Below are 57,671 nucleotides of genomic sequence, written 5' to 3'. Positions count from 1 at the left end.
ACGACATCGGCATGGCCGAGCGGCCTGGCGCCGGAAACCTGCAGCCGATCGTCGGGCCGGATGCGGCGGCCGAGCTCGATGGCCATGACATCGCGCAGCACCAGGGTGAATTTGCGCTTCTCCGCCGCCGACGCGCCATCCCAGGCCTTGCCGCCCACCTTCCTGGAAATCTCGGCGAGATCGAGATGGCTCTCGAGCAGCGCCGCCAGCCGCGCCACCGGCGCACCGGCGGAGGCGACGGTCGTCGCATGGATCCGTTCCACCGCGGCGATCGCGCCGTCGAGACCGGCGGCCGCGGTCTCCCGCGGGGCCAGAAAGGGGACAAGAACCAGCGCCAGCATCGCGGCCTTCGCGACGGCGCTCCGCCCGGCCGGAGCCGTGCGCCGCACTGCACATTTCAACCAAGAGGACATCAACACCCCGGAAAGCACGCCGCAGTTTTGAACGGTCATGGCCTTGCCAATGGGGTGCGACAGACACGCCCGATGGCCGCTCGACTGCGTGCTTGACATCATAGGCGGGCTGCCACTAATGCGCAAAGAAAAAGACCACTGGCGGCTGTTGTCCAATGGTCCAAGGCAGGCTGGGCATGCTCCCATCGGTACCACCGCCGCAAGGCTTCGTCCGGCATCCGTCATGACCATTGACTGGAACGAGCCGATCACCGGCGCCTATTGCGAACGGCTTGCTCCCGGCCTCCTCGGGGAGCCGCTCAACGCGCTGTCGAGCCTGCTTGTCCTGGCCATCAGCCTCCTTGCCTTCCTCCATGTCATGCGCCGCCACGCGGTCACTCCCGGGGTGATGGCCCTGATGGGCCTGGCGATCGCCATCAGCGTGGGCTCGCTCTTGCTGCACACCTTTGCCACCCGCTGGGCGGAACTGGCCGATGTGCTGCCGATCTGGGGCTTCGTCGCTGTCTACGGAGCCTTCGCGCTGCGGAACTCGCCACGGCGCCTGGCCGGCGTGCCCCTCGCCCTGGTGCTCGGCATCACCGTCTTCATCGCCGGCCTCGTGCTGTCGCTGCGCGGCACGCACATGGTGGGGGACACCGTCTCCGGGTCGACCCAGTATCTGCCGGCCCTGCTCGTGGCTGTCGCCGGGGGGCGCATGCTGTGGCGGGAACGGCACCCCTCGCTCCGGCTGATCGCGATCGCAGCGGGCCTGTTCGTGCTGTCCTTCTCCTTCCGCAGCCTCGACATCCCGCTCTGCGGGATGTTTCCCGCGGGCACCCATTTCCTCTGGCACATCACCAACTGCCTCGCCTTCGGGGTGCTGCTGGCGGCAATGATCCGCTACCCGGCAAGCGATGGAACGGCCGACCGGCCGCAGGTCTAGGGCCGGGGATCCGCTTGCGCCGGCCAGGGCGGCCTTGCCGCCTCGCCGCAGCTCCGCGAAGCCGCGACGAAAACGCGGCTTGACCGGCGGATGCATCGGACTCAAGCTGACACCGGCAGGCGCAAACGGGGATTGTCCATTGATGCACGCGATGACGAATGCTCGGGCCGGGGTGGGACCACGGTGACGCCGGATCCGACCGATCAGACGGAAACCGTTCGATTCCTCCGCGACCCGGCCACCCATGGCGTCGACACGCCGGTCGAAATGATCACCACCCACTCGGCCCACGTGTTCCTCGCCGGCAACTGGGCGTTCAAGATCAAGCGGGCGGTCAGGTATAACTACCTCGATTTCAGCACGCTTGACGACCGCCGCAAGGTCATCGCCCAGGAATTCGCCCTCAACGCCCCGTCGGCTCCCGCGATCTATGACCGCGTGGTGGCGATCACCCGCGACAGCTCCGGCCGGCTGGCCCTCGACGGCCAGGGGGAACCGGTGGAATATGCCCTGCGGATGCACCGGTTCCGTCGCGAGGACGAGCTCACCTCCATCGCCGACGCCGGCAAGCTCACGACCGATCTCGCCGACAGGCTGGGCCAGGTCATCGCCGGTCTCCACGAGGCCGCCGAGCGACGCCCCGACGATGGCGCGCTTCTGATACGGGACATCATCGCGGAGCTGCGCGAGGCCTTCGCCCCGATGCGATCGACTCTGGGAGAGGACAGGCTGGCGGAGTATTTCAGGCGCACGGACCGGGGCTTCGGCGCGGTCGCGCCGCTGCTGTCGCGCCGTGCGAGCGAGGGGCGCGTGCGCCGATGCCACGGCGACCTGCACCTGAAGAACATGGTCATGATCGACGGCCGGCCGGTGCCCTTTGACGCGCTCGAGTTCGACGAGCGGCTGGGGACCTGCGACACCTGGTACGACCTCGCCTTCCTGGTGATGGATCTGCTGCACCGGGGACTGGCCGGGCAAGCCAACATCCTGCAGAACAGCTATCTGCGGACATCGCGGGATTTCACCGGGCTCGCCGCGCAGCCGCTGTTCCTGAGCATCCGCGCCGCGATCCGCTCCATGGTCGCGGTGCAGACCCTGTCCGGCGCCGTCGACGACGCCATCGTCCGCGAGGCGAGGAGCTACCTGAAGCAGGCGATCGACTTCCTCACCCCCCTGCCGCCAAGGCTGGTGGCCGTCGGCGGGCTTTCCGGCTCGGGCAAGACCGCGGTGTCGATCCGCACCGCGCCGGCCTTGGGCTCGGCTCCCGGCGCCGTCCATCTGCGCAGCGACCTGGAGCGCAAGGCGATGTTCGGTGTCGAGCCGCTCGCCCGCCTGCCCGCCGAAGCCTATCGGGCCGAGGCCAACCGCGCGCTCTACGCCCGGCTCATGGACGCGGCGGAGCAGGTCCTTCTGGCCGGGCACAGCGTCATCGTCGACGCGACCTTCCTCGCCGCGGCCGATCGCCAGGCCGTCGCCGGGCTGGCCGGCCGTCTGCGGGTCCCCTTCGCCGGCATCTGGCTCTACTCCGACCCCGCCACGCTCGAACGCCGCGTCTCCGCCCGCACCGCCGACGCCTCCGACGCGGATGCCGCGGTGCTGCACGCCCAGCTCGAGCGCGGGACCGGGCCTGTGAACTGGACCCGGATCGACGCCGGCGGCGCGCTGGACGAAGTCGTGCGATCGGTCGCGGCGACGCTTGCCCAGGCCTGAGCGCAGACGGGATCGCGCGGCGCCTGTCTCTAACGCGCCCTGCCCCGCGAGGGTGAAAAGCCGCGGCGCCAACGGGCGGGCGCGGATTCGGGTGCCGCCGGGTCTTTACCAATCGGTCGGGCCGTTCCAGAGTGGGCGATGGCGGCAGCCGCGGAGTATCAACCGGCAACGGCAGAAGGCGAACAGCAATGAAACATCACAGCGGCGATCCAGACCAGGTCGCCATCGAGATCCCGGTCGACAAGGTCTGTTTCCTCATCATGAAGGCCAGGGAATTTGACGTGAAGGAGGAAGGGACGGACCCGGATTCGGGCTCCAACCCTTCCGACGACGCGGAGATCGCGGTGCTGGAAGACACGCCGGATGATCCGGTCGAGCAGGAGATCCGCTCCCTGATCGACGACCTGTCGGTTGACGAGCAGATAGACCTCGTGGCCCTCACCTGGCTTGGCCGCGACGATTACGACGCAAGCGAATGGACCGAGCTCCGCCTCGAGGCCGCCGGGGCCCACAACAGCCGCACCGCCGACTATCTTCTCGGCGATCCGCTGATGGGAGACCACCTGGCCGAGGGCCTGGCCGCGCTCGGCTATTCCTGCGAGGACGTCGAGCGCCAATACCTCTAGGGCCGGCCGGCCGCCGCCCTTTGCCGCGCGGGCATCACCGGCCTCGCCGCGCTTCAGCGGCGGCGGTGAGTCGCCGCCACGCGCGAGACTTCCTCGTAAATGCCCGAGAGCAGGTTGAGCGTCTGTGTCGCCGCACGCAACCGCTCGGCCAGGTCGGGAACATCGGCGACGGCGGCGATCAGCAGGCGCCGGCGCAAATCGCCATAGGCTTCCGTGACGGCGCGGCCCCGGTCGGTGACCTGATAGGTCACGCCCGAGCGGCCGGAGCCTTGGCGGTGAACCAGCCCGCCACCGATCAGCTTGCGCAGGCTATACTGTATGTTGGGGACATCATCGCGGTTGGTCAGCCGCGCCAGGTCCTTGATGGTTTTCGGCCGCTCATTCATGCGGATGATGTGCAGAAGCGCGTTCTCGGGGCCGGAGGCCGAAAAATCGACCACGCCCGCCAGACATTCCGATTGCCAGCGCCCGAAGCCTTCGAAAGTCCGCATCAGCGCGAACTCCAGCTCCGTCGTGCCGACCTCGATGTCGCTCCTGGCCAGATGCCAGCGATAGTCCAGTGCGCCAGGCGCCGGCTCGTCTTCGGGCGGCATGGGGCCGTTGGTCATGGGTTGCTCCTCGATCTCGATTAAATTTTACGCCTAAAGCTTATTGACGCAATCGGATTTTAAGATAGACTTTCTATCATAAATTAAACCAATAAAGGAACAGCGACGATGACAAGGAACATGATGCTGGCGGATTACCGCTTTCTGCTGGGGACATTCTCCTCGAACTGCTCATCGGGGATGAGCGTGACCAAGGTCGAGGAACGGTGGGACAATTCCTGGGCAAACAACCTGGCCCTCGGCCATCTGCTCGACGAGGCCGGCATTGACTTCATGCTGCCGATCGCCCGCTGGATCGGCTATGGCGGCGAGACCGATTTTCACGGCGGCGTGCTTGAAACCATGACCTGGGCGGCCGGACTGCTGGCCTCCACCAAGACCATCTCGGTTTTCGCCACCATCCACACGGCGGCCAATCACCCCGTGGTGGTGGCCAAGCAGATCGCCACGATCGACCATATCGGCAATGGCCGCGCCGGACTGAACATCGTCGCGGGCTGGAACAAGCCCGAATACGAGGCGCTTGGCCTGACCCTGCCGGACGATCACGAAACCCGCTACGGCTACGCGCAGGAATGGTTCGACGTGGTCCGCAAGCTCTGGGCGTCGAAAGATTATTTCGACTGGGACGGCGCCTATTTCAAGCTCAAGGGCGTGCACGGGGACCCGCTGCCGGTCCGCGGCTCGGTGCCGATCATCAATGCCGCCGGCTCGCCGCAGGGACGGGAATTCGCCACCGACAACGCCAATTTCCTGTTCACCCCGGCGATCGACCTGGCGCGCTCGACCGAGGAGATCCGGGAGCTCAAGGACCAGGCCAAGGCCAAGGGCCGCAAGGTCGATGTGCTGACCTTCTCCCATGTCATCTGCCGTCCCACCGAGGAGGAGGCGCTTGCCTATCTCGAGCACACCGCCAAGACCCATGCCGACTGGGAAGCCGTCGACAATCTCGTGCGGCTGCAGTTCGCCCATGCGCACAGCTTCCCGCATGATCTGCTGGCGCTGATCCGCGACCGCTTCGCCATGGGCCATGGCGGCTTCCCTCTCATCGGCACGCCGGACCAGGTGGCCGAAGGCATCCTGTCGCTGCACCGCGCCGGGTTCGCCGGCACCACCCTGTCCTTCGTCGATTACGTCAAGGAATTCCCCTATTTCCGCGACACCGTCCTGCCCAAGCTCGATGCCGCCGGCATCCGCTGAGCGCGAGGGAGGCGCGGACGCCGGCGAGCGTCCGCCCTCGGCAGGCGAATTCCGCGACGCCATGCGGAATTTCGTCGGCAATGTCAGCGTGCTGACCGCAGGGAGCGGCGACGACCGGTCGGGGCTGGTGGTGACATCCGCCATCTCGCTGTCGGCCGATCCGCCGCTGCTGCTGGCCTGCGTCAATCGCGCCTCGTCCACATGGCCGCTGATCGAGCGATATGGCTGCTTCGGCTGGTCGGCGCTGGGTGCGGGTCATCAGGCGGTGGCCGAGCGCTTCACCGGCTTCGGCGGCGCCAAGGGGCCAGAGCGCTATGCCGGGGCGTCCTGGATCAAGGCCACGACCGGCGCGCCGCTGCTGGAAGACGCGGCCGTGGGCATCGATTGCACGGTCGAGGAGATGATCGACCGCGCGACCCATTCGATCATCATCGGCCGGGTGCGGGAGATCCGTACCCGTCCCGGCCAGGGCGCGATGATCTACTGGAACGGCGCCTTCCGCGGCCTGGCGGAATGACACTGCGGGACCGGCGGCGGGCAAAATCCCGCCGGTTCCGCCTTCTACCGCCGGCTCTCAGTCTCCGGCCCGGAACACCACCCGTCCGCCGCAGATCGTGACCGTGACCGCAGCATGCCTGATCTCGTCGTGATCGGCGATGACCGCGAGATCCCGGTCGAGGATCACCAGATCCGCCACCTTGCCGACCTCCAGCGAGCCCTTGTAGCTGTCGCTCCGCTCGGCATAGGCGCCGCCGAGCGTATAGCCCCTGAGCGCGGCATCGAGCGAGAACCGCTGATCCGGCACGTCCGCCGTCCAGGCGGCCCGCGTCACGGCCGCGTGGATGCCCTTGAGAACCGAGATGTCCGACACCGGCCAGTCGGACGCCAGCGCGATCGCGGCACCAGTGGCGGCGATCTTCTGCCAGGCAAAGGCGTCGCCCCACCGGTCACGGCCGATATTGCCCAGGGTCGGCTCCAGCGGCAGGCCGCTGCATCCCGGCGCATGCGGCGGCTGGATAGAGGCGACCACGTCAAGCTCGGCGATGCGGGCGAAATCGGCGTCATCGACCAGTTCGAGATGCTCGATGCGATGACGCAGGCCGGAAGCGCCATTGGCCGCGCGCGCCGCCTGATAGCCGTCCAGCACCCGGGCCACCGCCGCGTCACCGATCGCATGCACCGCGATCTGCAGTCCCATCGCATCGATCCGCGTCGCGAGCGCGGCGAATGTCTCCGCCGAAAACCGCCCGTGCGAGCGGTATCCAGCCTGACCCGGGTAATCGTGCTTCATGAAGGCGGTGCGGCTGTCGATGACGCCGTCCATGAAGAATTTCACGAAGCCCGACGCCAGCCACTCATCCGACCAGCGGGCCCGCATGGTGAGCGCGGTCTCAAGGTCATCGGGCTTCATGTCGGGCACATAGTGGAACGGCACCCGCACGCGGGCGGTCAACTCCCCCGCCGCGCGGAGCTCTTCGAGCAGGTCCAGCGTGTAGACATTGCCGTCCATGTTGACGATGGAGGTGATGCCGTGTCGCGCCGCGTGCGCCAGCCCGCGTTTGAGATGGGCGAGGTCAATGGCGCGCTCGGCGGATGAGGGGGCGGAGTCCGGTTCGCGGCCGCTTGCCAGGCCCAGCATGGTCCGCTCCTGTCCGCCGAGCCGCATCACCGAACTGTAGGCCTCCGGTTCCAGCAAGGTGCCCGTGGCCAGGCCATCGGCGCCCATCACCACCTCGTGCCCGTCTGAGGTCTCGAGCCCGTGCAGCACGCCTGCCGCTTCCAGTGCTGCGGTGTTGGCCCAGACCGTATGGTGATCGTGGGCCATCAACGCCACCGGCCGGCCGGGCAGGATCCGGTCGAGAACCAGGCGCGGCGCCGTGTCGCCGAAAATCCCGTAATCCGGACCCTGTCCGACGAGAAGCGGCGCATCCGGCCTGGTGGCCGCGAAAGCGGTCAACTCGCTGGAAAGAATCTCGAGGTCTGCGCATCCATCGAGCTGCAGGTTCTGAAGCTCCGCGCCGCCGATGAACAGGTGCATGTGGCTTTCGATGAAGCCGGGCAGCACTGTCGCCCCGCCGGCATCAATGACCTGTGTGCCGGCTCCGGCGAGGCGGGCAACCTCCGAAGCCGAGCCGACAGCGACGATGCGGCCGTCCGTGACCGCCACCGCCTCCGCCCGTGGCAGATCCGGATCCATGGTCAGCACAGCCCCGTTGGTAATGATCAGATCTGCAAGTGCCACGGCTCAATTCCCTTGCCTGTTGTCGTTCTCACCTCAAGATCCCGCAGGTTTACGGCTCGCTCACCGCCGACCGGATCGCGTCGATGGCGCGGAACGTGTCACGGGTCAGCGACGGAATCACATAATCCGGCCAGGTCGACAGCTTTACCACCAGCAATTCGATCTTGGGATCGACGTAGATCAACTGGCCGAACACGCCGCGGGCGCAGATGTCGCCCCTGTCCGCGTCGCGGATCCACCAGAAGCGGCGGTAGGCTCCACCCGGCAGGACGGCTGTGTAGGGATCGCCAAAGACCTCCCGGTTGCCGCTGCGGATACCATCGATCCAGGCTGCCGGGACAACCTGCCGCCCGTTGGCCCACCCGCTGCCGAGCATCAGCATCCCCAGGCGCGCATAGTCGCGCAGTGTCGCGTTGAAGCCGCCATCGGCAAGCGCGGTGCCAGCTTCGTCGACGGTGAAATAGGCATCGCGATCCGCGCCGATGGGTTGCCACAGATGCTGGCTCACCAGTTCGGCAAGGGATTTGCCGGCGGCACGTTCCAGCACCCAGGCGACGACGTCCGTCTCGATCGAGCGGTATTCGAACGCCCCGCCATGCGGCCTGAGCTTCGGCAGGCTGAGGATCACCTCGCGGATCGTCGGGCGCGGTGCGTTGGCGACATGCGGGCGCCAGCCGGAGGCGATGTCGATCCGGGTCATGTCGCTGCCCGGCAGGTTGTAGTCCTCGGTGAAGCGGACGCCCGAGCGCATGTCGAGCACCTGGTCGAGCGTCGCGTCGGCATAGCCGCACTGCGCCAGCTCGGGCACGATGTCTGCCAGCGGCGCATGCAGGTCGACCATGCCATCGGATGCGAGAATTCCGGTCAGCAGACCGACGACGGATTTTGCCACGGACTGCGACAGATGCAGCGTTTGCGGCGCCATGCCGTTGAGATAGCGCTCGAAGACAATGCGGTTCCTGTACATCACCAGGAAGGCATCGCCATAGCTCTCGCCCAGGAAGCGGTCGAGGGACACGGTCGCGCCATTCTCGCGCTCGAACCGGATTTCGCCCAGTTCCTCCGGCGCTTCAGCCAAAGCACTCGCCGGTCCGAAGCCGCGGAACACGTCCACCGTCGGTATCAGGCTGCGGACATTCTGGAATGCCCAGCGGTTGAAAGGTGGAAGGTCCCAGTTGGCAAGCGTCGGGCGCTTCTCCGGCGGGGGAGGAAACCCCTGCATGATCCCCAGTTGCCGGGCGGTCCTGGGCATAACCGGTTCAACCTTTCCGGTGTCGGACATGGACATACTTTCTCTGGTGGGGGACGGCGCGCGGGCGGCCCGCGCGCCGGGTTCGGGCCTACTGCTTAAGCTGGGTCCAGATCTTGTTGTACAGATCGACGACTTCCTGCGGGCAAGGCGTCACGAAGTCCGGTTCGGGAGCACCGGCGGGCATGACGATCTCGGGCGCGGAGAGCATCTCCGGCTCCATGAACTTGTCGCTGCCCAGGATGCCGTTGGCATAGCGGGCGAAGTTCGACGTCAATCCGGCGTTCTCCGGCTCCATCATGAAGTTGATGAACAGCTTGGCGTTTTCGAGATTGGGCGCGCCCTTGAGCACGGCGACATTGTCCATCCAGCCGGTGAAGCCCTCTTTCGGATAGGCGTATTTCAGCGTCGGCCGCTGCGCCCGGGCCCGCATGGCGGCGCCGTTCCAGCTCTGGCTGATGTCGACGTCCTTGGAGGTGAGCTTCTCGATCACGGCATAGTCCATCGTCCGCCAGTGCGGCTTGGCCTTGGAGAGCAGGGCAAGCACTTCGCGCAGTTCGTCCTGGTTGCCGTTGCAGCGTCCGTAGCCGAGATAGCGCAGGCCGGCATTGATCACGTCGTTCATGTCGTTGAGCATGTTGATCCGGCCCTGGAGCACTTCCGGCGGATCGAACAGCAGGGCCAGCGTGTCGATGTCGCCGTCATAGACGGCCGTGTCGACGGTGAACGAGGTGGTGCCCCACTGGTAGGGGACCGAATAGTTGCGGCCCGGATCCCACCAGACATCGACCCATTTCGGATCGACATTCTTGAAGTTCTCCATCGTGTTCGGCTTGACTTCCTCGAGCAGGCCTTCGCCGATCATCACCTTGACCATGTAGTCGCCCGGCACGACGATATCGTAGCCGGTGTCGCCCGCCTTGACCTTGGCGAGCATCGCCTCGTTCGAATCATAGCCGTCCAGGTTGACCTTGACGTCGAACTTTTCCTCGAACTTCTTGATCATCTCGGGCGAGGTGTAATTGCCCCAGTTGTAGATGTTGAGTTCGCCCGCGGCCATGGCCGCAGACGACGCGAATGCCACGGCGGATGCGGTGGCGAGAAGCCTCAATACGGTTTTCATCCTTGTTCCTCTCTTTCCTTTTTTCCGTCCTATCGCTGCATGCGCCGCTGCACGACAAACAGCAGCATGACCAGCAGAACCGAGACCGCGACCAGGATGGTCGAGACGGCATTGATCTCGGGCGTGACCCCGCGCCGGATGGCGCCGAGAATGTAGATGGGAAGCGTGGTCTCCCCCGGTCCGGCAATCATCAGGGTGATGATCACGTCATCGAGCGAAACGACGAAGGCGAGCATCGCGCCGGCAACGATGCCGGGACCGAGCAGCGGCAGCGTCACAAGGGTGAAGACCTTCAGCGGCGGCGCGTAGAGATCCGCCGCGGCCTGTTCCAGCGTCAGCGTCATGGTCTCGAGCCGGGCGCGGATCGGCATGTAGGCAAACGGAATGCAGAAGGCCGCATGCGCCAGCATCAGGTAGCCGATGCCGGTAAGCCCGGTGATCTTCTTGACCAGCGCGAACAGCGACAGCGTTGCGATGGCCGTGACGATCTCGGGGATCATCAGCGGCTGGTTGATGATCCCGTAGACCAGCCCCTGGCCGGCGAACTTCTTTGTCCGGGTCGTCGCCAGCGCCGCCATGGTGGCGGCGATCGTCGAAATGACCGTGGCAAACAGCGCGATCTTGACCGACACCCAGGCCGCATGGCGGATCCCGTCATTCTCCAGCGCCTTGGCGTACCAGTCGAGCGAAAATCCCGTCCACAGCACCACCGACCGGTTCTCGTTGAAGGAAAAAACGATCAGCACCAGGATCGGCAGGTAGAGCGCAACGATGCACAGCCAGGCGGTTGCTGTGAACCCGGGCATCGCCTTGAGATCCCGGGCCGGCCTCCGGCGGCGGCGCGGTTCTGGTGATGCCGGCATTGCCGTGGTCGGGTCAGCCATTCCTCGAGGCTCCCTTTCTCGCGGCGAGGGCATTGGCCAGCAGCACCAGGATGACCAGCGCCATCAGGATCAGCGCGGCTGCCGAGCCGAAAGGCCAGTTGCGCGAGGCGCCGAACTGCATGGCGATCATGTTGCCGATCATCAGCTTCTTGCCGCCGCCCAGCAGTTCGGGCGTGATGTAGGCGCCGAGACCGGGGATGAAGACCAGGATGCAGCCGGCGACAATTCCGGGCTTGGCCAGCGGAACGATGACATGAAACAGCACTTTCAGCCGGTTTGCATAGAGATCGTAGCCGGCCTCGACCAGGCTGAAGTCCAGCTTCTCGAGGCTCGCGTAGATCGGCAGCACCATGAACGGCAGAAACGAGTAGATCAGGCCGATGAACACCGCGGTGTCGGTGTAAAGGATGGTCAGCGGCGACGAGATGATCCCGGCCTTCATCAGCATGATGTTGATGAGGCCTTCGTCGCGGATGATCAGCAGCATGGCGTAGGTGCGGATCAGCAGGTTGGTCCAGAACGGCAGCGTGATCAGGAACAGCCAGATGTTGCGCTGCTCGCGCGGCTTCGTCGCAATGAAATAGGCGGTCGGAAAGCCAAGGATGAGCGCGCCCAGCGTGGCGCCCAGTGCGAGCCCGATCGACCTGAGGAAGATCGACACATAGGCGGAGTTGAAGACCAGCGAATCATCGAAGATGTCGCGCTGGAACAGGAACTGCACGTAGCTGTCGGTGCTGAATTCCCAGGTCACACCGCCATAGGTGCCCGGCGTCAGGAACGAATAGACGACGGTGATTGCGAGCGGCAGGATGCTGATGGCGAGGATGAGTGTCAGCGCCGGGGCAAGCAGCCAGGCCCGGGTGAGGCGCTCGTTGCGCCGGTTCTGGGCGATCGCCGCCGCAAGCGCCGTCTGGGCCTCCCGGTCGCTCATTCCAGCACCCGTATCAGCTCGGGCTGCAGGACGGCGCCGATGGTGGCGCCGGGCTGGTACCGGCCTTCGTCGACCGCGCCCGGATTGCGGACCACGATTTCCTCGCCGGTTCCGAGCCGAAGGTGGAGATTTGTCGCCGCGCCGAAATAGACGATGGTCTCGAGAACGCCGGTGAGCGTCGGTGCCTCGGCCGCGCCCGCCAGCCGGACATTCTCGGGCCTGATCGCCACGCTGACCTCGCCCGACCGTGCCGATGCCGTTCCGAGATGCGCGGAAACCCTGGTCCCGTCTTTCAGCCGCACCCTCGCCAGATCGCCGTCCGTGTGTTCGAGCGTTCCTTCGAGAATGTTGATGTCGCCGATGAAATCGGCCACGAACCGGTGCGTCGGACGGTCATAGATGTCGCGCGGCGTGCCGGTCTGCAGGATCTTGCCGGATTTCATCACCGCGATCCGGTCCGACATGGTGAGCGCCTCTTCCTGGTCGTGGGTCACGAACACGAAGGTGATGCCGGTCTCTGCCTGCAGGCTCTTCAGCTCGAGCTGCATGTTCTTGCGCAGCTTGAGATCGAGTGCCGCCAGCGGCTCGTCGAGCAGCAGCACCTTGGGCGCCGGCGCCAGCGCCCGGGCCAGCGCCACGCGCTGCTGCTGGCCGCCCGAAAGCTGGTCCATCCGGCGTCCGGCCATGGCCTCAAGCTGAACCAGCGCCAGCATCCGCTCGGTCGTTTGTCTGATCTCCGCCGCCGGCTTGCCGAGCATCCTGAGCCCGAAACCGATGTTCTCGGCCACCGTCATGTGCGGAAACAGCGCGTAGTTCTGGAAAACCGTGTTGATCGGACGCCGGTGCGGCGGCTTGTCCGTGATATCCTGCCCCTGCAGCGCGATCGACCCGTGTGTCGGCAGTTCGAAGCCCGCGATCAGCCGCAGCAGGGTTGTCTTCCCGCAGCCGGACGGACCGAGCAGCGTGAAGAACTCGTTCTCGAAAATGTCGAGTTCGACGCTGTCGAGCGCGGTGACCGCGAACTCTCCCTGTCCGAAGGTCTTTGACAGGGCCCTTGCCGACACCGCGGCCTTCCGGTCTCTGGCGATTTCTGTTCCGGTCATCCGTAAAATCCGCCCCCGCCGATCTGGCTCACCATCCATGCAAGAAGGCTAGGAGCCGGGTGCGCGCGGGTAAATACCCCGAAGGGGATAGGCCGTTCAGCTCAGGACCGAGCGCAGGAAGTTCGACAGGAGTTCGGATTGCGAGGAAATCGAAAGCTTCCGGTAGATGTTCTTCCGGTGGATCTTGACGGTGCCGACCGTGATGCCGGCCATCGCCGAAACCGACGCCGACGAGTGGCCCTTGAGAATGAGCGTTGCCACCTCGCGTTCGCGGGCAGTCAGGATTCCTTCGCCGAAGGCATCGAGCGCCGCAGTCAGCGTCCGATCGGCCGGTGCGGTCCCTGCATGGACCGGTGTGGTGTGGCCGCGCTCGAAATGCTTGCCGGTGAGAGCGGCTATGACATCGATCCTGGCCTCAAACGCCCGCACGGACCGGGCGCTGAAGCGCGGCTCATCCCCGAGCCGGCCGAGCGAGAAGAAGACCGCACCCTCGCCTTGCGGAACCAGGATGGCCATTTCGTCCCTGAGCGCGATGTTCCGGTAGTAGCGGCGGTAATAGGTCGACCGCATGAACTGGTCCGGTGCGATGTCGCGCAACCGCATCGCGCCATGGGTCCGGCCGGAGAGGAAGACGTCGTACACGGGATCGAGAAGATAGGCACTGTCCAGGTACTGGTCGACGACATCGCGGTGCCGCTCGACCCTGACATTGTCATAGATATGGTCCGGCGGCCGGTTCCTGTGCAGTCGCGTGATGAAGGCGCCGCTGAACGGCACGATCTTTCGCATGTAATCAAGAATTGCCGGAAAAAAGTCAGCCGTGTTGATCGCGGCTATCGCGCGAGGCAAGTCTGTCGCCGTCTCATGGAGGAAATTTTCATTCCCTCGCTGTGTGCTGCTCAATCCCGCATTCCCAAAAAATGGCTTACGATTGTGCATGTCTCCAGCCACGATCGGAGCCTCCGCCGCGTCTGGTAAGGAGTTCGGTGCAGAGCCTTCGGTTTTCCTGGCACTCCGCGAACGACGTCCAAAACCGGGTCCGGCGCGTCCCGTTGCACGAAACGCTCGGCAACGTCTCAGCGCTCATTAAACAAGGTGCTCACCCATTTTGTAAGCCACGAAATCCAAGGTTTGACAACCTGGCTATTGCGCCCGGATCTCGCGGCCCATTCCGACACCGTTTGAGATGCGACATCGATCTCGCGCTCGGCAAGTGGGTCCTCGACGTCCCGCAGGCGCAGCCGGAAGCGGTGAGAGAGCCCTGCGGCATGCGCGATGATCTCGGCAGGAAAGCGATGCCGCGGTTTGGTTGGACGATGCGCGATGTCGAGATCGCTGAAGGCGGCCTCGAACTCCTCCACCGCCAACGGAAAACGTGGGGTCACCGCATCTGTTCGGTGGCAAAGCCTGCAAGCCTTGAGTAGCCGTTGACGATCGCATCCCGTTCCTTGAACGGCAGGATCGCCTCTATATCCTCGAACTTCTGCCCGGGCAGGTCAGCGATGCGGGCTTCAACCTCGTCAATCACGCGCTCCGGGCCGCCGGTCCGGTTGCCGGCCACAACCTCGTTGACGGAGGAAAGCCGTTCGGCTTCGTAGGCCAGCAGGATCGCCGCCGGATCGCCGCCAGCGCCACACAGCCGCCCCAGCGCCCGCGCATCGAGAATGGCCTGTGCGGAACCGTTGGCGCCAAACGGATACATCGGGTGGGCCGCATCGCCCAGAAGCGTGACGCGGCCGCGTGTCCACGTCTCAAGCGGATCGCGGTCGCACATCGGGAAGTCCCAGAACACCGGCGTGGCATCGACCATCGCGCGGATGTCCGTCTCCGGCACGGTGAAGTCCTCAAGGATCGGATGCAGAACCTCTGCCTGCGCCTCGCGGTTCCAGTCCTCGCGTCCGGGCGCGGGCGCGCCGGGATCTGCCTGCCGGACCACGCAGGCCCAGTTCATCAACTGGGTCTCCGGCGTCTTGCCGGGACCGATCGGATAGAAGATGAATTTCCGGCTGGTGCCGCCGCTGTTGATGATCGTGTGCCCGTCCAGCACCTTCGGCCAGTCCACCGACCCGCGCCAGAGCATCAGCCCCGACCAGCGCGGGGCACCCTCGTCCGGCTTCAGGTGGCGGCGAACGGCGGAATGGATGCCGTCGGCGCCGATCAGCACGTCGCCCTCGGCCGTGAAGGTGCTGCCGTCGCTTCGGCGCAAGGTGACCGAGACGCCATCGCCCCTGTCTTCCACGCCATCGAAGGCCGCATCGAGGGCCAGCGTCCCTTCGGGCAACCGCTCGGCCACGGCGTCGAGCAGAACCCGATGGATGTCGGCGCGGTGCGCGGTGATCTGCGGAACGTCATAGCCCGCGGCCAGGCCGCGTGGCGCGTTCCAGACTTCCTGGCCGCCGCGGGTTCGGAAGATCATCCGGTCGGTCCGCACGCCCAGCGCATCGAGCCGCTCCATCAGCCCCAGTTCGTTCATCGCGCTGATGGCGTGGGGAAGCATGGTGATGCCGACGCCCAGTTGCAGGATCTCGGGCGCCTTCTCGAAAACCTGACAGGGCACACCGTGCTTGTGCAGATAGAGCGCGGCGGTGAGACCGCCGATGCCGCCGCCGACAATGATGACCTTCATGGTTCAGCCCTCCGCCCGGCGCCTGGCGACACGCGCGTCGAGCTCTTCGGTGTCGAGCTCGGGCATCAGGACGACATTTTCCTGCTCGCGTGGATCGTTCCGCGCGGTGAGCGCGGTGGCAGGCTCGCTCTCGGACAGATTGAACGCCATGTGCGGCACCTCGGCGGGGATAAAGCAGAAGCTTCCCGGCTCCATCAGGCTTTCGTTTTCGAGATTGGGCCCGTGCAGCAGCACGATCTTGCCGGACATCGTGTAGATCGCGGTCTCGTAGTCCTTGTGGCGATGCGACTTGGCCCGTCCGCCGGGACCAAAGGCGGTGACATTCAGGGACAGGTGCTTGGCGCCGGTGGAGTTCTCGGAGACACCGAAGAACTGCGGCATGCCCTGCTTGGCCTCGGTCTTGTTCTTAGGGGTGAATACCATCACTTCTGTACCGTCTGGGCTACTCATGGCTCATTCCTTTCCTGTATCAGTCGGTCTTTTGGGCAGGGGTGCCCGGTTCCACTGCAGCACGCGGTAGTCGGGCCTCAGCCCGGCCTTGCAATAGGGGTCGCCGTCGGCGAGCGCCTGTGCTTCGGCGAGGCTTTCCGCCTCGATCACCCAAAGCGAGCCGCAGAAGGGCAGATCGGCGCCTTCGCGCAGTCCGCCCGCGTCGGTGATGCGGTCGCTGCAACCGGCGAGATAGTCGAAGTGGTCCCGGGTCAGGCCGGGATCGATCTGCGCCGGTTGCACGTCGTCGAAGAAGATGGCTACGAAGCGCATCCGGGATCCTTTCGATGATGATCGGTGTCGGTGTCCATTTCCCTCACATCCCCAGATAGGCGCGCCGCACATCGTGCGAATCGAGCAGTTCTGCGCCCGGTCCCGACAGCGCAACGCGGCCGTTTTCCAGGAGATAGGCCTGGTCGGCGAGTTCCAGAGCGACCCTGGCGTTCTGCTCGGCGAGCAGGATGGTGAAGCCGGATGCGCGCAGTTCCCTGATGGTCTCGAAGACCTGCTTCACCATCACCGGCGCCAATCCGAGCGTGGGTTCATCCATCAGGATCAGGCGCGGCCGGGCCATCAACCCCCGTCCGAGCGCAAGCATCTGCTGTTCTCCGCCCGACATGAGTCCGGCATGCTGGCTGCGTCTCTCCTCGAGCCGCGGGAAGCGGCGGAAGACGTCGGCCAGCATCTCCGAGTGGCCTGAACGCGCCGCGGGCGCGATGGCTCCGAGGCGCAGGTTCTGCTCCACGGTCATGCCGGGAAAGACCAGCCGCCCTTCGGGGATCAGCGACAGGCCGGAATTGACCCGGTCGTGGCTGGGCGCCCGCGTGATGTCGCGCCCTTCGAACAGGATCGCGCCACCGATGGGCATCATCAGCCCGGCGACCGATTTCATGATCGTCGTCTTCCCTGCACCATTGGCGCCGATCAGGGTTGTGACGCTGCCTGGGGCGACGTCGAAATCGACGTCGAACAGCACCTGCACCGGCCCGTAGGCCGCGCGCAGATTACGAACCGAGAGCATGGGGGCGATCATCCGAAATACACCTCCGCGACGCGCTCGTTCCGGCCGATTTCCTCGGGAGTGCTGAAGGCAATGCACTCGCCGTGATCGAGCACCAGGATACGGTCCGAGAGCGTCATCAGCGCTCCGATCACGTGCTCGACGATGACGAAGGTAAGATCCCGCTCGGTCCGCAGACGGCGCAGGGTGTCGAGCATGGTGCCAACCTCCGTGGGATTGAGTCCCGCCATCACCTCGTCGAGCATCACCAGTTGCGCGCCCGTCGCCAGCGCACGGGCGATTTCCAACCGCTTCTGCCCGGACAATGTAAGCCGTCCCGCATCGAGATGACGCCGGTCCGCAAGGCCCACGGCGTCCAGCGCGTCGTCCACGATCTGCGCGGCTTCTGTGGCCGAGAGCTTTCGCGCGCGGCCATATAGGGCGGCGACACGCAGGTTTTCGGCCACGGAGAGGCCTGCGAAGGGGCGCACGATCTGGAAGGTTCGGCACAGGCCGAGGCGGCAGATGCGGTCGGGCGACAGACCGGCCAGGCGCTTGCCATCGAAGACAACCTCCCCGGTCGTGGGCGGGATATGCCCGGCGATGACGCTGAACAGCGTGGTCTTGCCGGCGCCGTTTGCGCCCATGAGGCCGAAGATTTCACCCTTGTTCACCTGCAGGCTGACGTCGCTGAGCGCCATCAGGCCGCCAAAGCGCTTGCTCACCCCCTTGATATCGAGAAGCGTCATCACCGTGCCCCCCCGATGCGCCCGACGAGCCCCGAAAGGCCGCGCGGGACGAAGAGAACGAAGACGATCAGGGTCAGGCCGAGAACGATCATGTAAAGTTGCGGCAGGGTCGACCACAGAAGCTCGGAAAGAAGCGCAAAGCCCATCGCGCCGAGGATCGGGCCGCGAACGCTGTCGGTGCCGCCGACGAGTGCCATGGTGACGATGGTGAAGGAAATCACCGGATCGAAGGCCTGCGCCGGCTCGAAATAGCTGGTGCGCAGCAGGGCAAGACCGCCCACCGCGCCGGGAATGGCGGCAGAGGCGATGAAGGCCAGAAGCTTGAGCCGCGTCACCGGAACGCCGATCGTCTGGGCTGCCACCTCGTCTTCCCGTATGGCTGCCAGGCCCGCTCCAAAGCGCGAGTGGCGGATGGCGTAGGCGCCAAGCGTCGCCAGCACGGCAAGGCCGACCATCCACCAAAGCAGCACCTCCTGTGCCGGCACGTCGAAGATCATCCGTCCGAAGCTGCCGAGCGCGGACTCAATCCGCATGACAACGTGGCGCACCAGTTCCGACAGGCCGTAGGTCAGGATCACGAAATACGGCCCGCGAACCCGCAGCACCGGGAGGCCGATCAGGGCTGCAAACAGCGCCGCGGATCCGGCGGCGGCAAGAATGGCAAATTCGAACGGAATAATGCCCGTGAGCAGCACACAGACATACGCCCCGACCCCGTAAAACACCGCATGGCCAAGCGAGAGATAGCCTGTCGTTGCAGAGAGCATCGACCAGCTCTGGGCAAGGGCAATCCACATTGCGACCTGGAAGACGACGCCCATCAGGTAGGTGCTGCCGAAAAAGGGAACCGCTGCACCGAAGCCGGCAAGGGCGATCCAGAGGGCTGAGCCGAGCCGCATCACGACCGCACCGCCTTGGTGAAGATGCCCTCGGGCCGGACCATCAGCACGCCAACAAACAACCCGTAGATCAGGATCGAGCGGTAGCCCGGCGAGGTCAGCGCGATGCCGAAGGTCTCCACCAGACCCAGGCAGAAGCCGGCGAGAATCCCCGCCCCGATATTGCCGAGGCCGCCGATGATGATCACCACGAACGCCACGATGGTGAAAGGGAAGCCCATGAACGGCGTGATCTGTTCGGTCATGCTCACCAGCACGCCCGCCATCCCCGCCACGGCAAAGCCGCCGCAGATGGTCAGAAGCTGGACGCGGTTCAGGTTGACGCCAACGACCTGCGCCGCCTCGCGCCGCTCGATCACGGCCCTGAGCCCCCAGCCGAAGAGGTGAAAGCGAAGGAACAGCAGCGTGCCGAAACAAATGGTGGCGGCCACGCCGAGCGACAGGAGCCGGTTGCCGGTCATGCTGATGCCCTGCCAGGTGATGACGGTGTCAAGGTACTGATAGCCGCGCGAGGTCGAGGAAAAGGCAAGTGCCGTCAGGTTCTGCAGGATCACCGAGATGCCGTAGAACAGGATCAGCGAATTGGCCTCGACCCGCTTTGCGAGGTCGGGCTTGGCCAGCATCCGGCGGAAGAGGCCCGCATACACGGCCCAGCCCAGAAGCGCGCAGAGTGCGGCGGCGAGGACAAGCGAGACCAGGGGCGGGACGGCGAAGAGAGAGAACATCCAGAAGGCCGTGTAGGCGCCGATCATGACCAGATCGCCGTGGGCGATGTTGAGCAGCCGCAGCGTGCCGTAGACCAGGTTCAGCCCGAGCGCGACAAGTGCGTAGAGCGATCCCGAAACGAGCGCAGCGAACAGCAGTTGTCCTGACAGTAACGTATCCACGACGATCCTTTATCCGTAGCTCAGACGGGGGCAAGGCACGGGGCAACGCCCGGCACGGGTCGGATTGGAACGAGAGGCGGCCCCGCCCGCAGGCGGACGGGGCCTTCTGATTACCAGCCCTGCTTGGGGGCGTAGTCAGCGGTCTTGACGGACTCGGGCCAGACAAGTTCGATCTTGCCGTCCTGGATCTGGACGAAGCCCGTGGGCGTCACCACGTTCTGCACGCCTTCGAAACGGACCTCGCCGTTGATCGTGTCGAAACTGCCGGTCGCGATCGCCTCGCGCAGCGCCTCGGGATCGAGCCCTGCCTTGGCCACGGCCTGCTGCAGGATCTCCATGGACATGTAGGAGAGGGCGGAATCGAGCGCGTCGGGTTCTTCGCCGAACGCGCTGACATAGGCGTCGAAGAACGGCCGCCCCTTGGGCCATTTGTCGGCCTGGGCCGACCAGTGCGCGGAGGAAACGATGCCGTTGACCGCCGTCCCGTTGGCCTTGCGATAGGCATCGATGGTCGGACCGATCAGCGACAGGACGAAAGGCGCTTTGAGTCCGAGTTCCTTGGCCTGCCCTGCGAACAGGAAGGCATCGGCGGGGTAGGTCATCGCCACGACCGCGTCCGGAGCGGCATCGCGAACCTGGACGAGCATCGAGGTCATGTCCTTGATGTCCGGCGGATAGCTCTCGTCGACCTTCACCTCGATCCCGGCTTCTTCAAGCGCCGGGATCAGGAAGCTGCGGAACTCCTGGGAATAGGGCAGCTCATTGGCAAGAAGCGCCGCGCTCGTGACGCCGTTGGCCTTCATCATCTTGGCGAGTTCCGCGCCCATGGCATCGGGAATCGCCGAGGTGGGAAACCAGATGTAACCGGGCGCCACGGTGCGCAACTGCACGGAGGCGGCGGTATTGCCCACCATCGGCATCTTGAACCGCTGCAGCACCGGCGCAAGCGCCAGATGCATCGGCGTTCCCCATGGGGCGGCGAGCAGATCGACCTTGTCCTGGGTGATCAGCTTTTCATAGATGCGCACGGTATTGGCGGGGTTGGACTGGTCGTCGTAGCTCACGAATTCGACGGGGCGCCGTTCGCCGCCGGGCAGCAGCAGGCCGCCCTCGGCGTTCACTTGTGTCTGCCACAGCTTGTAGGAGTTCTCTTGCGAAGGCGCGGCGGCGGCATAGATGCCGGTGCGCGCAATCGAATAGCCGATGGTCACCGGGTCCTGCGCGACCGCAGCCCCCGCCATCAGGCCCATGACCGCGCCGAGCGCAGCAAAAGCCAGCCTTGTTGGTCCTTTCATGCTCTTCTCTCCTCTTTTGGCCCTGTTCCGTAGGCCGTGTTGATCTTTTTATTGTTGGTTATGCAGACCGCTCCGACGACGTGCCGGAGTCGAGCATGCCCGCGAGCACGCGCTCACCGGTGAGCGGCAGATGCGAATGGCGCGCACCGGTGGCTTTGGCGACGGCATTGGCGATTGCACCGGCCGCGGCGTTGAGGCCGATCTCGCCGGCACCCTTCGCGCCGAATGGACCGCTCGGATCGGGATCCTCGATGATGAAGGTGTGGATCGCGTCGGGCACATCGCGCGAGGTCGGCACCTTGTAGTCCATCAGCGACGGGTTCGCGAGCCGCGCCCCATCCCAGACCATTTCCTCGTAAAGCGCATAGCCGAGCCCCTGCACAAAGCCGCCGTGCAACTGCACCTCGACCAGCCGCGGATTGATGGCACGCCCGACGTCGGCGGCCGACCATACTTCCTGCACGGTCACCTGCCCGCTGGTGTCGTCCACATCGACGTCGACGCCAAGGGCCGCGAAGCTGAACACACCGATGCGGGGGAAAGGCAGGCCCAGCGCAATGGCGCGCTTGGGGTCATGGGTCGGTTCATCGTAGACCAGCGTCTGGCTACCCACCAGCGGTCCACCGACGGCCCAGTGGGCGCGTCCGGAAATCTGGGCGAAGGTCACATCCGTGTTGGCGCCGCGTCGGCCGATCCGTCCGCCCTCGCGCAGTTCCAGATCGTCGATCGGGCATTCCAGCATTTCGGCGGCGTGGCTCATGGCCTGATCGACCACCTGTTTGGCGGCGGCCCGCACCGCGCGGCCCGTCGTATAGGTGACACGCGACGCCGTGGTGCCCCAGTTGTAGGGGGAGCCGTCCGTGTCGGGACTTGCGACCGCCACCTGATCGAAGGGCATCTTGAGCTCTTCGGCGCAGATCTGCGCCAGCACCGTATCCGAGCCCTGGCCGATGTCCGTTGCCCCGGTATTGAGCGAAATCGTTCCGTCCTCGAGCATGCGCACGATCGCACCCGTGCCCAACAGACCCGAAATATGGGCCGTGACGGCGAGGCCGAAATTGCGCGGGCTGCCGTCGGCGCGCGGCCCCTTGGCGGCCTTTTCGACTGCGTCCAGGCAGAGCGCCAGTCCGTTGGAGCCGATCCGCGGCCCGACGAACCACTGGTCCCCCTCCCGCAGCATGTTCTTGCGCCGGATCGCGAAGGGGTCGAGGCCGAGCCTGTCGCCGATCTCGTCGATCTGCTGCTCTCCGGCGAAAAGCACCTGCGGATTGCCGAAACCGCGGAACGCGCCGAAGCGCAGCTTGTTGGTGTAGACAAGCCTGCCCGAGGCTTTCAGGTTCGGGATCCGGTACGGCCCGCCGCACATCAGCAGGCTGTATCCCATCACCCCCGGGCTGTCGTCGGCGAAGGCGCCGCAATCCACCAGGACCTCGCATTCGCGCGCCACCAGGGTGCCGTCGGCCTTCGCCCCTGTCTTCATCCGCACCCGGAACGGGTGGCGCGCGCGGACCATCTCGAAGTCTTCCTCGCGCGTCATGATCAGTTTCACCGGTCGCTTCGCCTTCAAGGCGAGCGCGACGGTGATCGGCTGGATATGCGCCTCCATCTTGTTGCCGAAGCCCGCGCCGACGCGGGGCGTCAGGCAGCGCAGCTTCGACATCGGCAGGCTCAGGCTCTCGCAGACATTGGCCTGGACACGAAACACCGACTGGTTGGCCGACCAGAGCGTGACGCGGCCATTTGCATCGACATCCGCCAGCGCCCCGCAGGGCTCCATCGAGACATGCGCCTGCGCCTGGGTGGTGTATTCCCCCTCGACGATCACGTCGCAATCTGCCCAGGCGGACTCCACATCGCCTTCGCTCAATTCGGTGCGGCTGCAGAGATTTCCCGCCGAGCCCGCGTCGAAGACCTTGATGTAGTCGGCGAGACGCTCGTGCAGGACCGGCGCGCCATCGGCCAGGCCTTCTTCGGGCGAGAGCACGGCCGGCAGTTCCTCGTAGTCCACCTTGATCAGGCGACAGGCGTGGCGGGCCTCCTGTTCGGTTCGCGCTGCCACCGCCGCCACGGGTTCGCCGACATAAAGCACCTTGCCGCGGGCAATTGCGTGTTCATCCTTGATGAAGGCGCCCATGCGGCCGTCGCCGACGTCATCGCCCGTGACGATCGCCACGACGCCTGGAGCATTGAGCGCCTCGGTCAGGTCGTAGCCGCGGATGCGGGCGTGCGCATGCGGGCTGGCGAGGATGGCTCCATGCAACATGCCGGGGCGGTAGAGATCGGCGATGTATTCGGCGCGGCCCTGGACTTTCTCGAGATTGTCCGGTTTGGCGATGGACTTGCCGACGCTGCCGCCGACGAAGACGGGATCAGGCTGGACAAGGCTCATTGGGCCAACTCCTCGGCCGCGCTGCAGACAGCGTCGACGATCGTGCGATAGCCGGTGCAGCGGCAGATGTTGCCCGACAGTGCGGTCTTCACCGCCGCGCGGCTGGGAGCAGGATCCTCTTCGAGCAATTCACGGGCGGAGATCAGGATACCGGAGGTGCAGAAGCCGCATTGCACGCCGCCGCTCTCGACCATGTGGCGTTGCAGCGTGGCCATCACCCGGTCCCCGCCCATGCCCTCCATGGTCTGGACGGCGTGGCCTTCGCACCGCGCAGTCAGCGTCAGGCAGGCGCGAACCGGCTTGCCGTCGATCAGCACCGTGCAGGCACCGCACACACCCTGGTTGCAGCCGCGCTTGGCACTGAGGATCCGCAGGTCCTCGCGCATGGTCTCCAGAAGCGTGGCGCCGGCCGGGGTCGCCACTTCGACCTCTTCCCCGTTCAGGTTCAGGCTGTGCAGGATCTTCTTCGACATCATGCCACCTCCGTCTGCAGTGCGATCTCGGAAAGGACCGACGTGATGAGCCGCGGGATCAGGCGCAGCCGGTACTCCGCGCTGCCGCGCACGTCATCGAGGGGATCGGCAAGGGCTGCCAGGCAGGCAGCAAAGTCCAGGACCGCCTCGGGGTCGTCCAGCCTGCCCCGAAGCACGGCTTCTGCATCGCGATCCCGGAGCGGGCCCGGGCCGCAGGCGCCGATCGCCGCGCGCAATCCCTTGCCGTCAGGGTCGAGCGCCATGGCGCAGGACGCGGTGGCATAATCGCCCGTCACCCGCGCGATCTTGCGATAGGCCGAAGGCGCGGCGACCGGTGCGGGCAGAGTGATGGCGGTGATAATCTCGCCCTGTTCGAGCGCCGTCTCGTACCAGCCCTGCACATAGTCGTGGATCGAAATCTTCCGCCTGCCTTCGGGTCCGGCGACTTCCAGGACCGCGTCGCAACAGGCGAGCGCCGGCAGGTAGTCTGCGGCAGGATCGGCATTGGCGACCGAGCCCCCCATGGTGCCCATGTTGCGCACCACGCGGTTGGCGATCATGCCGGCCGCCCGCCGCAGGACCAGCAGGCTGCCGGTGAGGTCATTGCAGGCGGCCGTGTCGCAGTGGCGCGTCATCGCCCCGATACGGATGCCGCCGGTCGTGTCGCGCTCAATGCCGCGCAGTTCTGCGATGCAGTCCAGGTTGATCAGATGCGTCGGCTCCACCAGCCCCGCATTGCGCATGGCGACCAGCGTCGCGCCGCCGGCCAGCGGCATCGCCTCCGCATGCTCGGCCAGCATCGCGACGGCGTCTTCGACGCTGCCGGGTGAGAGAACAACACTCATTGAGCCACCCCCAGCCTGTCCCGGAAATTGACGACGAACTGCTCGGCCAACTGGTCGGCCTTCTTGCGGAAAATGCCGAGCCCGAACTTGCCCAGGCGGCCGGTCACCGAGACATCGGCGATGTAGTCGACCCGCGTACCGCCCGTCCCGGTCTCCGCCAGACGCACCACGTTGTCGGAGTTCACGACGCTCGAGCGGGTTCCCTCCTCGCCCGAGGTCCGGGACACGATGGTGTGCGGAGGGTCTTCTTCGAGCACCTCGACCGACAGGTTGAAATGCGCCTTGATGGGACCGACTTTCACCGAGACCTTGACCCGGTAGGAGGTGTCATCCACCTGTTCGACCGAGTCGCATCCCGGGATACAGCCGCCCATCACTTGCGGGTCGCGGATCTTGTCCCAGACCTCCGCGCGGGGGTGGTCGACCTCGAAGTTTCCCTCGATCTTCATGCTGCGCCGCCTCCGTCATGACGGAGCGGACTCGTGCGCAATGAATGCGGCTTTCGTGGTCGGGGCAAGGGGCGTCTCCCGGTCATGGTCGCACTGGTTTGGCATTTAAGCGAATGCCATTCTTTAATAGAAGGCGCGCACCTTGATTTTGTCAATAGCGAATGTCATTCACTCAAGGACATCCATCAATGGGAGTTCGAAATGGCGCGCCAGAAAAGCGAGCAGGTCCGACAGGCACTTCTGGAAGCCGCGCAAAAGCTCTTCGTGGAGAAGGGCTACATCGCCACGACGATAGGCAGCATCGCCCGGGCCGCCGGCACCTCCCAATCCAACGTCTATGTCTATTTCACGTCGAAATTCGAAATCGCCTTTGCCGTCTTCGACCCATGGCTGCGCTCCAAGGTGCTTGACCTGGAAGCGCGGGTGGAGGCGCAGGACACGCCTGAGGCAAGACTGCGCGCGCTGATCGACGGCCTCATCCATGGAATAGCCGCCGACCGCTCCGGCCAGACCCTGACACTGGTTCAGGCTCTCGCCACGGCAAAGGCCGGAGACGAATACAGTCCCGATCTGCTGCTCTGGACGATGTCGCGCATTCACCAGATGATCGGAACCGCCCTGCCCGGTTCCGATCCGACCGAACGCGAGGCGCTGACCCATTCGCTGATGCTCGCCTTCGATGGCATCGCACTCCGCCAGAATCTCCGGCGCAGCGAAATCGAGGACAGCCTATCGGTCGACGCCCTGTACATGATGGTCCAAGCCATCATTCGACGGGACGCAGGTGAATGACCTGGCGCAAAAAAGCCGGCGAAGGCGACAATTTCCTCCAGGTTCGCTGACTTGGGTTCAAGCCAAACCGTAGTCGCAAAATATACCGCAAACGCCTTTTCGAGTTCCCTCAGAACGATTACGCAGAAAGCCTGTTGACCCTCCAATGGCTGGAAGGTTCAGAATGTCTCCGATCACGTCCAATCCGGAACTAAAAAGGAGCTGCGTCATGAACATCGGTGAAGCCTCGAAGGCAACCGGCATATCGGTGAAGATGCTGCGCTACTATGATGACATCGGCCTCGTGCGCCCCGCATCGCGGGCCTATTCGGGCTATCGCGTCTATTCCGAGAAGGACATCTCGATGCTGCGCTTCGTGCGCCGCGCCCGTGACCTGGGTTTTCAGGTCAAGCAGATCTCTTCCCTTCTGGATCTCTGGGAGGATGGAAGCCGCGCCAGCGCAGATGTCAAATCGCTGGCCTTGAACCATGTCCGCGAACTGGAGCGACGCCGCCGCGAACTCGACGAGATGATCGGCACGCTGCAACATCTGGCGCATCACTGTCATGGCGACAATCGGCCCGACTGCCCGATCCTGAGCGGTTTGAGCGCCGAGGAAGAAGAGGCGCCGCCGAAGCCACGGCGGACCAAGACTTCACGCGCGAGTTTCGCGGTCGCCGGTTGACGGCGGCCGGCAAAACGCGCGGGATCGAAGGTCAGAGCGGCCATTGTCCCAATTCCCTGAGATGGGCTTCGATCCGCGGCTTCTGGTCCGCGAAGGCGCCGTAGCTGAACCAGGCGCCGATTTCGGTGATCGGGGCGACGCGGACACCGAAGCGCCGCTTGGCATCCTCCATCACCGCCTGTTGGGTGAGGTCACGCTCGTCGTAATCGATTCCGACCCGCGCCAGCCAGGACTTCAGCGAACGGCAATCGGAGCAGGTCGGGGTGGAATACACAACAACAGTGTCGCTCATGGCATGTCTCCTTGGATGAAACTCGGAAGAGAGGGCGCTTCCCCGGACAGGCCGGGGAAGGGGTGCGGTCAGGCCATGGATGGCTTGAACCCGCGAAGGCGCAGCGCATTGCCGAGGACGAAGACCGACGACAAGGCCATGGCGCCGGCGGCGAAGACCGGCGACAGCAGGATCCCGGCAACCGGCCACAGCACGCCCGCGGCGACCGGAATCAGCGCCGCATTGTAGGCGAATGCCCAGAAGAGGTTCTGGCGGATGTTGCGCATCGTCGCCCGGCTGAGCGCGATGGCGGTCGGCACGCCCTTGAGGCTTCCGGACATCAGCACCACGTCGGCGGCCTCGATGGCCACATCCGTTCCGGTGCCGATGGCGAGACCCACATCCGCCTCGGCCAGCGCCGGGGCGTCGTTGATGCCGTCGCCGACAAAGGCCACTGCCCCCAGCGCCTTCAGGCGCTTGATGGCCGCCACCTTGCCGTCGGGCAGGACCTCGGCCACGATCTCGTCGATCCCGAGGCTCCGCCCGATGGCCTCCGCCGTGCGCCGGTTGTCGCCGGTGATCATCGCGACCTTCAGGCCCAGCGCATGGAGCGCGCGGATCGCATCCGGCGTCGTCTCCTTGATCGGGTCGGCAACTGCGATGATCGCGGCGAGGTGCCCGCCGATGGCGGCGTAGAGCGGCGACTTGCCTTCGTCGGCGAGGCGCGCGGCCGTCTGCGCGAACCGGCTCACGTCATGCCCGAGCCTGGCCATGAACCGGTCGGCGCCGATTTCGATGCGGATGTCGTCCACCTCGGCGGTCACGCCAAAGCCGGTCACGCTGTCGAAGCCCGTCAGCGTCGGCAGGGACAGGCCCTCCGCCTCCGCCGCTTCGACGATCGCCCGGGCGATGGGATGCTCGGACTTCGCCTCCACGGCGGCAACCCGCGACAAGACCCCGGCCCGGTCGAACCCATCCGCCAGGACGAGATCGGTCAGCGTCGGCTTGCCTTCGGTTAGCGTTCCTGTCTTGTCGAGAGCGACGACCTTCGCATCCTGCAGCCCCTGCAGGGCGTCGCCCTTGCGGAACAGAACGCCCAGTTCGGCGCCGCGGCCCGTGCCCACCATGATCGAGGTCGGCGTGGCGAGACCCATGGCACAGGGGCAGGCGATGATGAGGACTGCGACGGCATTGACCAGGCCAAAGGTCAGCGCCGGGTCGGGACCGAAGACAAACCACACCCCGAACGTCAGCGCGGCCAGCGCCATCACGGCCGGCACGAACCACATGGTGATCTTGTCGACGAGCCCCTGGATCGGCAGCTTGGAGCCCTGCGCCGCTTCGACCATGCGGATGATCTGGGCCAGCATCGTGTCGCCGCCGACAGCGGTTGCGCGGAAGGCGAACGCGCCGGTCTGGTTGACCGTGCCGCCGGTGACGGAGGCGCCCGAAGCCTTGGCGACCGGGATCGGTTCGCCGGTGATCATCGATTCGTCGATCCAGCTTTCGCCCTCTATCACCTCGCCGTCCACGGGAACACGCTCGCCTGGACGCATTTCGATGATGTCTCCCGGCGCGACGTCGACCACCTCGATCTCGACCACGGCGCCGTCGCGCCGCACACGGGCGGTCTTGGCCTGCAGTCCGACGAGCCGCTTGATCGCCTCGGAGGTGCGCCCCTTGGCCCGCGCCTCGAGCATCCGTCCCAGAAGGATCAGCGTCACGATCACCGCGGCGGCCTCGTAGTACACGTTCACCGTGCCTGCAGGCAGCAAGCCCGGAGCGAAGGTCGCGACAAGGGAATAGACGTAGGCGGCGAGCGTGCCGACAGCAACGAGACTGTTCATGTCGGGCGCGGCACGCAGCAGCGCCGGAATGCCCTTCCGGTAGAAGCGCAGGCCGGGGAAGCCGAGCACCAGCGTGGTCAGCACGAACTGGATCAGCCAGATCGTGCCCATGCCGATGGTCGACGCGATCAGGTGGTGCATGCCCGGGATGACATGGCTGCCCATTTCGAGCACGAAGACCGGCGCGGTGAGCGCCGCCGAAAGCGCAAGGTCCCGCGACAGGATGCGACGCTCCCCGTCCTTTTGCGCCTCCGCTTCGGCATTTGCAGCCGCGCCCCGATCCACGGGGCGTGCGTCATAGCCCGCTTCCGCGACCGCGGCGATCAGTGCGGCTGCATCGGCGCTGCCCTTGATGGTGGCCCGTTCGCTCGCCAGATTGACGGTGGCCCCGGTCACGCCCGGCACGGCGCGCAATGCCCGTTCGACACGGCCGACGCAGGAGGCGCAGGTCATGCCGTCGATGGCGAGCTCGATGGTCGATGTCGCGATCGCATAGCCGGCGCTCTCGACGGCACGGATCAGGTCAGCCCGGACGACCGGACCGGCGACGCGAACCTCGGCGCTTTCGGTTGCGAGGTTGACGCTGGCATCGAGAACGCCGGGAACGGCCTTCAAGGCACGTTCGACACGACCGACGCAGGAGGCGCAGGTCATGCCTTCAATGGCAAGGGAGACGGTCTCCCGGGAGAAATTGGCTGGCGCATTCATGGTGAAACCCCTTCGGTTTCGTTTGGATGCGCCAAGTCATGGGATCTCCCATGATGGGAGGGTCAAGCGATAATTTTCACCCTTCTGCCATCGTCTGCCGCGGCCTCGCGCGCGCGTTCCGAATACCCGGGACGACCGGAAAATCGGGGAGAGGCCTGTGTTCGAAAAATCTGCTTGTCCCCACTTGACCCTCCCATGCTGGGAACGCCCACCTCTTGTCTCGCCAGGAAACAAAGGAGGCAAAGATGCAATTCCACATCGACACCATGACCTGCTTCGGCTGCGCCCGAAGCGTGACCAAGGCCATCCAGTCGGTCGATCCGGCCGCCGTGGTCAAGGCCGACCCCGAGAACCGCAAGATCGAAGTCGAGACATCGGCGGGCCGCGCCGACATCGAGAGCGTTCTTGCGGATGCAGGTTATCCCGCTTCGCGGGAAGCCGCGTAACGCGACAGGCAATGCAATCCCTGCATTCAGCGCAAAAGGGGAAGAGCCGTCCTCTCCAGGGTGGCCTTTCTCCTGCGCGGATCTCCTCGGGCCATGTGCTCTTGCTGAACGACGGTGTCCGTCGTCGAGCGGCAGGAAGCCGCTCTGTCCGAAGTTGGCGACGTTCATCCCACGAGAGCGAGACTGCGGGGATTGCGGTCGTTCACGGCGTCAGCGACGCAAGACGGGAGGGGACGCCGATTTGCCCTTCGTTCAGGCCTGCGAACACCGGGCCCACGCCGATAAGCACAGGTTCGTCGTAGCCGACGATTGCCATGCCCCTGGCAAGATCCCGGAGCGTCCCCGTCCAGCAGACAAAGCCCTTTCGGGCGACGGATCTTGAAATCACAACCGGCATTGATGGATCCATGCCCTTTTCGGTGAGCCGTGTCGCGATCGCCCCGGCCGTGCGTCCGCCCATGTAGAAGACGGTTGTGGTTCTGGCGTCGGCGATTCCGGCCCAGTCGAGATCCGCCGGCAGCTCGCCATTGCGACTGTGGCCAGTGACGAAGCGGACCGACTGGGCATGATCGCGGTGGGTCAGTGACACCCCCAGTTGCGCGGCCATCGCCAGCGCCGCGGTGATGCCCGGAACCACCGAGACGGCAATGCCTTCATCCTGAAGCCGGGCGATTTCCTCCCCTGCGCGGCCGAAGATCATCGGATCTCCGCCTTTCAGCCGCACCACATGCTTGCCGGCTTTGGCGAGCTTGATCATGGTGGCGTTGATGTCGTCCTGCCTGCAACTCTCCCGCCCTCCGCGTTTTCCCACAAGCATGCGTTTTGCCTCGCGGCGCGCCAGTTCCAGCACGTCCGCCGAGACAAGGTCGTCAAACAGGATGACATCGGCTGCCTGCAGCGCCCGGACGGCTTTGAGCGTCAGCAGTTCGGGGTCCCCCGGACCGGCGCCCACAAGCGTGACCCTGCCCGTCCGGTGCGAAGTCGACCGGCCGAGCGCATCGGCGCCGGCAAGCAACTGCCGTGCGGTGCCTCCGGTCGGCTCCGCGCCGAACGCCCGGTCGACAAACCCTTCCCAGAACGCGCGGCGCGCGCCGCCTGGCGCCAGCCGCTCATTGACCGCTCCGCGGATGGTGTGGGCCAGTTGCGCCCATTTCGCCAACGACGGCGGGATGAGCGTTTCGATGCGGCGGCGGATGGCCTGACCGAGGATCGGCGCCGCGCCATCGGTCGAGATCGCGATGACCGCCGGCGAGCGGTTGACGATGGAGCCGAACTGGAAGTCGCACCAGGCCGGTTTGTCGATGACGTTGACGGCGACCCCGGCGGCGCGCGCCGCGCAGGAAAACGCCTGGGCTTCGCCTTCGGTCGCGGCGTCGCAGATCGCGATCTGCATTCCCTTGAAGCTATCGCCCGACCAGGGTCGCTGGTGCCAGACGAATGCGCCGGAGACGGACGGCCGGGCGATGAGAGAGAGGAAGGCCGGATCGAGTTGCTCGGCAAAGACATGGACCTCGGCCCCGGCTGCCGCCAGCAGTTCAGCCTTCCACGCCGCCGCGTCCGACCCACCTGCGACGAGCGCCGTCCTGCCGTACAGCTTGTAGAACACCGGCAGGGTCGCCAGTGCGGCCAGGCGTTGGTCCGAAGCCCCGGGGCGCGGATTGCTATTCCGCTGCAAGGATCTGATGTTCATCGAGAATGACCTTGATCTCCGCTTTGCAGGAGCCGCAATTGGTGCCGGCGGCGGTGGTGCCGGCAATGGCGTCGAGGCTGGCGCAGCCGCCGCGGATGGCGCCGACAATGTCATTGATGCCGACATTCATGCAGGCGCAGACGATGGCGCCCTTGTCCGGCATATCATTGGCCGGGCGCCCGGCGATCACCCGCCAGCGTGACGACAGGTTGGCGAACTCCTGGTCGAGCTGGTCAACGGCCCAGCTACGCGACACAGCCACCGGCCGCTCCGACAGATAGACCGCACCTGCCAGGTGAACCCCGTCAAAGGCGGCGTGCCGGGTCAGTCCGCCCCTGGGGTCGGTGAACGACAACAGCGGCGTCGCCGGATCGAGGCCCAGCAGGGCGTAGATGAACTCCTGGATCGCCGTGGGGGCTTGGGCCATCGCGAACTCGGCGCGCCAACCGCCCTGCGCGCGCGCGACGGCCCAGTAATCCGCATGATGCATGACCGGCTTGACGCGACTGACAACGAAGCCATGGAGGCTCGCCTCGAACCTCGTGGCCCCCGCGGACGTGACCTTCAACGCCGGCTGCCCGGAGACCGGATCGACCTCGGGCGCCACCAGCCGGTCGACACGGGCGCCCGACGCCCATTGATCGGTCCAGTGCATCGGCACGAAGAGGCTGCCTTGCCGCTGCCGATCGGTGATCAGCGACCGGACGATGATCTCGCCGCGCACGCTCGTCACCCGCATCAGATCTTCAGCTTCTATTCCGAGCGCCTGGGCGTCACGTGGATGAATTTCAACGAACGGCTCGGTGACATGAACCGACAGGCGGGCGCTTTTGCCGGTGCGTGTCATCGTGTGCCAATGGTCGCGAACCCGGCCGGTGTTGAGCGTGAAGCGAAAATCGGCGGACGCACTTCCCTGGCGCGCCGGCTCGACCGCTACAAACCGCGCCAGCCGGTCCTTGGTGAAAAAGCCGCCCTTGGCGAAAAAACGCGTCCCGGTTGCCGGATCCGGCTGATCCGCCGGTCTCGGCCACTGGAAGGGGGCGAGCGCCTCATAGGCATCGTCGTCCATGCCGGCGCAGGCGCCGATATCGAGGTCGCGCGCGCCATCATTCTCGAACGCGGTCTGGGCGGCGTATTCGCGCAGGATGGACGCGGCATTGGCAAAATCGAACGCCTTGCCATGGCCCATGCGCTTGCCCACTTGAGCCATCTGCCACCAGTCGGCCTTCGCCTCGCCTGGTGCTGGCAGGAAGGCGCGCTGGCGCGAGATGCGGCGTTCGGAATTGGTCACCGTGCCGTCCTTCTCGCCCCATCCCAGCGACGGCAGTCTGACATGCGCATGCCGGATCGTGTCGGTCTCGGCCATCAGGTCGGAGACGACCACGAAGGGGCAGGCTTTGAGCGCCGCCTCGACCGCACTTGCGTCCGGCATCGAATCGACCGGGTTGGTGGCCATGATCCAGAGCGCCTTGATCCGCCCGTCGCCCACCGCCTCGAACAGGTCGACCGCCTTGAGACCGGGCTTCGTGGCGATGACCGGCGATTTCCAGAAGCGCTGGACCCGGTCGCGGTGCGCGGGGTTTTCGATGTCCATGTGGGCCGCCAACGTGGTGGCGAGGCCGCCGACTTCGCGGCCGCCCATGGCGTTGGGCTGGCCGGTCACGGAAAACGGCCCCATGCCGGGCCTGCCGATGCGGCCGGTTGCCAGGTGGCAATTGATGATGGCGTTGACCTTGTCCGTGCCGGACAAGGACTGGTTCACGCCCTGGCTGTAGACCGTGACCACTTTTTCGCTTGCCGCCCACAGCGCCAAGAACGCCTCGAGCTCGGCCACAGGCAACCCGGTCTGCGAGACCAGGCCGGCCAGATCCTGCGCGCGCGCGATGGCCAGGGCATCCTCTAGGCCGGTGGTGAACGCGCCGACATAGGCCGCGTCGACAAAGCCGTTGTCCGCAAGGTGGGCCAGCAGCCCGAGAAACAGGCCGACATCGCCGTCGGGCGCAATCGCCAGATGCAGATCGGCGATATCGGCGGTCATGGTGCGGCGCGGATCGATCAACACAACCCGCATCTCCGGACGCGCGGCCTTGGCGGCCGCGATGCGCTGGTAGAGAACCGGGTGGCACCAGGCGAGATTGGACCCGGTCAGCACCACGAGATCGGCAAGCTCCAGATCCTCATAGGTGCCCGGCACCGTGTCGGAGCCGAAGGCGCGGCGGTGACCGGCGACCGATGACGCCATGCACAGCCGCGAATTGGTGTCGATATTGGCCGAGCCGATAAAACCTTTCATCAGCTTGTTGGCGACGTAATAATCCTCGGTCAGGAGCTGGCCCGAGACATAGAAGGCGACGCTGTCGGGTCCGTGTTCGGCGATTGCCTGCGCAAATTTCGAGGCGACGAGGTCCAGCGCCTCATCCCAGGTGGCGCGGTCGCCCGCGATTTCCGGAGTGAGCAGGCGCCCGTCGAGATCGATGGTCTCGCCGAGCGCCGAACCCTTGGAGCACAGGCGGCCAAGGTTTGCGGGGTGGTCCGGGTCGCCCTTGATGGTGACGGCGCCGCCCTCCTCCAGGGTCGCCAGAACGCCACAGCCCACCCCGCAATAGGGGCATGTCGTCTTGACAGTCGGGGCCGGACTGTCGCTCATGCCAGGCCGCCAATGCCGAGGACGATCTCGTCGCCTTCGAGCCGGACCGGGATCGACAGCGTCTGTCCCTCGTCGGCTCCCTGAGCCGCGCCGGTTTCGAGGCTGATCACCCAATTGTGCAAGGGACAGGTGACGCAGCCGTCATGGACGATGCCCTGGCTCAGGGGACCGTTCCTGTGCGGGCATTTGTCCTCCAGGGCGAACACCCGGTCGTCGGCTGTGCGGAAGATGGCGATGCTCATGTCGCCATTCTTGACGCAGCGCGCGCCGCGCCGCGGAATATCGCCGATCCTGCCGACCTTGACCCATGTCTGCGTCATCGCGTTCATTCCGCCGCCTCCAGTGTGAGTGTCGCCATCGGGTTGAACTCGTGCTTGTCCTTGCCCGAGACACGCTCGGACCAGGGATCGACCTGGGCGAATTTCTGGCTGAAGACGAAGCGGTCGTAATAGGCCTTGCGCCTGTCGGGCTCGTCCATGATCTGGCGGCGGATCTCATCCAGGCCGATGCGCTTGGCCCATTTGTAGATGCGCTCGAGATAGCGGCCCTGCTCGCGGTACATCTGTGCCAGCGCCACGACATGTTCCATCACCTCGTCCTCGGTCTTCACGTGGCCGAGGACCTCCGTGCCCTTAATGTCGAGACCGGCGGCGCCGGCGAAATGGATGTCATAGCCCGAATCGACGCAGATGACGCCGATGTCCTTGCAGGTGGCTTCCGAGCAATTGCGCGGGCAGCCGGAGACCGCCATTTTCAGCTTCGCCGGGGTCCACGAGCCCCACATGAACTTCTCAAGCTTGATTCCGAGGCCGGTGGAATCCTGGGTGCCGAAGCGGCACCAGTCGGTGCCGACGCAGGTTTTGACGGTGCGCAGGCCCTTGGCATAGGCCTGGCCCGAGACGAAGCCGGCCTTGCCGAGATCGGCCCAGACCGCGGGCAGGTCCTCCTTGCGGATGCCGAGCATGTCGATGCGCTGGCCGCCGGTGCATTTGACCGCCGGAATGTTGAACTTGTCGACGACATCGGCGATGGCGCGCAGCTCTTTTGACGAGGTCATGCCGCCCCACATCCGCGGCACCACAGAATAGGTGCCGTCCTTCTGGATGTTGGCGTGGACGCGCTCGTTGATGAAGCGCGACTGGTAGTCGTCGGCATATTCGTCCGGCCAGTCGCAGACCAGATAATAGTTGAGCGCCGGACGGCATTTGGCGCAGCCGCAGGAGGTGGTCCATTCGAGCTCCTGCATCACCGCCGGAATGGTCTTCAACTCTTTCGCCTTGATCAGGCGGCGCACATCGTCATGACCAAGCCCGGTGCATCCGCACATCGGCGTCACAGCGGCCGGATTGTAGGCGTCGCCCAGGGTCAGCGACAGCAATTGCTCGACCAGGCCGGTGCAGGTGCCGCAGGAGGCCGACGCTTTCGTGTGGGCCCGGACATCGTCGAGCCCCTTGAGGCCCCTGGAGGTGATGGCGCCGGTGATCTTTCCCTTGCACACGCCGTTGCAGCCGCAGATTTCCGCATTATCCGGCAAGGCTGCAACGGCCGCCATAGGGTCCAGTTGGGACCCTCCCTGATAGGCCTGGCCAAAGATCAGGGTCTCGCGCATCTCCGAGATGTCGGTCTGTTTTTTCAGATGATCGAAGAACCAGGCGCCATCGGCGGTCTCGCCATAGAGCACCACGCCGAGGATGCGGTTGTCCTTGAGCACCAGCCGCTTGTAGACGCCGGCCGCGGCATCGCGCAGCACGATCTCCTCTCGGTCCTCAGCCTCCGTGAAATCGCCGACCGAATAGAGATTGATGCCGGTGACCTTGAGCTTGGTCGCCGTCGAGGTCTCGACGAAACGCCGGGAATTATCGCCGGTGAGATGGGAGGCTGCCACCTCCGCCATCTGGTAGAGCGGGGCGACCAGGCCGTAGACATTGCCGTTGACCTCGACGCATTCGCCGAGCGCGTAGATATCGGGGTCGCTGGTCTGCATGCTGTCGTTGACGACGATGCCGCGATTGACGGAAAGCCCGGCCTCCTTGGCCAGGGCGGCGCTCGGCCTGATGCCGACGGCCATGACCACCAGCGTCGCCGGGATCACAGTACCGTCCTCCAGCTCGATGCCCTCGACCCGTGTCTCGCCGAGGATCTTCTTGGTGCTGGCCCTGGTGATGACCCTGATGCCGCGGCTTTCAAGTTCGCGCTCGAGCAGGTAGCCGGCGGCGGGATCGAGCTGACGCTCCATCAGCGTCGGCATCAGGTGGATGACGGTGACATCCATGCCCCGTTCCTTGAGGCCCGCCGCGGCTTCGAGGCCCAGCAGACCGCCGCCGATGACGACGGCCTTGCCGCGCGATTGCGCCGCAAGCAGCATCGCATCGACATCGTCGAGATCGCGGTAGGTCAGCACGCCGGGCAGATTGTGGCCGGGAACGGGAATGATGAACGGCGCCGAGCCGGTGGCGATGACCAGCTTGTCATAGCTCGCCACTTCGCCGTGCTCTGACCTGACGGTCTTTGCCTGCCGGTCGATCTCCACCACCTTGTGGCCCTTGTAGAGCATCACGCCGTGTTCGATGTACCAGCCATCGCCATGGATGATGATGTCTTCAAAGCTCTTCTCGCCCGACAGCACCGGCGACAGCATGATGCGGTCATAATTGACGCGCGGTTCGGCGTTGAAAATGGTCACGTCGAAGGCGTCCGGCGCCGCTTCGAACAGGTGCTCGAGCATCCGTCCCGGCGCCATGCCATTGCCGATGACGACAAGCTTCTGTTTCTCGGTCATGGGATTACTCCGCTGCGGTCAGACGGGCAGCCGCGCTTTTCTGGCGGGCGACGCGTGCGGACCGTTTTTCTGAGATGGATTTCAACTGGAGCTGGGACGGGTTCGCCCCGCCTTCATAGGCCGCGAGGAATTCGAGCAGCTCTTCCCGATAGGCGTAGTAATCGGGGTGATTGAGCAGCGCCTTGCGCGAACGCGGACGCTCCAGATCCACCGCCATGATGTTGCCGATGCGGGCGTTCGGCCCGTTCGACATCATCACCACCCGGTCGGCCAGCAGGATGGCTTCGTCGACATCGTGGGTGACGCAGATGGCGGTGACCTGCGTGCGCTTCCAGACATCCATCAGCACGTCCTGCAATTCCCAGCGGGTCAGGCTGTCGAGCATGCCGAAGGGTTCGTCGAGCAGCAGCAGCTTCGGCGACAGCGCGAAGGCCCGCGCAATGCCGACGCGCTGCTTCATGCCGTTGGAAAGGTCGAGCGCCGGGCGGTGCATGGAGTCGAGCAGGCCGACGCGCTGCAGATAGTATTCCACCACGTCGTTGCGCTCGGCCTTCGACGCATGGGGATAGACCCGGTCGACGCCGAGCGCCACATTCTCGTAGGCCGTCAGCCATGGCATCAGCGACGGCGCCTGGAACACCACGGCGCGGTCGGGCCCGGCCTGGGTGATGTGACGCCCGTCGAGAATGATCGCCCCTTCGGTGATCGGATTGAGGCCGGCGACCATCGACAGCACCGTCGACTTGCCGCAGCCGGAATGGCCGATCAGCGTGGTGAACTCGCCCTTCTTCATCTTCATCTCGAAGCCGTCGACGACCGTCAGCGGTCCCTTGGGCGTCGGATAGACCTTCTTGAGCTGGCTGAACTCCAGGAAACTGTCGGCCCTCACTGCGGTCGACGCCTCGACATAGGCCTTGGGGAGCCTCTCCCTGCCGAGCGACATCGGCACGATGTTGGGCAGCACGATGGTGCGTTCGGCTTCGGAGCCGCGCTCGGCGCCCACCTCCATCAGATAGCTGGTGATCTCGCCGCGAAGCCGGATGAAATCCTCGTCCGAGTTCATCCCGGCGCGGTCGCGCGGCCGGGCGATGTCGACCCGGAAATCCGGTCCCAGCGTGGCGTTCGGGCCTGGCTTGAGCGGGATGATCCGGTCGGCCAGGAGAATGGCCTCGTCGACATCATTGGTGATCAGAATGATGGTCTTCTTTTCCTTCTGGCAGATGTCGGCCAGCTCGTCCTGCAATTTGGCCCGGGTGAGCGCGTCGAGCGCCGACAGCGGCTCGTCGAGCAGCAGCACCTCGGGCTGCATGGCCAGCGCCCGGGCGACGGCCACCCGCTGCCGCATGCCGCCCGACAGTTCGGCCGGCTTGCGGTCGCGGGCATGGCCGAGCCCAACCATGTCGATGTATCTGTCGACGATTTGCCCCCGCTCGGCGCGGGACTTTTTCCTGAACACGCTGTCGACCGCCAGGCCGACATTGCCCGCAACCGTCATCCACGGCATCAGCGAGTAGGACTGGAACACCACGCCGCGCTCCGGTCCCGGGCTGTCGACCTCGTGGCCCCGGAAGATCACCCCGCCCAGATCCGGCTTGATCAGCCCGGCCAAGAGCGAGATCAGCGTGGTCTTGCCAGATCCGGAGAAGCCGACGATGGCGATGAATTCGCCCTCGGCCACCTTGAGGTTGATGTTGCTGAGCACTTCGGTGCGGCCGGCGCCCTCGCCAAAGGATTTCGACAGGCCTGATATTTCGAGAATAGTCATCCCATCCCCCTAACGGTTGGCCGAGAAGGTGAAGGCGCGCTGCAGCGCGAACATCAGCCGGTCGAGCATGAAGCCGATGATGCCGATGGTCAGCACCGCAACCATGATCTTGGCCAGCGACTGCGACGAGCCGTTCTGGAACTCGTCCCAGACGAACTTGCCGAGACCGGGGTTCTGCGCCAGCATTTCGGCGGCGATCAGCACCATCCAGCCGACGCCCAGCGACAGCCTGAGGCCGGTGTAGATCAGTGGCAGCGCCGAGGGCAGCACCACGCGGGTGATGGTCCTGGAGGTCGGCAGTTGCAGGACGCGGCTGACATTCATCAGGTCCTTGTCGACCGAGGCCACGCCGAGCGCGGTGTTGATCAGCGTCGGCCACATCGAGCACAGCGTCACCGTGACCGCCGAGATCAGCAGCGACTTCGGCATCCAGTCATAGGGCGTGGCATAGGTCGCCGAAATGATCATGGTGACGATCGGCAGCCAGGCCAAGGGCGACACCGGCTTGAAGATCTGGATCAGCGGATTGATGGCGCCGTTGAAGCTGCGCGACAATCCGGAGCCTATTCCCAGCGGAACCGCAATCAGCGTGGCGATGCCGAAGCCGAGGCCGACGGTGAACAGCGAGGTGACGATCTGGTCGACATAGGTCGGCTTGCCGGTATAGGTGCGGAATTTCGGCTGTTTGCCTGCCGCCACCAGCTTTTCGTTGCGCTGGTCCTGGCGGAGATAGAATTCGGCCGCCTTCTCGCGCTCGGCCACATGGTCATCCCAGAGATTTCCCGCCTGCTCCCAGACTTCGACCGGACCCGGAACCGCGCCGAGCGAGGTCTGCACCCTTGGCGCCAGAACGCCCCAGGCCAGCAGAAAGACGAGGATGCCCAGGAGCGGAATGAGAAGCACGCGCTTGAGTTCAGCGAGCTGGGTGCGCGGGCTGTCGCCGGCGAGCATGCGCAGGATCGGCACCAGCCAGGAGAAGCCCAGCGCATCGAGCCAGCCGCTGGCCCTGGTGATGGCGGAAAAGACCTTCTCGCGGCCGGTCAGATCGATGTGTGCAGTGTCGGTGGCGTTGGCCATCGTTTCAAATCCTTGGATCTAGAAGATTTCCCGGGCGGAGCGCCGGACCTGGCGCTCCGCAGGCGTCGAGGGACCACTCAGCCGCCGGCGACTTCATCGCCCTTGAGGCCGATGGTCAGGCTTTTGAGATAGTCGTTGGGCTTCCGGCCGTCATAGGCGATGCCATCGATGATATCGGCGGCAGGCGTCGGCGCGCGGTATCCGTCCGTGTCCCAGGGGAAGTCCGCCTCGTCGGCATTGCCTTCCTCGACGAGCATTTTCGCGGCCTTGAGATAGATCTCCGGCAGGTAGACCGACCTGGCGGTCTCATCGAACCATTCGTCCGACCTGGCTTCGGAAATCTGTCCCCAGCGGCGCATCTGCGACAGGTACCAGACCGCGTCCGAATAGTAGGGATAGGTGGCGTAGTACCGGTAGAAGACGTTGAAATCGGGCACCTCGCGCTTGTCGCCCTTTTCATATTCGAATGTGCCGGTCATCGAATTGGCGATGACTTCGGCGTCGGCGCCGACATATTCGGAGCGCGACAGGATCTCGACCGCTTCGGCGCGGTTGGCGTTGTCGTTCTCGTCGAGCCATTTCGCCGCCCGGATCAGCGCCTTGGTCAGCGCGAGCGTGGTGTTGGGATATTTCTCGGTGAATTCCTTGGTCAGGCCGAAGACCTTTTCCGGATTGTTCTTCCAGATCTCGTAATCGGTGATCACCGGGACGCCGATGCCCTTGAACACGGCTGCCTGGTTCCAGGGTTCGCCAACGCAATAGCCGTCAATCGTGCCGGCTTCGAGCGTTGCCGGCATCTGTGGCGGTGGGGTGACCGAGAGCAGCGCATCGGCGCCGATCTGGCCGGACGCATCGGACGGCGAATAGAAGCCGGGGTGAATGCCGCCCGAGGCCAGCCAGTAGCGCAATTCGTAATTGTGGGTGGAGACCGGAAACACCATGCCCATGTTGAAGGGCCGGCCCTCGGCCTTGAACTTGTCGACGACCTTCTTCAGGGCCTCGGCCTTGATCGGATGCACCGGCTTGCCGTCCGGCCCCTTCTCCAGATGCGGCTTCATCAACTCCCAGACCTCGTTGGACACGGTGATGCCGTTGCCGTTGAGGTCCATCGAGAACGGGGTGACGATGTGCGCCTTGGTGCCGAAGCCGATGGTGGCGGCCAGCGGCTGGCCGGCCAGCATGTGGGCGCCGTCGAGCCCGCCGGTGATGACCCGGTCGAGCAGCACCTTCCAGTTCGCCTGCGGCTCGAGCGTGACGAACAGGCCTTCGTCCTCGAAATAGCCCTTCTCGTAGGCGATCGCCAACGGCGCCATGTCCGTGAGCTTGATGAAGCCCAGTTTCAGTTCGTCCTTTTCGACATCGAGCATTTCGGCACGGGCGGGCGTCAGCATGGTGGCCGAAGCCAGGGCCAGCGCGCCTATTGCGAGAGCGGTACGCCGTTTGAACCTGATGGTCATTCGCTGTCTCCTTTGGCGGTGCGGTGACCGCAATAAAAAAAGCCGCCAAACCGGAAGCCCCGCGGGAGGATGCGGGAAACTTCGGTTTGGCGGCGTTGCCTGGATAGGACCCGTCATTGGATCCGGATGTCAGCCTTGGAAAGCTGAATTAAGCGAAGCAAACAGCGTGCCAGTTTCAATTCGGTGGAAATTATCGTTGTGTTTCAGGGCAATCCGGACCGGCGCGCCCGGTCCGGCAAATTTCGCGCTGCGCAGCGATTGTGCAAGGCAGCAAGGGCCGGTGTCTAAAAATCATTCAATCCGCGGCAATGTCCACCAGATCCGTTACGCCTTCTGGCTCTCGATATAGGCATCGAGCCGGTCCGGATCGAAGATCGAGCCGTCGAAGAAGCCGTCCGGGCCAAGATAGAGAACCCGGGAGGACGCGCCCACCGCGATGGTGCGGCTGAGGGCGCCTTCCACCTTGGAATTGGCCGAGGGCACCGGCACGTCGATCGCCGAGAGAACGCTTCGATAGATGTCGGGCCGGAACGTGTGGCGCGCGATGCTGGCATGCTCGGCGGTGTGGTCGACATAGCCCCAGCGGACCATCTGCGAGTAGAACCACAGCGCATGGCTTTGCCACGGGAAGGTCGCGGCCCTGCTGTGGGGCTGGAAGAAATCCGGCGTTGCCGCCGGGTCTGTCCGGCCGGTGGCCGACGGACGGAGGATCGAGCCGTCAAGCGCGGGAAGGATCACGCCCGCGGGTTGCCCCAGATACCGGGGCGAAGCCAGCATATCCGCGAGGTCTGCATGGTTTTCAGGCTGGCCGCACCATTCCGCCGACCGGTAGAGCGCGCGCAGCAGGGCGTGAAGCGTGGCGGGGTTCTCCTCCGCCCAATCCTCGCGCACGGCCAGGACCTTCTCCGGGCTCGAGGCCCAGATCGAGGACTTGGCGGCAACGATGTGGCCTGCGCCCTTGGCGACGCCGACGGTGTTCCAGGGCTCGCCGACGCAGTAGCCATCGATCTGTCCCGTGGCCAGCGCATCGGCCATCAGCGGCGGCGGCAGGATGACGATCTCGATATCGCTCTCGGGCGCGATGCCGCTGGCGCTGAGCCAGTAGCGCAGCTCGAAATTATGCCCGGAGAAGGGATGCACAACGCCAAACTGCAGCCGTTTGCGGCCCTCGCGCAGGCCGGCCCTGACATGCCGGGCGAGCGCCGCCCCCACTTCCCGGGCGTTCAGCATCGTAAAGTCCTGCTGCTGCTTCATCCCGGCCAGCAGGCGATTGCTCACGGTGATCGCGTTGCCGCCCAGGCCCAGCGCCATCGGCGCGATCAGCCGCGTGTCGAACGGCGTCAGGCCCAGATTGGCCGCGATCGGCATCGGCGCCAGGGAATGGGCGATTTCGAACTGGCCGACGGCCAGCTTGTCGCGGACATTGGCCCACGACGTCTCCCGGACCAGATCGAGCGCGATGCCTTCGTCATGCGCGAAGCCGCGTTCCTTCGCCGCAATCAGGATCGCGCTGTCGGTGAGCGGAAGAAACCCGGCGCTGAGTTCTGTCATCATCTACTTGCCCTCATCGCCAAGCAGTCGCGCCGACATCACGAGGCTTTCGGCCACATCGACGATCTTGCGGTTGCCGTTCATCGCCGCCTTGCGCAACAGTTTGTAGGCGGTGGCTTCGTCCACACCGCGTGACTTCATGATCAGACCCTTGGCCTGGTCGATCACCTTGCGTTCCTCCAGCGCCCCCCGGGCTTCCTCGAGTTCGCGCTCGAGCCTGGAAAATGCATTGAACCGGCTGATCGCCATATCGAGGATGCTCTTCACCCGCTCCTGGCGCAGGCCGTCGACGACATAGGCCGACACCCCGGCATCGATCGCCGATTGCATGGCTTCGGTGTCGGACCGATCGACAAACATGGCAATCGGCCGTTTCACCGCCCGCGAAAGCTGGAAGATGCTCTCGAGCATGTCCCGGTTGGGGTTTTCCAGATCGATGACGATCACGTCCGGCTCGTGCAGAGCGATCTTGGCGGCGATGCCGTGCATTTCATTGATGACCGTGACCCTGGTGTGCCCGGCCGCCGACAGCCCCGCCTCGATGATCGAAGCGCGGGTGGTGTTTTCATCAATGATCAGCACTGACGGCAAACGCTCAACCATGCCCGTATTCTGCGCAGTTACGATGTTTGTGCAATGCACAATATGACGCAAAGATGAACCGATATCGCGAAATCGCTTAATAGTTATCAGTTCGATCGCGGGAATTTCCCGGAAGACGGGACCGAACCCGGCAAGCTGACATTCCGCCGACGGTCTCCAAGCCAATCGCGGTCGCGGGCCTGCCAGCAATCAACGACACCTCCGCCAGGGCAGCGGCGGCCGACCCTTGACATTTCGTTTGTTACCTTGCAATAATCGCATGGTAGCAAACGAACTAGGAATTTGGATATGCAGGACGAACGAGACGCAGGCTATCGGACTGTGGGGGCATGGACAAAGCGATGCTACTTTGCCGGACGGGCCGTGATGGACACGACGCTGCGACCATACGATCTGGGTTCCACGCAGTGGTACGTTCTCTGGCATCTCGCAAATTCCGGTCCGACGGTGCAGCGCGATCTCGGGCGTGCGCTAGAGCTCGAACGGGCGACATTGAGCGGGATCATCGCCACGCTCGTTCGCAAAGGGCTGGTCCAGCAGACCTCGGACGGGGAAGACCAGCGCCAGCGTCTTCTGACACTCACGCGTTCGGGCGAGGCCCTGTGGCGCGAACTCCCGGACCTTTCGTTTATTCACCAGGCTGCTTTTGACGGCATCGCCGAGGCCGATCTGGCCACGACGATCCGCGTCCTTCGACTGGCGACCGAGCGGCTGCAAACCCTCTCGGGAAAGGTATGAGCTCATGACAATCCTGATAACTGGAGCGACAGGCCTTGTCGGCGAGCGGCTTGTTCCGCGGTTGGTGGAAGCAGGGCTTGATTGCCGGCTGCTGCTGCGGACAGGGAAAACCTGCCCCCCGGGCGCAACGGGCGTAACCGGCGACATTCTCGACCCTACGACGCTGTCGGAAGCTGTTCGGGGTGTTTCGGCGATTGTGCACCTTGCCGCCGTCTTTCGCAGCCCGGATACCGATCTGATATGGAGGAGTAATCTGGAGGGCACCCGCAATCTGATCGCCGCCGTGCAAGCTGATGCCCGTGACGCTCGCTTCATCATGGCGAGTACGTCGAATGTCTATAACAGGAACTCGACCCAGCCCGGCCGGGAGACGGATAGTGTCGAGCCGGAACAAGCCTACCCCGCCAGCAAGGTCGCAGCCGAGAAACTGCTGCGCGAGAGTGGCTTGAACTGGTCTATCTTACGGTTCCCGTTCGTGTATGGCGATGGCGACGGTCACCTTGAGATGCTGCCAAAGCACCTGGCCGCCGCCGGCTTCCATCCCGCCAATCGGATGAGCACAATACACCATCGCGATATTGCAACAGCGATGGGAATGGCGCTGGCAGGCAGCTTCGATGCCCGGATCGTCAACATAGCCGATGAAGCGCCGACGACGGTCTATGAACTGGTGGGATTGGTGGGAGAGAAAATGGAGCCCTCGGCCGAGGCGATGCAAAATCCATGGTACCTCCATGTCGATGCGTCGCTCGCGCGAAGCCTTGGTTTCCAGCCGACAGTGCGGACGGTTTACCAGGCCGCGCAGGGCGGGATGTTGTGAGGGCAGCCGAAGCGGCGTCCGCCGAGACTGGCCCACTTGCGTCAGCCTGCATGCGGAACAACCGCCAGACACTCACCCAATCCGTCAGTATCCGTCAGCCAAGCCGGACCGTAAGCCGATGCGACGGTGCGGACGGAGCCAGGACGATCTGCCCGTTCTCGGGGTGAAGGGCTACGCCATCCAGCATTGCCGAGACAATGTTGCGGCCTGTTCGCGCAGAATTGTCGATCGTGATCGACACGCTCGATTCGCCCGTGCGGACGACCAGTCTGACCTCCGGCCAGGCCTTCGGGAAACAGGGATCGAGGCGGAGGGTCTCGCCCGCGCGCGTGAGCCCGAGAAGCCCTTCAATGCCGGCGCGATACATCCAGCCGGCCGAACCGGTGTACCAGGTCCAGCCGCCGCGGCCCTCGTGCGGCGCGGTGGAATAGACGTCGGCCGCAACCACATAGGGCTCGACCTTGTAGCGCGCCGCATCTTCCGGGGTGAGCGCGTGATGGATCGGGTTCAGCATCGAGAACAAGGCTCCCGCGGCATCTCCGTCGCCGAGCCTGGCCTGGGCTAGGATCGCCCACATCGCCGCGTGGCTGTACTGGCCGCCATTCTCGCGCAGTCCCGGCGGGTAGCCCTTGATATAGCCCGGGTCCTGCGGCGAGGCATCGAAGGGCGGGGTAAACAGCAGCGCGAGGCCCGGATCGGGGCGGATCAGGTGCTCGCTCATGGAAGCCATGGCGGTCGCCGCGCGGGTCGGATCAGCCGCGCCCGACAGCACTGCCCAGGTCTGCGCAAGGCTGTCGATCCGGCATTCCTGCGACGTGGCCGAGCCCAGCAGCGTGCCGTCGTCATAGGTGCCGCGCCGGTACCATTTCCCGTCCCAGCCATCGCGCTCGATCGCTTCGCGCACCGCCGTCGCATGTTGGCGCCAGCGCAGGGCGCGCGCCGGATCGCGGGCATCGGCAAAGGGCGCCATGGCGTCGATCGTGGTGATCAGCAGCCAGCCCAGCCAGACCGAGGTCCCCTGCCCGTGTTCGCCCACCCGGTTCATGCCGTCGTTCCAGTCGCCGGTGCCAATCAGCGGCATTCCGTTTTCGCCGGTGAGTTCGACCGCCTGGTCGAGGCCGCGGGCGCAATGCTCGAACAGGCTCGCCTGCAGCGGCGAGACGGACGGCAGGAAGAAATCGTCATGGGCGCCAGGCAGCAACGCGGGGCCTTCGAGGAACGGCACCTGCTCGTCGAGCACGGCCGTATCGCCCGAGACGGCGATATATTGCGCCACGGCATAGCCCAGCCAGACTCGGTCATCGGAAATGCGGGTGCGCACGCCCTGCCCGGAATGGGGCAGCCACCAGTGCTGAACGTCGCCTTCGGGAAACTGCCGCGAGGCCGCGCGCAACAGATGCGCCCGCGTCATGTCCGGCCGCAGCGCCGTCAGCGCCATCCCGTCCTGCAACTGGTCGCGGAACCCGAAGGCGCCGCTGGCCTGATAGAAACCGGCGCGCGCCCAGATCCGGCAGGCGAGTGTCTGGTAGAGCAGCCAGCCGTTGAGCATGATGTCCATCGCCCGGTCCGGCGAGGTCACCTGAACGGCGTCCAGGAGTTCATGCCAGTGCTTCCTGACGGCCTCGAGAGTGGCCGCCGGGTCGGCGGCGCGATGGCGAAGGATCAGCTCGCGGGCGGCATCGGGGCTCTCCGCCTGCCCCATCAGAGCGACGATCTCGATCGTCTCGCCGGGTTGGAGCGTCACCCGCCGCTGCAGCGCCGCACAGGGATCGAGCAGCGGCCCGGTGCGGCCCGAGAGCGGCTCGGCGCCGATGCCGGCGGGCGCGGCCATGCTGCCGCCGGTTCCCAGCACTTCGGCCCGATCGGCGCTCAAGCTGCTGGTTTCAGCGCCCAGATCGGCAAAGGCGAACCGCCCCGGAAAGGCGGTCGAATACGGATTGCGGGCGAGGATCGCGCCGGTCTCGCTGTCGAGACTGGTGATGATGTGGCGGGCGGTGGCGCCGCGCGACGGCCCGAGCACCCATTCGGCATAGGTGGTCACCGAAAGCGACCTGACCCGATCCGAGCTATTGCCCAGCGTCAGCCTTGTGATCCGCACCGGATCGTCCATCGGCACGAATTGCACCATGGTTGAATCGATGCCATGGGCGGAGTGTTCGAACTGGCTGTAGCCGAAGCCGTGGCGGGCGACATAGAGTCCGCCGTCGCGGATCGGCAGCGCCGTCGGCGTCCACGTATGGCCGCTGTCGAGGTCATGCAGGTAGACCGCCTCGCCCGGCGGATCGGTAACGGGATCGTTCGACCAGGGGGTGAGCTGGTTCTCGCGGCTGTTCTCGGCCCAGACATGACCGCTGCCAAGCGCCGACACCTGGAATCCGAAACCCGGATTGGCGATCACGTTGATCCACGGCGCCGGCGTGGTCTGGCCGCCGCGCAGGGCAACGACATATTCCCGTCCATCCTCGGCAAAGCCGCCGGTGCCGTTGAAGAACTCCAGCGCAGAGGCGTCGAAGGAGCCGGACGTGATCCGGAACGCAGGCCGGGAGGCCGCAAGCGCGGGCCGTTCCGTGACAACGGGCCGCGAAGCTGCGTCGATCTGCTGGCCGATGCTGCCGCGCCGGGCCACCAGCACGACGCTGGCGAGCGCAACAAGCGAGGCGAGCGAATCGGCCGGGATCAGGTCCCGGCGAAGCACATGAACCGCGCCGTCGTTTCTGCCCGAAGGCGTGCCCGCCCGCGGACGCATGCCGGCCGACCGCACGGCCTGCTCGATCCGGGTCTGCAGATCCTGGACATAGGACGCGGACCGATCGTTGAGGATCACCAGATCGACGGCAAGCTGCCGCATGCGCAGGAATTCATGGGCGGCCAGGACCTCAAGCAGTTTGGGCGCATCCTCGGCGTCCTCGATCCGGAACAGGATGATCGGCAGGTCGCCGGAAATGCCGTGCGGCCACAGGCTCGATTGCGGCGCTGCGCCCGTGATGACGCTGGCGGCGGGCGCCCGCAGGCCGGCATCGCCGCGAACGAGCATGCCGCCCAACCGCTGGAAATCGGTGGCTGTCGCCTGGGTCATGCCCAGGTGCCGCAACTGCACCTGCGCCTTCGTCCAGGCCAGCGTGACCGCGCGGTCAAAGGCCGAGGGATCGCGGTGGCGGTCGACCAGATGGAGCAGGATTTCGGGATCATCCGCCACGATGGTCCAGAACGTGACCCGCGCCATGCCGCCGGCGGGGACGGTGACCGAGCGCCGGATGGCAAAGATCGGATCCAGCACCGTGCCCGTCGTCTGCGACAAATCCGACTGTGCCATGGCGGCGGAGGCAAGGCTGCGCCCCGCCCCGATGAAGCGGGCCCGGTCCGTCTCGAACTGGATGGGCGCAGCCTCGGTGCCTTCGACCACGGCGATATGCGCGGCCCAGACTTCCGGGTCCGACGGCGAGCGCCGGCGGCGGGTGGCGATCAGGACGCCGAGCTCAGGCAGGAAATCGGTCACCACGAACATCTTGGAAAAGGCCTGGTGGGCGATGTCCGAGGCAAGCGGGGCAAGCACCAGTTCCGCGTAGGAGGTCAGATCGATCTCGCGCGCGGTCTGGCCGGTGTTGGTCAGCGTCACGCGACGGGCCTCGGCGTCGTCTTCCGCCGAGACGACCATTTCTGTGTGGGTCTTCAACTTGTCGCGCTGATGCGTGAAGGCAGCCTGATGTTCGCTGAACACCGCCTGGTGGCTCTCCGGGTCGGCGCCGCTTGGCTGCAATGCGGCCGACCAGGAGGATCCCGACACGCGATCGCGCGCGAGGATGTACGATCCGTGCCCCGCCGTCGTCGGGTCGTCGCGCCAGCGGGTCACGGCAAGGCCGCGCCAGCGGCTGAAGCCGGCGCCGGTGGGCGTCAGCATCACCCCATAGGTTCCGTTCGACAAAAGATGCGCGGTCGGCGCCGCCGTCGCGGGCGACGGGAACGGCCGCACCGCCGGCACGTGGTCGGGCTCATGCGCCGCCACCTGCATTTCCTCGGCCCGCGGCGGCGCTTCGTTTGCATCGCGCGGCACGCGTTCCTGCAACAGGAGGTCCACGGCCTTGATCATGGGCTCGGCATGGAACCTTGACCTGAGCCGGCCACCCTGCACGCAATTGGCGATCGCGGTGATCGTCATGCCCTGGTGATGCGCCATGAAGCTGCGAATGACGGCGAAATCCGTTCCCGTGGGAAGGCGGGAGGCGGTGAAATCCACAGCCTCGTAGAACCCGAACCGTCCTTCGGCCCCAAGCGTGCTCAGACGTTTGTAGTTCTTCAGCGCCTCGACGGGCGCGACCATCGCGGCCAGGCCGGTGGCATAGGGAGCGACGACACGGTTCTCGCTCAGGCCGCGTTTCAGGCCCAGGCCCGGCACGCCAAAATTGGAGTACTGGTAGGTCATTTCCAGATCGCGGGCGTTGTAGGAGGATTCGGAAATCCCCCACGGGATATCCAGCATCGTGCCATAGGACCGCTGGCGATCGACGATCCGCCGGTTTGTCTCCGCCAGCACCGAGCCTTCCGGGGCACGCAGCACCAGGGACGGCATCAGATACTCGAACATGCTCCCCGACCAGGAGATGAGGGCCGAGCCGGCGCCCAGCGGCGTGGCCGCGCGGCCAAGGCGGAACCAGTGGCGGGTTTCGACGTCGCCCTTGGCGATCGCGAACAGGCTCGCCAGCCGCGCTTCGGAGGCCAGAAGATCGTAGCAGCTCGGATCGAGCTGGTTGGCCGTCACCGAGAACCCGATCGACAGAAGCTTCTTGTCCCGGTCGAGCAGAAACGCGAAATCCATTGCCAGCGCCAGGTCGCGCGCAAGCTTCTCAACGGCCGCCAGGCGCGGCGCAAGGGCCATGTCGCGGTCGGCCGCGTGGCCGGCCAGACAGTTGTGCACGGCCTCGATCCAGAAGCCCGCCTCGGAGTCGGGCTGCACGATCGACCGGGCCTGGGTGGCCGCGGCGAGGCTCAGAGACAGGAGCCGATCGAGCGGCGCCTGCCGGGAGGCCGCTTCCACGAGTTCTCCAAGCAGACTGGCCAGGACTTCGTCCTCCGGCGATGCCTCGGCGCTGAACGCGCATTCGGCCAGGAGCAGGCAATCGGCCAGGCCGGCGCGCCAGTCGGCCTCCGCGGCCGGTTCCCGTTGCCATTCCGCGCAGGCCTGGGCGACGGCGATCAGGTGTCCGGCGAGATTTCCGCTGTCCACCGAGGAGACATAATCCGGTTCCAGCACGCGCAGATCATCGGTAGCGTACCAGTTGTAGAGATGCCCGCGGAACTTCGGCATGCGCTGCACCGTGGCGAGCGTCCGCTCCAGCCGCGAGACCGCCTCTGCGCGCCCGATCCAGCCCAGATCATGCGCGGCGGTGGTGGCCAGCAGATAGAGGCCGATATTGGTGGGAGAGGTGCGGCGCGCCAGCATCGGCTGCGGCGTCTCCTGGAAATTGTCCGGCGGCAGGTCATTGTCGTCTGTCGACACGAAGGTTTCGAAGAACCGCCAGGTGCTGCGCCCGATGAGGCGCAGGCTCTGGATCTCGCTCACGCCGAGTCGTTCGGCCTCGCGCGGCTTGCTGGGCCGGCTGATGCGGTGGGCAACGACGGGGCTTGCGAGCCACGCCAGCGCGAACGGCAGGATCACCGGCCAGGCCGACGGATTAAGAAACGCCGCTGCAGCCGTCACCGCACCGCCGAGCGCGACGCCAGCGGCCATGAACCGGTATTGCTCCGCAACTCCGGGTCTCCGGCTTCGCGCCGCCTGGGCCGCCGTCACCCATTCGAGCAGGTTCCTGCGCGACACGCCAAGCCGCCAAGCCGTGCGCAGGATCGCATCGGCCATCCGCGCCGCCGTGTCGGGGAGGAACATGATCTCCATCGCGATCCGCCACATCGCCGTCCACGCGTCGGCGGCAAGGGCTGCCAGATGGCTGTGCGCGGTGATCCCGGCCCGGCCGGGCAGAAGGGCGAACGGCAGCGGCAGCACAAAGGGCAAGGCCAGCATGGCCAGCACCATGGCTGTCCAGAGGGCCGCGGCCGGGAAAGGCAGCAGCCATCCCGCCGCGAGCGCCGCAAGCGTCAGCGGTGCGGTGAGCGACCGGCGCAGGTTGTCGATGATTTTCCAGCGACCGAGTCCGAACACCGGGCTGCGGCCGTCGGCCGAGCGGCCGGCGAGGCCGGCAAGCCAGGGCAGCAACTGCCAGTCGCCGCGCACCCAGCGGTGCTGCCGGCGCGCCGACACATCGTACCGGGCCGGAAAGTCCTCGACCACTTCGATGTCGGACACCAAGGCCGCGCGCGCGAGGTTGCCCTCGAACAGATCGTGGCTGAGCATGGTGTTATCGGGAATCCGGCCTTCCAGCGCCGCCTCGAAGGCATCGACGTCGTAGATGCCCTTGCCGGTGAACGAGCCTTCGCCGAACAGATCCTGATAGACATCGGAAATCGCGGACGCATAGGCGTCGATCCCGCCATGGCTGGCATTGATCTGCTGATAGAGCGACCCCTCCCCGCCGACCGGAAGGGCGGGCGTCACCCGCGGCTGCAGGATGCCGTAGCCCTGCGTCACCCAGCCGAGGTCGGGATCGACATGCGGCGCGTTCAACGGATGGGCAAGCTTGCCGATCAACCGCCGGACGGTGTCGCGCAGGAGCCGCGTGTCGGCATCGAGCGTGATGACGAAGCGGACATCCTTCGGCACCGCGCAGGGCGCCATGAAGCTCGTGTCGTCGGCGCCGCGCAGGAGCCGGTTGAGCTCGATCAGCTTGCCGCGCTTGCGCTCCCATCCCATCCAGACGCCCATGGAGGGATTCCACAGCCGGTGGCGATGAAGGAACAGGAACCGGTCTCCCTCAGGCGATGGATAGGCTGCGTTGAGCCGTGCGATCGCGCGCGTCGCCTCGGCAATCAGCTCGGCGTCCTGCGGCCGGGTTTCGGTCGCGCTGTCCGGGCCGTCGGACAGAATCGCGTAATGGAGCGCTCCGCCCGTGCTCGACAGATGATGCACCTCCAGCCGCTCGATGCAGCCCGCCAGATCCTCGACGGTGTCGAGCAGCACAGGCACCACGACCAGGGAGCGCAGCTCGGGCGGAATGCCATCGACGAGGTCCATCCCCGGCAGCCGCCGCGGCGCGACCGTTCGCGTGACCGCGAGGTTGACCAGCGCGCTCGCTGCCGCGAAGGCCGGGCCAAGCATTGCCAGGGCCAGGATCACGACAAGCCATCCGGGAGCCCCCGTCTGCGCCACCGCCAGGTCCATGCTGGCCCAGAGAATGAGAAAACTGGCAAGTCCGATCGCCAGCAGATAGCCGCCAAGACCAAACCGCCCGACCGTTCGCCGCAGCCGCAGAGCCGGCCCCGGCCTGTATCCGATGGTGTGTTCAAGCGTGCTTCGCCCCGGTCCGATCAGGCAGTGGCCCGGATCCCGCGTGGCGGGCGTGTCTCCGGACGCCGCCAAGGTCAGCGCGGCCTCGGCAACCGCCACCTCCGTCATGCCCGAACCGCGCGCCAGAAGCTCGATTTCGGTGCGGTAGAGGTCGCGGGTGGCGAAATCCATTGCCGCGAAATCCGACCCTTGACGCAATCTCGCATCGACAAGACTGACTTCTTCGAAGAAATCCGGCCACTCCAACTCGGCAATGAGCCGCATGCTGGTGACGATGTTGCGCATCGTGACGTTGGAGGCGCCCTGCCGGAACTGGGCATGCTCCACCACATCGTCCATCGTCAGGCCCTGTTGCCCCAGCCGGTCCTGCAGCCAGTCGTGCAGCGGCGTATCCGCCGTATCGAAGCCGCGCAGCCGCTGGGCGATCCGCGCCGCCATGATCTCCGGGATCCGCGCTCCGTCCAGCGCCTCGTTCGCCTCGGCCAGGGCCTGATAGGCCGGATAGGGCGATCCTGCCGAGGCCTTTCGGCTCATGACGCGGTCCACCAGCTCATCGGCGGCCAGCCTCATCCGCTGGGCCGAGATGATCTGTTCGGCCAACCGGCGCATGTTCTCGATCAGCACAATGCGCAGGGTGATGGCCAGCGCCCAAAGCTCGCCGATCGTCAGGGGGTCGACAGTCTGGTAGGCGCGCACGAAGCGGGCGAAGACGGGGCCGTTCAAAAGACTGTCGGTGTGCGCCACATAGGCCCAGACAATGCCCAGGACACGCGGGTAACCGGCAAACGGGCCTGTCGCCAGCTTCGGAAGCTGGCGGTAGTAGCCCGGCGGCAGGTCTCGCGCGATCTGCTCGAGCTGACGCTCGACCATATGATAATTGTCGAGCAGCCATTCGGTGGCCGGCGTCACGGTCTGGCCGGCCGCCAGCGCCTGCGTGCAGGATCTGTAGGCCGACAGCAGAACCTTCGAATTGTCCCTTACGCGAGTGCTCAGCGGGAGGACGCGAACGGCATGCTCGGTGACGGGCTGTGCCTTGGCCAGCGAAATGGCATGGTGTTCCAGGCGTTCGGCGCCGAACAGGTCGGCACGGATCACCGCTTCGTCGTTCCACGGTGGCGCAGGCGCACGGCGCCAGCCGGCGGGCATGCGAGCCCGTACTCCGGCGATAACGTCAGCAGCGGCGAATTGACCGGGAAACTTCGGTGTCACTGATTAGGCCGCACACCATCTTCGGTGACGGCGGGTGCCGGAGGCAGACTGTCGCTGGTGTCCGCGCCGACTGTTCTCAGCGTGCGGCGCAGGTCTTGCGACCCGCCGCCATAGCTCAGGTTCGCGATCCGGTCGCTGCGGAGGCGATTGGTCATGGCGGCCCAACTGCTGGTAATCTGATCCCATTCCATATGATAGTCCCTTCGAGTTCGGCGCCGGTCCAATACGGTCGGCTGCCTTTTTTTTTGCAATAACGGTCGGCATGCAACTCTCTTGCCAGAACGATCGGCATGCCCGGGAGGTTCCCTTCAAAGCAAGAGATCGGCAAATTTACGGCAAGGCAGCCCAAGTCGGGCGGAATCAGCTACGAGCCCTTCACTGGCTTTCATTCCGGTCTCGTCACTATCCTGACGAAATTGGATCCCTCCGTTCAGACCGGCCGTCGTCATGGCCTTCGGCGAGCACACCCACCGGGTTCTGCCGCAGCTCCGCGCCGAGCGGTTGGAGCCGACGACATCCGGCTCCCCTCACCCCAGGCGCCATGACCGGGATCCCGCGGATCACGACGCAACACGCACCGGAGCGGCTCTGCCTTGCCGCGCCTCCGGCCCCGGGACGCCGGCGGACAGCGGCTTGTCGGAGGAGGCAACCATCTGCAGGGTGCCCACAGGACGCCTGGCCGCCGCCCTCAGGCTTTCGAGCCATTCGAGATAGTAGGCGAGCGCCGCCTGCACGACGAGGCCGGCAACAACCACCAGGCCGAGCGCCGTCGCTCCGCTCTGGTGCGTGAATGTCCAGGCCTGCGCCAGCATCGCCAGCAATGTGCCGGCGATGAACACCGGCAGGGCATGCCGGCCCATGACCGCGAGCGGATTTCGGTGCGTCACCCGCCAGATGTTGGACAGCGCCGGTACGGTGGCCAGAAGATAGGCCATCGCCAGGACATGCCCGAGCCGCGAAACCGACAGGAACGTCTTGTCGAACCCGGTGAGAACCGCGGGCAGGCCGAAGGAAATGTCCACGCCCCAGAAAGGCACTTTCACCCAGGCAAGCGACAGCAGCAAATAGAGGATGCTCGCGACCTGCAACGTCAGCGAAACCGGAATCCTGCCGCCGCGCCGCACATGCATGTTTGCGGCGATGCCGATGACAAACAGGAACTGCCACGACAACGGGTTGATGAACCAGAAATTGCCGCCGGGAAAGGTGGGAAGCGCCACCGCAAACAGTCCGCAGGCCAGCCACAGCGCGCCCGAAACGGCGAGCATCGGGGCGATGCGCCCCTGGGCAAGCAGCAGCAGCAGCGGCAGGATCAGCAGGATCACGCCATACATCGGCAGGATATTGTTGTATCCGAGCTGATGTCCGAGCGTGACGAGCCCCACGAGCCCGCGGACCGGGTCAGCGATCACCGGCCCGATATTGATGCTGTCGAGCAGTCCGGGTGCTGCAAAGTAGAGCGAGAAACCGGCAAAGACGGCGAGCGTCACCAGCGTCGACACAAGATGGGCGACGTAGAGCACTCCTGCGCGCCGCCACGCCCGGATGGAAGTGAGCAACCGGTTGCCTGGCTGGAACTTCAATCCGTAGGCATAGGCGGCGGAGACGCCCGAGATCAGCACAAAGGCTTCGGCGGCGTCGGAAAAGCCGAAATTCTTGGATGTGAAGAGCTCAAACGGATTGCCGGGCACATGATTGATGAAAATCGTGATGAGGCAGAACGCCCTGAGTGCATCGATCCTCGTGTCCCGGGCCTGAGGTCGCGGGCTCGCCGGCGGCGATTTCAATTCGGCCACTTGCCCGGAAGGTGCACGTTTCCCCGAAAAGGTGATTTTGGCTGCAGCACCCATCGCGTTACGCCGATTCCGACAGGGGCTGCGGATCGACGGCGTGAAGCCGGTCCTTGGTTCCCAGCAGCCCGCTTGCGCGCAACAGCGCCGCGAAACGTCCGTTGTCGCGATTTGCCAGTTGCTGGAACTCGCCGAATTCGATGATCCGCCCGTGATCGACGAAGATCACCAGGTCGGCATCGCAGACGGTCGAGAGGCGGTGGGCGATGATGAAGGTTGTCCGGTCCTTGCGGAGCCGGTCAATGGCGCTCTTGACCAGTTGTTCGGTCTCCACATCGAGCGCGCTGGTCGCCTCGTCCAGCACGAGGATGGGGGCATCCTTGAGCACGGCGCGGGCGATCGCGATGCGCTGACGCTCGCCACCCGACAACTGGGCGCCGCGTTCGCCGACAAGGGTGTCATAGCCCTCGCGCTTGGACAGAATGAAGTCCTTCGCCGCGGCAGCCACGGCCGCCGCGTGGACTTCCTCATTGCAGGCGTCGGTCTTGCCGATGCGGATGTTTTCTTCGATGGTCCGGTTGAGCAGCCCGGCCTCCTGGAACACCGCGGCAATCTGATGGCAGTGGGAAAGACGCGTCATGTCGCGCACGTCGATGCCGTCGATGCGAATGCTGCCGCTGTCAGGGTCGAATACGCGCTGCAGCAGGTTGATCAGGGTGGTCTTGCCCGCGCCGGTGGGGCCGACAATGGCGACGGTCTTGCCGGCCGGCACCTCGAAGCTGATGTCGTGCACGCCCGCCCCGCTGCCGGGGAACTGGAACGAGACCTTGTCGAAGCTGACATGCCCCCTGAGACGGTCCACGCTCAGGCCGCCCTTGCTGTCGGCCCGTTCGGCGACCGAATCCTTGAGCGCGAAGAACGGCTCCAGCCGCGCGCGCGCCTCGAAGATCTCGTTGAAGAAGCCGGTGACCTGGTCCAGCCGGCCGATCAGCAGGCCGGCAAAGCCGGTGAAGGCGACGATGTCGCCGATGCGCATCTCGCCGCGCTGGACCAGCACCGCGCCGATAACGAGCACGATCGTCATGGAGATGGTGGCCGCAAGCCGCTGCAGCGCGCTGCCCAGCGCCCACCAGTTCAGCACCGGGTACTGGGCGTTCAGAAGATTGTCGGTGAAGCGGCGCAGCGCTTCCGCTTCCTGGGTCACGCGGCCATAGCTCTGCATGACCGAAACATTGCCGATCGAATCGGACACATGGGAGAAGACCCGATGGTAATGCTGCTCCACCTGGGCCTGGCCGGCCTTCGTCCGGTTCATCACCAGCCGGTTGATCGCCACATAGGAGGCGCCAAGGCCGCCCAGCACCAGGGCCATGCGCCAGTCAAGCGTCAGCGCGGTGGGCACCAGCAGGACCAGCGTGACCACCGTTGCCAGATGCTGGCGCATGAAGCCGAGCCACAGCGTGAACAGCGTCTCGATGGCGCGAAGAAGGGTGTGCAGCACCTGCGACGTGCCCTGGCGATGATGCCAGGCCATCGGCATCGACATCACCTGCTCGAACGACTCGGTGAGCACGCCGGAGCGCCGCTTGTGGGCGAGCCGGTCGGCGCCGCGGGCGACCAGCACCAGGGCTATGATGTTGAAACACCCCAAGGCGGCCCAAAGGACAATCCGCGACACGAGATCTGTGCCGTTGGCGATGGACTGGATGATTTCCCCGAAGAGAATCGGTTCGGCGATCATGATCACCGCCAGCGCCACATTGGCCGCGCAGATCGCGCCCACCCTCCAGCCTTCCTCAGCCAGTTGCCGCATCGTCCGCATGTAGATCGTTAAGAGAGACAAATACCTATCCTGTCATGCACTGCATTCGTGAAACCGAGAAAATGCTGCACTGCGATTAAGGCCTAAACGCGCCCGGAACCAGCTTGTTCGCCACGTCTGCCAAACTTTAAGAGTCAGGCAGTTACGTTGCGTGATGGACCAGACAGGGTCTTTCGAAGCTCATTCGGAAGAAGCGCCCTGTTCGGGCGCGGATAGGCAGGATGGACGCGAGAGGACCTCGCGCACAAACCTCTTGACCGGCGGCAAGGAGAACCGCCGCCGGGTGTCATGCTGTGAGAGCGCTACAGTCTCGAACACGGAGCCAGGGGCAGGCCAAGGGCTATTCGAAAATGGTAGGCAAAGGGTAGGAGAGGGAAGATTCTAAAATGTTGACCCGACCGCCTGACGGCAAATCCACTCCAAATCCTTGTTTGCAACCAATAATTTTGGTAGCGGGAGAGGGACTCGAACCCCCGACACGCGGATTATG

At 65.3% G+C, this 57,671-nt stretch carries 46 protein-coding genes and 1 pseudogene (1 of these 47 running past the window's edge); 10 read left to right on the top strand and 37 right to left on the bottom strand.

The window, feature by feature from the left end:
- On the bottom strand, nt 1–341 hold the 5' portion of the coding sequence (locus LL06_RS27600) for an ABC transporter substrate-binding protein (protein WP_161784922.1). Its footprint begins 220 nt before the window's first position; only the first 341 of its 561 coding nucleotides appear in the window; its start codon is at nt 339–341; the stop codon falls past the left edge of the window.
- Nucleotides 342–636: 295 nt separating this feature from the next.
- On the opposite strand from LL06_RS27600, the gene LL06_RS02760 reads away from it, so the two are divergent.
- The 3 genes from LL06_RS02760 to LL06_RS02750 all read left to right on the top strand — a co-directional run bounded on the left by LL06_RS02760 (nt 637) and on the right by LL06_RS02750 (nt 3,671).
- Nucleotides 637–1,335, top strand: a complete 699-nt coding sequence (locus LL06_RS02760; protein ID WP_052161144.1) for a ceramidase domain-containing protein — start codon at nt 637–639, stop codon at nt 1,333–1,335.
- A 132-nt stretch (nt 1,336–1,467) separates the two neighbouring features.
- The gene (locus LL06_RS02755) at nt 1,468–3,045 is read left to right on the top strand and encodes a bifunctional aminoglycoside phosphotransferase/ATP-binding protein (protein ID WP_201772298.1); all 1,578 of its coding nucleotides are present in this window, start codon (nt 1,468–1,470) and stop codon (nt 3,043–3,045) included.
- A 188-nt stretch (nt 3,046–3,233) separates the two neighbouring features.
- Nucleotides 3,234–3,671: a DUF3775 domain-containing protein gene (locus LL06_RS02750; protein ID WP_052161143.1), complete on the top strand. Its 438-nt coding sequence runs from the start codon at nt 3,234–3,236 to the stop codon at nt 3,669–3,671.
- 53 nt (nt 3,672–3,724) lie between these two features.
- On the opposite strand, the gene LL06_RS02745 is transcribed toward LL06_RS02750, so the two are convergent.
- Nucleotides 3,725–4,279, bottom strand: coding sequence for a winged helix DNA-binding protein (locus tag LL06_RS02745; RefSeq protein ID WP_244447027.1), 555 nt, complete (start codon nt 4,277–4,279; stop codon nt 3,725–3,727).
- 108 nt (nt 4,280–4,387) lie between these two features.
- Here LL06_RS02745 and LL06_RS02740 point away from each other — a divergent pair, with 108 nt between their 5' ends.
- Both LL06_RS02740 and LL06_RS02735 read left to right on the top strand, forming a co-directional pair.
- Entirely contained in the window at nt 4,388–5,479 is a 1,092-nt protein-coding gene (locus LL06_RS02740) for an LLM class flavin-dependent oxidoreductase (protein WP_035521853.1), read from the top strand.
- Nucleotides 5,480–5,540: 61 nt separating this feature from the next.
- Nucleotides 5,541–5,996 carry a flavin reductase family protein gene (locus LL06_RS02735; protein ID WP_052161150.1) on the top strand — a complete coding sequence of 152 codons (456 nt, stop codon included), beginning with the start codon at nt 5,541–5,543 and terminating at the stop codon, nt 5,994–5,996.
- Between the two features lie 57 nt (nt 5,997–6,053).
- On the opposite strand, the gene LL06_RS02730 is transcribed toward LL06_RS02735, so the two are convergent.
- The 20 genes and pseudogenes from LL06_RS02730 to LL06_RS02635 form a co-directional block, all read right to left on the bottom strand.
- Nucleotides 6,054–7,721 carry an amidohydrolase gene (locus LL06_RS02730; RefSeq protein ID WP_035521851.1) on the bottom strand — a complete coding sequence of 556 codons (1,668 nt, stop codon included), beginning with the start codon at nt 7,719–7,721 and terminating at the stop codon, nt 6,054–6,056.
- A gap of 49 nt (nt 7,722–7,770) precedes the next feature.
- On the bottom strand, nt 7,771–9,003 hold the full coding sequence (locus LL06_RS02725; RefSeq protein WP_244447026.1) for a serine hydrolase: 1,233 nt from the start codon (nt 9,001–9,003) through the stop codon (nt 7,771–7,773).
- Between the two features lie 58 nt (nt 9,004–9,061).
- Nucleotides 9,062–10,093, bottom strand: a complete 1,032-nt coding sequence (locus LL06_RS02720; protein ID WP_035521848.1) for an extracellular solute-binding protein — start codon at nt 10,091–10,093, stop codon at nt 9,062–9,064.
- A 29-nt stretch (nt 10,094–10,122) separates the two neighbouring features.
- Complete coding sequence (locus LL06_RS02715; RefSeq protein WP_035521846.1) at nt 10,123–10,899, bottom strand: ABC transporter permease; 777 nt, start codon at nt 10,897–10,899, stop codon at nt 10,123–10,125.
- Nucleotides 10,900–10,969: 70 nt separating this feature from the next.
- Nucleotides 10,970–11,908 (bottom strand): ABC transporter permease, encoded by a 939-nt coding sequence (locus LL06_RS02710; protein ID WP_035521843.1) that lies wholly within the window; start codon nt 11,906–11,908, stop codon nt 10,970–10,972.
- Nucleotides 11,905–13,011: an ABC transporter ATP-binding protein gene (locus tag LL06_RS02705; RefSeq protein ID WP_052161141.1), complete on the bottom strand. Its 1,107-nt coding sequence runs from the start codon at nt 13,009–13,011 to the stop codon at nt 11,905–11,907. Before LL06_RS02705 ends, LL06_RS02710 begins: the two co-directional genes overlap by 4 nt.
- A 96-nt stretch (nt 13,012–13,107) precedes the next feature.
- Nucleotides 13,108–13,800 carry a helix-turn-helix transcriptional regulator gene (locus LL06_RS02700; RefSeq protein ID WP_161784921.1) on the bottom strand — a complete coding sequence of 231 codons (693 nt, stop codon included), beginning with the start codon at nt 13,798–13,800 and terminating at the stop codon, nt 13,108–13,110.
- A gap of 377 nt (nt 13,801–14,177) precedes the next feature.
- Nucleotides 14,178–14,336: pseudogene (locus LL06_RS27195) on the bottom strand (IS6 family transposase); the annotation flags it as partial.
- Between the two features lie 56 nt (nt 14,337–14,392).
- Nucleotides 14,393–15,637, bottom strand: coding sequence for an FAD-dependent monooxygenase (locus LL06_RS02690; RefSeq protein ID WP_035521841.1), 1,245 nt, complete (start codon nt 15,635–15,637; stop codon nt 14,393–14,395).
- Nucleotides 15,638–15,640: 3 nt separating this feature from the next.
- A complete protein-coding gene (locus LL06_RS02685) occupies nt 15,641–16,087 on the bottom strand; it encodes a cupin domain-containing protein (protein ID WP_081963601.1) in 447 nt (148 codons plus the stop codon).
- Between the two features lie 3 nt (nt 16,088–16,090).
- Nucleotides 16,091–16,399, bottom strand: coding sequence for a YciI family protein (locus LL06_RS02680; RefSeq protein WP_052161138.1), 309 nt, complete (start codon nt 16,397–16,399; stop codon nt 16,091–16,093).
- Nucleotides 16,400–16,442: 43 nt separating this feature from the next.
- A complete protein-coding gene (locus LL06_RS02675) occupies nt 16,443–17,147 on the bottom strand; it encodes an ABC transporter ATP-binding protein (protein WP_035521934.1) in 705 nt (234 codons plus the stop codon).
- Between the two features lie 8 nt (nt 17,148–17,155).
- Nucleotides 17,156–17,875, bottom strand: coding sequence for an ABC transporter ATP-binding protein (locus tag LL06_RS02670; protein WP_035521837.1), 720 nt, complete (start codon nt 17,873–17,875; stop codon nt 17,156–17,158).
- On the bottom strand, nt 17,875–18,774 hold the full coding sequence (locus LL06_RS02665; protein ID WP_035521834.1) for a branched-chain amino acid ABC transporter permease: 900 nt from the start codon (nt 18,772–18,774) through the stop codon (nt 17,875–17,877). The genes LL06_RS02670 and LL06_RS02665 overlap by 1 nt, the downstream gene beginning before the upstream one ends.
- Nucleotides 18,774–19,661: a branched-chain amino acid ABC transporter permease gene (locus tag LL06_RS02660; RefSeq protein ID WP_052161137.1), complete on the bottom strand. Its 888-nt coding sequence runs from the start codon at nt 19,659–19,661 to the stop codon at nt 18,774–18,776. Before LL06_RS02660 ends, LL06_RS02665 begins: the two co-directional genes overlap by 1 nt.
- A gap of 110 nt (nt 19,662–19,771) precedes the next feature.
- Nucleotides 19,772–20,956, bottom strand: coding sequence for an amino acid ABC transporter substrate-binding protein (locus LL06_RS02655; RefSeq protein ID WP_035521832.1), 1,185 nt, complete (start codon nt 20,954–20,956; stop codon nt 19,772–19,774).
- A gap of 58 nt (nt 20,957–21,014) precedes the next feature.
- Nucleotides 21,015–23,345 carry a xanthine dehydrogenase family protein molybdopterin-binding subunit gene (locus tag LL06_RS02650; RefSeq protein ID WP_035521830.1) on the bottom strand — a complete coding sequence of 777 codons (2,331 nt, stop codon included), beginning with the start codon at nt 23,343–23,345 and terminating at the stop codon, nt 21,015–21,017.
- Nucleotides 23,342–23,821, bottom strand: a complete 480-nt coding sequence (locus LL06_RS02645; RefSeq protein WP_081963598.1) for a (2Fe-2S)-binding protein — start codon at nt 23,819–23,821, stop codon at nt 23,342–23,344. The genes LL06_RS02650 and LL06_RS02645 overlap by 4 nt, the downstream gene beginning before the upstream one ends.
- Complete coding sequence (locus LL06_RS02640; protein WP_035521828.1) at nt 23,818–24,663, bottom strand: xanthine dehydrogenase family protein subunit M; 846 nt, start codon at nt 24,661–24,663, stop codon at nt 23,818–23,820. The genes LL06_RS02645 and LL06_RS02640 overlap by 4 nt, the downstream gene beginning before the upstream one ends.
- A complete protein-coding gene (locus LL06_RS02635) occupies nt 24,660–25,112 on the bottom strand; it encodes a carbon monoxide dehydrogenase subunit G (protein ID WP_035521825.1) in 453 nt (150 codons plus the stop codon). Before LL06_RS02635 ends, LL06_RS02640 begins: the two co-directional genes overlap by 4 nt.
- Before the next feature lie 84 nt (nt 25,113–25,196).
- Here LL06_RS02635 and LL06_RS26245 point away from each other — a divergent pair, with 84 nt between their 5' ends.
- The gene (locus LL06_RS26245) at nt 25,197–25,904 is read left to right on the top strand and encodes a TetR/AcrR family transcriptional regulator (protein WP_081963597.1); all 708 of its coding nucleotides are present in this window, start codon (nt 25,197–25,199) and stop codon (nt 25,902–25,904) included.
- A gap of 208 nt (nt 25,905–26,112) precedes the next feature.
- Nucleotides 26,113–26,568 carry a Cu(I)-responsive transcriptional regulator gene (gene cueR / locus LL06_RS02625; RefSeq protein ID WP_035521823.1) on the top strand — a complete coding sequence of 152 codons (456 nt, stop codon included), beginning with the start codon at nt 26,113–26,115 and terminating at the stop codon, nt 26,566–26,568.
- A gap of 31 nt (nt 26,569–26,599) precedes the next feature.
- Here cueR and LL06_RS02620 read toward each other — a convergent pair whose 3' ends face one another.
- Nucleotides 26,600–26,860, bottom strand: coding sequence for a glutaredoxin family protein (locus LL06_RS02620; RefSeq protein WP_035521822.1), 261 nt, complete (start codon nt 26,858–26,860; stop codon nt 26,600–26,602).
- 68 nt (nt 26,861–26,928) lie between these two features.
- Complete coding sequence (locus LL06_RS02615; protein WP_035521820.1) at nt 26,929–29,394, bottom strand: heavy metal translocating P-type ATPase; 2,466 nt, start codon at nt 29,392–29,394, stop codon at nt 26,929–26,931.
- A 245-nt stretch (nt 29,395–29,639) separates the two neighbouring features.
- Between LL06_RS02615 and LL06_RS02610 the strand changes: the two genes are divergently transcribed.
- Nucleotides 29,640–29,840, top strand: a complete 201-nt coding sequence (locus LL06_RS02610) for a heavy-metal-associated domain-containing protein (protein WP_035521818.1) — start codon at nt 29,640–29,642, stop codon at nt 29,838–29,840.
- A 202-nt stretch (nt 29,841–30,042) separates the two neighbouring features.
- Here the strand turns inward: LL06_RS02610 and cysG are convergent, their stop codons facing one another.
- The 9 genes from cysG to LL06_RS02565 all read right to left on the bottom strand — a co-directional run bounded on the left by cysG (nt 30,043) and on the right by LL06_RS02565 (nt 43,409).
- The gene (gene cysG, locus LL06_RS02605; protein WP_035521816.1) at nt 30,043–31,530 is read right to left on the bottom strand and encodes a siroheme synthase CysG; all 1,488 of its coding nucleotides are present in this window, start codon (nt 31,528–31,530) and stop codon (nt 30,043–30,045) included.
- Nucleotides 31,502–34,177, bottom strand: coding sequence for a nitrate reductase (locus tag LL06_RS02600; RefSeq protein WP_035521814.1), 2,676 nt, complete (start codon nt 34,175–34,177; stop codon nt 31,502–31,504). The genes cysG and LL06_RS02600 overlap by 29 nt, the downstream gene beginning before the upstream one ends.
- Complete coding sequence (gene nirD / locus LL06_RS02595; protein ID WP_035521922.1) at nt 34,174–34,497, bottom strand: nitrite reductase small subunit NirD; 324 nt, start codon at nt 34,495–34,497, stop codon at nt 34,174–34,176. The genes LL06_RS02600 and nirD overlap by 4 nt, the downstream gene beginning before the upstream one ends.
- A 5-nt stretch (nt 34,498–34,502) precedes the next feature.
- Nucleotides 34,503–36,956 carry a nitrite reductase large subunit NirB gene (gene nirB / locus LL06_RS02590; protein WP_035521812.1) on the bottom strand — a complete coding sequence of 818 codons (2,454 nt, stop codon included), beginning with the start codon at nt 36,954–36,956 and terminating at the stop codon, nt 34,503–34,505.
- 4 nt (nt 36,957–36,960) lie between these two features.
- Nucleotides 36,961–38,721 carry a nitrate ABC transporter ATP-binding protein gene (locus LL06_RS02585; protein ID WP_035521809.1) on the bottom strand — a complete coding sequence of 587 codons (1,761 nt, stop codon included), beginning with the start codon at nt 38,719–38,721 and terminating at the stop codon, nt 36,961–36,963.
- A gap of 9 nt (nt 38,722–38,730) precedes the next feature.
- Complete coding sequence (locus LL06_RS02580; RefSeq protein ID WP_035521807.1) at nt 38,731–39,798, bottom strand: ABC transporter permease; 1,068 nt, start codon at nt 39,796–39,798, stop codon at nt 38,731–38,733.
- Nucleotides 39,799–39,875: 77 nt separating this feature from the next.
- The gene (locus LL06_RS02575; protein ID WP_035521805.1) at nt 39,876–41,255 is read right to left on the bottom strand and encodes a CmpA/NrtA family ABC transporter substrate-binding protein; all 1,380 of its coding nucleotides are present in this window, start codon (nt 41,253–41,255) and stop codon (nt 39,876–39,878) included.
- 324 nt (nt 41,256–41,579) lie between these two features.
- On the bottom strand, nt 41,580–42,809 hold the full coding sequence (locus tag LL06_RS02570; RefSeq protein ID WP_244447025.1) for a CmpA/NrtA family ABC transporter substrate-binding protein: 1,230 nt from the start codon (nt 42,807–42,809) through the stop codon (nt 41,580–41,582).
- Entirely contained in the window at nt 42,810–43,409 is a 600-nt protein-coding gene (locus LL06_RS02565) for an ANTAR domain-containing protein (protein WP_035521802.1), read from the bottom strand.
- Between the two features lie 366 nt (nt 43,410–43,775).
- Between LL06_RS02565 and LL06_RS02560 the strand changes: the two genes are divergently transcribed.
- Both LL06_RS02560 and LL06_RS02555 read left to right on the top strand, forming a co-directional pair.
- On the top strand, nt 43,776–44,147 hold the full coding sequence (locus LL06_RS02560; protein WP_244447024.1) for a MarR family transcriptional regulator: 372 nt from the start codon (nt 43,776–43,778) through the stop codon (nt 44,145–44,147).
- A 4-nt stretch (nt 44,148–44,151) separates the two neighbouring features.
- Nucleotides 44,152–44,967 (top strand): NAD(P)-dependent oxidoreductase, encoded by an 816-nt coding sequence (locus LL06_RS02555; RefSeq protein WP_035521798.1) that lies wholly within the window; start codon nt 44,152–44,154, stop codon nt 44,965–44,967.
- Between the two features lie 94 nt (nt 44,968–45,061).
- Here the strand turns inward: LL06_RS02555 and LL06_RS02550 are convergent, their stop codons facing one another.
- The 4 genes from LL06_RS02550 to LL06_RS02540 all read right to left on the bottom strand — a co-directional run bounded on the left by LL06_RS02550 (nt 45,062) and on the right by LL06_RS02540 (nt 57,202).
- On the bottom strand, nt 45,062–53,506 hold the full coding sequence (locus tag LL06_RS02550) for a glucoamylase family protein (protein WP_035521796.1): 8,445 nt from the start codon (nt 53,504–53,506) through the stop codon (nt 45,062–45,064).
- A 59-nt stretch (nt 53,507–53,565) separates the two neighbouring features.
- Nucleotides 53,566–53,760 carry a hypothetical protein gene (locus LL06_RS27190; protein WP_152599470.1) on the bottom strand — a complete coding sequence of 65 codons (195 nt, stop codon included), beginning with the start codon at nt 53,758–53,760 and terminating at the stop codon, nt 53,566–53,568.
- Between the two features lie 369 nt (nt 53,761–54,129).
- Nucleotides 54,130–55,356 carry an OpgC domain-containing protein gene (gene opgC / locus LL06_RS02545; RefSeq protein ID WP_161784920.1) on the bottom strand — a complete coding sequence of 409 codons (1,227 nt, stop codon included), beginning with the start codon at nt 55,354–55,356 and terminating at the stop codon, nt 54,130–54,132.
- A 67-nt stretch (nt 55,357–55,423) separates the two neighbouring features.
- Nucleotides 55,424–57,202, bottom strand: a complete 1,779-nt coding sequence (locus LL06_RS02540) for a glucan ABC transporter ATP-binding protein/ permease (RefSeq protein WP_035521794.1) — start codon at nt 57,200–57,202, stop codon at nt 55,424–55,426.
- Nucleotides 57,203–57,671: the final 469 nt, after the last annotated feature.

This window comes from Hoeflea sp. BAL378, assembly GCF_000759435.1.
Taxonomy (GTDB): domain Bacteria; phylum Pseudomonadota; class Alphaproteobacteria; order Rhizobiales; family Rhizobiaceae; genus Hoeflea.
The sequence above is the reverse complement of the archived record's forward strand: the minus strand, read 5'-3'. Positions and strand labels throughout refer to the sequence as shown.

Excerpts from the sequence above, each read along its gene's own strand:
- LL06_RS02760 (WP_052161144.1), top strand. The coding sequence starts at position 637 with ATGACCATTGACTGGAACGAGCCGATCACCGGCGCCTATTGCGAACGG.
- LL06_RS02750 (WP_052161143.1), top strand. The coding sequence starts at position 3,234 with ATGAAACATCACAGCGGCGATCCAGACCAGGTCGCCATCGAGATCCCG.
- LL06_RS02745 (WP_244447027.1), bottom strand. The coding sequence starts at position 4,279 with ATGACCAACGGCCCCATGCCGCCCGAAGACGAGCCGGCGCCTGGCGCA.
- LL06_RS02740 (WP_035521853.1), top strand. The coding sequence starts at position 4,388 with ATGACAAGGAACATGATGCTGGCGGATTACCGCTTTCTGCTGGGGACA.
- LL06_RS02735 (WP_052161150.1), top strand. The coding sequence starts at position 5,541 with ATGCGGAATTTCGTCGGCAATGTCAGCGTGCTGACCGCAGGGAGCGGC.
- LL06_RS02725 (WP_244447026.1), bottom strand. The coding sequence starts at position 9,003 with ATGTCCGACACCGGAAAGGTTGAACCGGTTATGCCCAGGACCGCCCGG.
- LL06_RS02720 (WP_035521848.1), bottom strand. The coding sequence starts at position 10,093 with ATGAAAACCGTATTGAGGCTTCTCGCCACCGCATCCGCCGTGGCATTC.
- LL06_RS02715 (WP_035521846.1), bottom strand. The coding sequence starts at position 10,899 with ATGCCCGGGTTCACAGCAACCGCCTGGCTGTGCATCGTTGCGCTCTAC.
- LL06_RS02710 (WP_035521843.1), bottom strand. The coding sequence starts at position 11,908 with ATGAGCGACCGGGAGGCCCAGACGGCGCTTGCGGCGGCGATCGCCCAG.
- LL06_RS02705 (WP_052161141.1), bottom strand. The coding sequence starts at position 13,011 with ATGACCGGAACAGAAATCGCCAGAGACCGGAAGGCCGCGGTGTCGGCA.
- LL06_RS02700 (WP_161784921.1), bottom strand. The coding sequence starts at position 13,800 with ATGCGAAAGATCGTGCCGTTCAGCGGCGCCTTCATCACGCGACTGCAC.
- LL06_RS02690 (WP_035521841.1), bottom strand. The coding sequence starts at position 15,637 with ATGAAGGTCATCATTGTCGGCGGCGGCATCGGCGGTCTCACCGCCGCG.
- LL06_RS02685 (WP_081963601.1), bottom strand. The coding sequence starts at position 16,087 with ATGAGTAGCCCAGACGGTACAGAAGTGATGGTATTCACCCCTAAGAAC.
- LL06_RS02680 (WP_052161138.1), bottom strand. The coding sequence starts at position 16,399 with ATGCGCTTCGTAGCCATCTTCTTCGACGACGTGCAACCGGCGCAGATC.
- LL06_RS02675 (WP_035521934.1), bottom strand. The coding sequence starts at position 17,147 with ATGCTCTCGGTTCGTAATCTGCGCGCGGCCTACGGGCCGGTGCAGGTG.
- LL06_RS02670 (WP_035521837.1), bottom strand. The coding sequence starts at position 17,875 with ATGACGCTTCTCGATATCAAGGGGGTGAGCAAGCGCTTTGGCGGCCTG.
- LL06_RS02665 (WP_035521834.1), bottom strand. The coding sequence starts at position 18,774 with ATGCGGCTCGGCTCAGCCCTCTGGATCGCCCTTGCCGGCTTCGGTGCA.
- LL06_RS02655 (WP_035521832.1), bottom strand. The coding sequence starts at position 20,956 with ATGAAAGGACCAACAAGGCTGGCTTTTGCTGCGCTCGGCGCGGTCATG.
- LL06_RS02650 (WP_035521830.1), bottom strand. The coding sequence starts at position 23,345 with ATGAGCCTTGTCCAGCCTGATCCCGTCTTCGTCGGCGGCAGCGTCGGC.
- LL06_RS02645 (WP_081963598.1), bottom strand. The coding sequence starts at position 23,821 with ATGATGTCGAAGAAGATCCTGCACAGCCTGAACCTGAACGGGGAAGAG.
- LL06_RS02640 (WP_035521828.1), bottom strand. The coding sequence starts at position 24,663 with ATGAGTGTTGTTCTCTCACCCGGCAGCGTCGAAGACGCCGTCGCGATG.
- LL06_RS02635 (WP_035521825.1), bottom strand. The coding sequence starts at position 25,112 with ATGAAGATCGAGGGAAACTTCGAGGTCGACCACCCCCGCGCGGAGGTC.
- LL06_RS26245 (WP_081963597.1), top strand. The coding sequence starts at position 25,197 with ATGGTCGCACTGGTTTGGCATTTAAGCGAATGCCATTCTTTAATAGAA.
- cueR (WP_035521823.1), top strand. The coding sequence starts at position 26,113 with ATGAACATCGGTGAAGCCTCGAAGGCAACCGGCATATCGGTGAAGATG.
- LL06_RS02620 (WP_035521822.1), bottom strand. The coding sequence starts at position 26,860 with ATGAGCGACACTGTTGTTGTGTATTCCACCCCGACCTGCTCCGATTGC.
- LL06_RS02615 (WP_035521820.1), bottom strand. The coding sequence starts at position 29,394 with ATGAATGCGCCAGCCAATTTCTCCCGGGAGACCGTCTCCCTTGCCATT.
- LL06_RS02610 (WP_035521818.1), top strand. The coding sequence starts at position 29,640 with ATGCAATTCCACATCGACACCATGACCTGCTTCGGCTGCGCCCGAAGC.
- cysG (WP_035521816.1), bottom strand. The coding sequence starts at position 31,530 with ATGAACATCAGATCCTTGCAGCGGAATAGCAATCCGCGCCCCGGGGCT.
- LL06_RS02600 (WP_035521814.1), bottom strand. The coding sequence starts at position 34,177 with ATGAGCGACAGTCCGGCCCCGACTGTCAAGACGACATGCCCCTATTGC.
- nirD (WP_035521922.1), bottom strand. The coding sequence starts at position 34,497 with ATGACGCAGACATGGGTCAAGGTCGGCAGGATCGGCGATATTCCGCGG.
- nirB (WP_035521812.1), bottom strand. The coding sequence starts at position 36,956 with ATGACCGAGAAACAGAAGCTTGTCGTCATCGGCAATGGCATGGCGCCG.
- LL06_RS02585 (WP_035521809.1), bottom strand. The coding sequence starts at position 38,721 with ATGACTATTCTCGAAATATCAGGCCTGTCGAAATCCTTTGGCGAGGGC.
- LL06_RS02580 (WP_035521807.1), bottom strand. The coding sequence starts at position 39,798 with ATGGCCAACGCCACCGACACTGCACACATCGATCTGACCGGCCGCGAG.
- LL06_RS02575 (WP_035521805.1), bottom strand. The coding sequence starts at position 41,255 with ATGACCATCAGGTTCAAACGGCGTACCGCTCTCGCAATAGGCGCGCTG.
- LL06_RS02570 (WP_244447025.1), bottom strand. The coding sequence starts at position 42,809 with ATGATGACAGAACTCAGCGCCGGGTTTCTTCCGCTCACCGACAGCGCG.
- LL06_RS02565 (WP_035521802.1), bottom strand. The coding sequence starts at position 43,409 with ATGGTTGAGCGTTTGCCGTCAGTGCTGATCATTGATGAAAACACCACC.
- LL06_RS02560 (WP_244447024.1), top strand. The coding sequence starts at position 43,776 with ATGGACACGACGCTGCGACCATACGATCTGGGTTCCACGCAGTGGTAC.
- LL06_RS02555 (WP_035521798.1), top strand. The coding sequence starts at position 44,152 with ATGACAATCCTGATAACTGGAGCGACAGGCCTTGTCGGCGAGCGGCTT.
- LL06_RS02550 (WP_035521796.1), bottom strand. The coding sequence starts at position 53,506 with ATGCCCGCCGGCTGGCGCCGTGCGCCTGCGCCACCGTGGAACGACGAA.
- LL06_RS27190 (WP_152599470.1), bottom strand. The coding sequence starts at position 53,760 with ATGGAATGGGATCAGATTACCAGCAGTTGGGCCGCCATGACCAATCGC.